The 56,760-nt window shown below is 68.6% G+C and carries 52 protein-coding genes and 4 pseudogenes (2 of these 56 only partly in view); 31 read left to right on the top strand and 25 right to left on the bottom strand.

Going from position 1 to position 56,760, the window contains the following annotated elements; genetic code table 11:
* Nucleotides 1–253, bottom strand: the 5' portion of a protein-coding gene (locus ACWCP8_RS06440) for a VOC family protein (protein ID WP_352268581.1). It extends 119 nt beyond the left edge of the window; the window shows 253 of its 372 coding nt (coding positions 1–253); the start codon lies at nt 251–253; its stop codon lies off the left edge, out of view.
* A 36-nt stretch (nt 254–289) separates the two neighbouring features.
* Nucleotides 290–1,876, bottom strand: a complete 1,587-nt coding sequence (locus ACWCP8_RS06435) for an ABC transporter substrate-binding protein (protein WP_352268580.1) — start codon at nt 1,874–1,876, stop codon at nt 290–292.
* A 1,201-nt stretch (nt 1,877–3,077) separates the two neighbouring features.
* Here ACWCP8_RS06435 and ACWCP8_RS06430 point away from each other — a divergent pair.
* Both ACWCP8_RS06430 and ACWCP8_RS06425 read left to right on the top strand, forming a co-directional pair.
* Complete coding sequence (locus ACWCP8_RS06430; RefSeq protein WP_451114528.1) at nt 3,078–3,377, top strand: hypothetical protein; 300 nt, start codon at nt 3,078–3,080, stop codon at nt 3,375–3,377.
* Between the two features lie 495 nt (nt 3,378–3,872).
* Nucleotides 3,873–4,352: pseudogene (locus ACWCP8_RS06425) on the top strand (TerD family protein); the annotation flags it as partial.
* A 224-nt stretch (nt 4,353–4,576) separates the two neighbouring features.
* Here ACWCP8_RS06425 and ACWCP8_RS06420 read toward each other — a convergent pair.
* On the bottom strand, nt 4,577–5,560 hold the full coding sequence (locus ACWCP8_RS06420; protein ID WP_451114526.1) for a S41 family peptidase: 984 nt from the start codon (nt 5,558–5,560) through the stop codon (nt 4,577–4,579).
* Between the two features lie 443 nt (nt 5,561–6,003).
* On the bottom strand, nt 6,004–7,470 hold the full coding sequence (locus ACWCP8_RS06415) for an FG-GAP-like repeat-containing protein (protein ID WP_451114524.1): 1,467 nt from the start codon (nt 7,468–7,470) through the stop codon (nt 6,004–6,006).
* 325 nt (nt 7,471–7,795) lie between these two features.
* Between ACWCP8_RS06415 and ACWCP8_RS06410 the strand changes: the two genes are divergently transcribed.
* Nucleotides 7,796–8,155 carry a hypothetical protein gene (locus ACWCP8_RS06410; RefSeq protein WP_352268575.1) on the top strand — a complete coding sequence of 120 codons (360 nt, stop codon included), beginning with the start codon at nt 7,796–7,798 and terminating at the stop codon, nt 8,153–8,155.
* Here the strand turns inward: ACWCP8_RS06410 and ACWCP8_RS06405 are convergent.
* Entirely contained in the window at nt 8,139–8,285 is a 147-nt protein-coding gene (locus ACWCP8_RS06405) for a hypothetical protein (RefSeq protein ID WP_352268574.1), read from the bottom strand. The two genes, ACWCP8_RS06410 and ACWCP8_RS06405, sit on opposite strands and share 17 nt — an antisense overlap.
* 251 nt (nt 8,286–8,536) lie before the next feature.
* Here ACWCP8_RS06405 and ACWCP8_RS06400 point away from each other — a divergent pair, with 251 nt between their 5' ends.
* A complete protein-coding gene (locus ACWCP8_RS06400; protein WP_352268573.1) occupies nt 8,537–8,977 on the top strand; it encodes a hypothetical protein in 441 nt (146 codons plus the stop codon).
* 393 nt (nt 8,978–9,370) lie between these two features.
* Complete coding sequence (locus tag ACWCP8_RS06395; protein ID WP_356006751.1) at nt 9,371–10,873, top strand: esterase; 1,503 nt, start codon at nt 9,371–9,373, stop codon at nt 10,871–10,873.
* 144 nt (nt 10,874–11,017) lie between these two features.
* Here ACWCP8_RS06395 and ACWCP8_RS06390 read toward each other — a convergent pair whose 3' ends face one another.
* From ACWCP8_RS06390 to ACWCP8_RS06375, 4 genes are all read right to left on the bottom strand, one after another.
* Complete coding sequence (locus ACWCP8_RS06390) at nt 11,018–11,644, bottom strand: DUF4328 domain-containing protein (protein WP_451114521.1); 627 nt, start codon at nt 11,642–11,644, stop codon at nt 11,018–11,020.
* 212 nt (nt 11,645–11,856) lie between these two features.
* Complete coding sequence (locus ACWCP8_RS06385) at nt 11,857–12,273, bottom strand: hypothetical protein (protein WP_356006749.1); 417 nt, start codon at nt 12,271–12,273, stop codon at nt 11,857–11,859.
* 452 nt (nt 12,274–12,725) lie between these two features.
* Nucleotides 12,726–13,556, bottom strand: a complete 831-nt coding sequence (gene nadE, locus ACWCP8_RS06380) for an ammonia-dependent NAD(+) synthetase (protein WP_451114519.1) — start codon at nt 13,554–13,556, stop codon at nt 12,726–12,728.
* 238 nt (nt 13,557–13,794) lie between these two features.
* Nucleotides 13,795–14,574 (bottom strand): SDR family NAD(P)-dependent oxidoreductase, encoded by a 780-nt coding sequence (locus ACWCP8_RS06375; protein WP_352268566.1) that lies wholly within the window; start codon nt 14,572–14,574, stop codon nt 13,795–13,797.
* Between the two features lie 377 nt (nt 14,575–14,951).
* On the opposite strand from ACWCP8_RS06375, the gene ACWCP8_RS06370 reads away from it, so the two are divergent.
* Together ACWCP8_RS06370 and ACWCP8_RS06365 are read left to right on the top strand one after the other, a co-directional pair.
* Entirely contained in the window at nt 14,952–15,938 is a 987-nt protein-coding gene (locus ACWCP8_RS06370; RefSeq protein WP_355996391.1) for a class I SAM-dependent methyltransferase, read from the top strand.
* Nucleotides 15,939–15,989: 51 nt separating this feature from the next.
* Nucleotides 15,990–16,278, top strand: a pseudogene (locus ACWCP8_RS06365) (DUF6191 domain-containing protein); the annotation flags it as partial.
* Here ACWCP8_RS06365 and ACWCP8_RS06360 read toward each other — a convergent pair.
* A complete protein-coding gene (locus ACWCP8_RS06360; protein ID WP_352268689.1) occupies nt 16,275–16,712 on the bottom strand; it encodes an Lrp/AsnC family transcriptional regulator in 438 nt (145 codons plus the stop codon). The pseudogene ACWCP8_RS06365 and the gene ACWCP8_RS06360 overlap by 4 nt on opposite strands.
* Before the next feature lie 85 nt (nt 16,713–16,797).
* Here ACWCP8_RS06360 and ACWCP8_RS06355 point away from each other — a divergent pair, with 85 nt between their 5' ends.
* From ACWCP8_RS06355 to ACWCP8_RS06345, 3 genes are all read left to right on the top strand, one after another.
* Entirely contained in the window at nt 16,798–17,706 is a 909-nt protein-coding gene (locus ACWCP8_RS06355) for an SMP-30/gluconolactonase/LRE family protein (protein WP_451114516.1), read from the top strand.
* Between the two features lie 377 nt (nt 17,707–18,083).
* The gene (locus ACWCP8_RS06350) at nt 18,084–19,178 is read left to right on the top strand and encodes a hypothetical protein (RefSeq protein ID WP_451114514.1); all 1,095 of its coding nucleotides are present in this window, start codon (nt 18,084–18,086) and stop codon (nt 19,176–19,178) included.
* Nucleotides 19,179–19,559: 381 nt separating this feature from the next.
* Nucleotides 19,560–19,877: an antibiotic biosynthesis monooxygenase family protein gene (locus ACWCP8_RS06345; RefSeq protein WP_352268560.1), complete on the top strand. Its 318-nt coding sequence runs from the start codon at nt 19,560–19,562 to the stop codon at nt 19,875–19,877.
* Between the two features lie 155 nt (nt 19,878–20,032).
* Here ACWCP8_RS06345 and ACWCP8_RS06340 read toward each other — a convergent pair whose 3' ends face one another.
* Nucleotides 20,033–20,704 (bottom strand): alpha/beta fold hydrolase, encoded by a 672-nt coding sequence (locus ACWCP8_RS06340; protein ID WP_451114512.1) that lies wholly within the window; start codon nt 20,702–20,704, stop codon nt 20,033–20,035.
* Between the two features lie 2 nt (nt 20,705–20,706).
* The gene (locus tag ACWCP8_RS06335; RefSeq protein ID WP_451114510.1) at nt 20,707–21,507 is read right to left on the bottom strand and encodes a DinB family protein; all 801 of its coding nucleotides are present in this window, start codon (nt 21,505–21,507) and stop codon (nt 20,707–20,709) included.
* A 70-nt stretch (nt 21,508–21,577) separates the two neighbouring features.
* Here ACWCP8_RS06335 and ACWCP8_RS06330 point away from each other — a divergent pair, with 70 nt between their 5' ends.
* A complete protein-coding gene (locus ACWCP8_RS06330) occupies nt 21,578–22,540 on the top strand; it encodes a helix-turn-helix transcriptional regulator (RefSeq protein ID WP_352268556.1) in 963 nt (320 codons plus the stop codon).
* A gap of 122 nt (nt 22,541–22,662) precedes the next feature.
* Here ACWCP8_RS06330 and ACWCP8_RS06325 read toward each other — a convergent pair whose 3' ends face one another.
* Nucleotides 22,663–23,757: a magnesium and cobalt transport protein CorA gene (locus ACWCP8_RS06325; RefSeq protein ID WP_352268554.1), complete on the bottom strand. Its 1,095-nt coding sequence runs from the start codon at nt 23,755–23,757 to the stop codon at nt 22,663–22,665.
* A gap of 594 nt (nt 23,758–24,351) precedes the next feature.
* On the opposite strand from ACWCP8_RS06325, the gene ACWCP8_RS06320 reads away from it, so the two are divergent.
* The 3 genes from ACWCP8_RS06320 to ACWCP8_RS06310 all read left to right on the top strand — a co-directional run bounded on the left by ACWCP8_RS06320 (nt 24,352) and on the right by ACWCP8_RS06310 (nt 27,142).
* Nucleotides 24,352–24,768 carry an SAV_915 family protein gene (locus ACWCP8_RS06320; protein WP_451114507.1) on the top strand — a complete coding sequence of 139 codons (417 nt, stop codon included), beginning with the start codon at nt 24,352–24,354 and terminating at the stop codon, nt 24,766–24,768.
* Between the two features lie 11 nt (nt 24,769–24,779).
* Nucleotides 24,780–26,177: a diaminopimelate decarboxylase gene (gene lysA / locus ACWCP8_RS06315; RefSeq protein ID WP_352272728.1), complete on the top strand. Its 1,398-nt coding sequence runs from the start codon at nt 24,780–24,782 to the stop codon at nt 26,175–26,177.
* Nucleotides 26,178–26,701: 524 nt separating this feature from the next.
* The gene (locus tag ACWCP8_RS06310) at nt 26,702–27,142 is read left to right on the top strand and encodes a lamin tail domain-containing protein (protein WP_451114505.1); all 441 of its coding nucleotides are present in this window, start codon (nt 26,702–26,704) and stop codon (nt 27,140–27,142) included.
* A gap of 210 nt (nt 27,143–27,352) precedes the next feature.
* Here the strand turns inward: ACWCP8_RS06310 and ACWCP8_RS06305 are convergent, their stop codons facing one another.
* The gene (locus ACWCP8_RS06305; protein ID WP_352268245.1) at nt 27,353–27,526 is read right to left on the bottom strand and encodes a hypothetical protein; all 174 of its coding nucleotides are present in this window, start codon (nt 27,524–27,526) and stop codon (nt 27,353–27,355) included.
* 729 nt (nt 27,527–28,255) lie between these two features.
* Between ACWCP8_RS06305 and ACWCP8_RS06300 the strand changes: the two genes are divergently transcribed.
* Nucleotides 28,256–29,314 carry a phosphotransferase gene (locus ACWCP8_RS06300; RefSeq protein ID WP_451114502.1) on the top strand — a complete coding sequence of 353 codons (1,059 nt, stop codon included), beginning with the start codon at nt 28,256–28,258 and terminating at the stop codon, nt 29,312–29,314.
* Nucleotides 29,315–29,469: 155 nt separating this feature from the next.
* Here ACWCP8_RS06300 and cpt read toward each other — a convergent pair whose 3' ends face one another.
* Both cpt and ACWCP8_RS06290 read right to left on the bottom strand, forming a co-directional pair.
* Nucleotides 29,470–29,991 carry a chloramphenicol phosphotransferase CPT gene (gene cpt / locus ACWCP8_RS06295; RefSeq protein ID WP_451114896.1) on the bottom strand — a complete coding sequence of 174 codons (522 nt, stop codon included), beginning with the start codon at nt 29,989–29,991 and terminating at the stop codon, nt 29,470–29,472.
* 90 nt (nt 29,992–30,081) lie between these two features.
* Nucleotides 30,082–30,624, bottom strand: a complete 543-nt coding sequence (locus ACWCP8_RS06290) for an FABP family protein (RefSeq protein WP_451114500.1) — start codon at nt 30,622–30,624, stop codon at nt 30,082–30,084.
* A gap of 302 nt (nt 30,625–30,926) precedes the next feature.
* Here ACWCP8_RS06290 and ACWCP8_RS06285 point away from each other — a divergent pair, with 302 nt between their 5' ends.
* Both ACWCP8_RS06285 and ACWCP8_RS06280 read left to right on the top strand, forming a co-directional pair.
* Nucleotides 30,927–32,456, top strand: coding sequence for a right-handed parallel beta-helix repeat-containing protein (locus ACWCP8_RS06285; protein ID WP_451114498.1), 1,530 nt, complete (start codon nt 30,927–30,929; stop codon nt 32,454–32,456).
* Nucleotides 32,457–32,577: 121 nt separating this feature from the next.
* Nucleotides 32,578–32,799 carry a hypothetical protein gene (locus ACWCP8_RS06280; protein WP_451114496.1) on the top strand — a complete coding sequence of 74 codons (222 nt, stop codon included), beginning with the start codon at nt 32,578–32,580 and terminating at the stop codon, nt 32,797–32,799.
* 146 nt (nt 32,800–32,945) lie between these two features.
* Here the strand turns inward: ACWCP8_RS06280 and ACWCP8_RS06275 are convergent, their stop codons facing one another.
* On the bottom strand, nt 32,946–33,215 hold the full coding sequence (locus ACWCP8_RS06275; RefSeq protein ID WP_352268250.1) for an MDR/zinc-dependent alcohol dehydrogenase-like family protein: 270 nt from the start codon (nt 33,213–33,215) through the stop codon (nt 32,946–32,948).
* Nucleotides 33,216–33,561: 346 nt separating this feature from the next.
* Here ACWCP8_RS06275 and ACWCP8_RS06270 point away from each other — a divergent pair, with 346 nt between their 5' ends.
* Together ACWCP8_RS06270 and ACWCP8_RS06265 are read left to right on the top strand one after the other, a co-directional pair.
* A complete protein-coding gene (locus ACWCP8_RS06270) occupies nt 33,562–35,385 on the top strand; it encodes a sulfatase (protein WP_451114494.1) in 1,824 nt (607 codons plus the stop codon).
* Between the two features lie 112 nt (nt 35,386–35,497).
* Nucleotides 35,498–37,294 (top strand): ArnT family glycosyltransferase, encoded by a 1,797-nt coding sequence (locus ACWCP8_RS06265; RefSeq protein ID WP_451114492.1) that lies wholly within the window; start codon nt 35,498–35,500, stop codon nt 37,292–37,294.
* Here the strand turns inward: ACWCP8_RS06265 and ACWCP8_RS06260 are convergent.
* Entirely contained in the window at nt 37,239–37,997 is a 759-nt protein-coding gene (locus ACWCP8_RS06260; RefSeq protein WP_451114490.1) for a CDP-alcohol phosphatidyltransferase family protein, read from the bottom strand. The two genes, ACWCP8_RS06265 and ACWCP8_RS06260, sit on opposite strands and share 56 nt — an antisense overlap.
* 113 nt (nt 37,998–38,110) lie before the next feature.
* On the opposite strand from ACWCP8_RS06260, the gene ACWCP8_RS06255 reads away from it, so the two are divergent.
* From ACWCP8_RS06255 to ACWCP8_RS06235, 5 genes and pseudogenes are all read left to right on the top strand, one after another.
* A complete protein-coding gene (locus ACWCP8_RS06255) occupies nt 38,111–39,112 on the top strand; it encodes a zinc-dependent alcohol dehydrogenase (protein ID WP_451114488.1) in 1,002 nt (333 codons plus the stop codon).
* Between the two features lie 111 nt (nt 39,113–39,223).
* On the top strand, nt 39,224–39,622 hold the full coding sequence (locus tag ACWCP8_RS06250; RefSeq protein WP_355996441.1) for a 6-pyruvoyl trahydropterin synthase family protein: 399 nt from the start codon (nt 39,224–39,226) through the stop codon (nt 39,620–39,622).
* Nucleotides 39,595–40,752 carry a glycosyltransferase family 4 protein gene (locus ACWCP8_RS06245; protein ID WP_451114486.1) on the top strand — a complete coding sequence of 386 codons (1,158 nt, stop codon included), beginning with the start codon at nt 39,595–39,597 and terminating at the stop codon, nt 40,750–40,752. Before ACWCP8_RS06250 ends, ACWCP8_RS06245 begins: the two co-directional genes overlap by 28 nt.
* Nucleotides 40,734–41,717 (top strand): SAM-dependent methyltransferase, encoded by a 984-nt coding sequence (locus ACWCP8_RS06240; protein ID WP_451114894.1) that lies wholly within the window; start codon nt 40,734–40,736, stop codon nt 41,715–41,717. The genes ACWCP8_RS06245 and ACWCP8_RS06240 overlap by 19 nt, the downstream gene beginning before the upstream one ends.
* A 29-nt stretch (nt 41,718–41,746) precedes the next feature.
* Nucleotides 41,747–42,661 (top strand): annotated as a pseudogene (locus ACWCP8_RS06235) (lysylphosphatidylglycerol synthase transmembrane domain-containing protein); the annotation flags it as partial.
* On the opposite strand, the gene ACWCP8_RS06230 reads toward ACWCP8_RS06235, so the two are convergent.
* Together ACWCP8_RS06230 and ACWCP8_RS06225 are read right to left on the bottom strand one after the other, a co-directional pair.
* Nucleotides 42,593–43,498, bottom strand: coding sequence for a RibD family protein (locus ACWCP8_RS06230; RefSeq protein ID WP_352268262.1), 906 nt, complete (start codon nt 43,496–43,498; stop codon nt 42,593–42,595). The pseudogene ACWCP8_RS06235 and the gene ACWCP8_RS06230 sit on opposite strands and share 69 nt — an antisense overlap.
* Nucleotides 43,495–44,325: a creatininase family protein gene (locus ACWCP8_RS06225; RefSeq protein ID WP_352268263.1), complete on the bottom strand. Its 831-nt coding sequence runs from the start codon at nt 44,323–44,325 to the stop codon at nt 43,495–43,497. Before ACWCP8_RS06225 ends, ACWCP8_RS06230 begins: the two co-directional genes overlap by 4 nt.
* A 214-nt stretch (nt 44,326–44,539) precedes the next feature.
* Here ACWCP8_RS06225 and ribA point away from each other — a divergent pair, with 214 nt between their 5' ends.
* The 6 genes from ribA to ACWCP8_RS06195 all read left to right on the top strand — a co-directional run bounded on the left by ribA (nt 44,540) and on the right by ACWCP8_RS06195 (nt 51,499).
* Entirely contained in the window at nt 44,540–45,196 is a 657-nt protein-coding gene (ribA, locus tag ACWCP8_RS06220) for a GTP cyclohydrolase II (protein ID WP_352268264.1), read from the top strand.
* Nucleotides 45,197–45,678: 482 nt separating this feature from the next.
* Nucleotides 45,679–46,167 (top strand): hypothetical protein, encoded by a 489-nt coding sequence (locus tag ACWCP8_RS06215; protein ID WP_352268265.1) that lies wholly within the window; start codon nt 45,679–45,681, stop codon nt 46,165–46,167.
* 149 nt (nt 46,168–46,316) lie between these two features.
* Nucleotides 46,317–46,772 carry an alpha/beta hydrolase fold domain-containing protein gene (locus ACWCP8_RS06210; protein WP_451114483.1) on the top strand — a complete coding sequence of 152 codons (456 nt, stop codon included), beginning with the start codon at nt 46,317–46,319 and terminating at the stop codon, nt 46,770–46,772.
* Between the two features lie 900 nt (nt 46,773–47,672).
* Nucleotides 47,673–47,903 carry an RICIN domain-containing protein gene (locus ACWCP8_RS06205; protein ID WP_352268267.1) on the top strand — a complete coding sequence of 77 codons (231 nt, stop codon included), beginning with the start codon at nt 47,673–47,675 and terminating at the stop codon, nt 47,901–47,903.
* Between the two features lie 111 nt (nt 47,904–48,014).
* A complete protein-coding gene (locus ACWCP8_RS06200; protein WP_451114892.1) occupies nt 48,015–50,174 on the top strand; it encodes an RICIN domain-containing protein in 2,160 nt (719 codons plus the stop codon).
* A gap of 20 nt (nt 50,175–50,194) precedes the next feature.
* Entirely contained in the window at nt 50,195–51,499 is a 1,305-nt protein-coding gene (locus ACWCP8_RS06195; RefSeq protein WP_451114481.1) for a ThuA domain-containing protein, read from the top strand.
* Nucleotides 51,500–51,965: 466 nt separating this feature from the next.
* Here ACWCP8_RS06195 and ACWCP8_RS06190 read toward each other — a convergent pair.
* Nucleotides 51,966–52,586, bottom strand: a pseudogene (locus ACWCP8_RS06190) (SDR family NAD(P)-dependent oxidoreductase); the annotation flags it as partial.
* Nucleotides 52,587–52,695: 109 nt separating this feature from the next.
* Nucleotides 52,696–53,661 carry a pirin family protein gene (locus tag ACWCP8_RS06185; protein WP_352268269.1) on the bottom strand — a complete coding sequence of 322 codons (966 nt, stop codon included), beginning with the start codon at nt 53,659–53,661 and terminating at the stop codon, nt 52,696–52,698.
* Nucleotides 53,662–53,827: 166 nt separating this feature from the next.
* Between ACWCP8_RS06185 and ACWCP8_RS06180 the strand changes: the two genes are divergently transcribed.
* Nucleotides 53,828–54,193: a tetratricopeptide repeat protein gene (locus tag ACWCP8_RS06180; protein ID WP_352268270.1), complete on the top strand. Its 366-nt coding sequence runs from the start codon at nt 53,828–53,830 to the stop codon at nt 54,191–54,193.
* A gap of 156 nt (nt 54,194–54,349) precedes the next feature.
* Here ACWCP8_RS06180 and ACWCP8_RS06175 read toward each other — a convergent pair whose 3' ends face one another.
* The 3 genes from ACWCP8_RS06175 to ACWCP8_RS06165 all read right to left on the bottom strand — a co-directional run.
* On the bottom strand, nt 54,350–55,075 hold the full coding sequence (locus tag ACWCP8_RS06175) for a TetR/AcrR family transcriptional regulator (protein WP_352268272.1): 726 nt from the start codon (nt 55,073–55,075) through the stop codon (nt 54,350–54,352).
* 33 nt (nt 55,076–55,108) lie between these two features.
* Nucleotides 55,109–56,005 (bottom strand): SDR family oxidoreductase, encoded by an 897-nt coding sequence (locus ACWCP8_RS06170; protein ID WP_451114478.1) that lies wholly within the window; start codon nt 56,003–56,005, stop codon nt 55,109–55,111.
* A 73-nt stretch (nt 56,006–56,078) separates the two neighbouring features.
* A protein-coding gene (locus tag ACWCP8_RS06165) for an SDR family oxidoreductase (protein WP_352268275.1) crosses the window boundary here: on the bottom strand, nt 56,079–56,760 show its 3' portion. Its footprint extends 68 nt past the window's final position; 682 of the gene's 750 nt are visible here — the last part of the coding sequence; its start codon lies off the right edge, out of view; it ends in the stop codon at nt 56,079–56,081.

The raw sequence follows: 56,760 nt of genomic DNA, 5'->3' as shown, positions 1-56,760 counted from the left end.
CGAGGATGCGCTCGATCTCGGCCTCCCGGTCCTCCGCGGCGGACGTCAGATCGAGATGCAGACGGTTCTTGACGACCTTACGGTCCGTCACGGGCATGAAGCAGATGCCCACCGGTGCGGTCTCGTCCGGCCCGATCACGACCTCCCGCTCCCGCTCGGACAGGATCCGCCAACCCAGCACCTCAGCCCAGAACCGGGCCAGAGCGGGCAGGTCGTGGGCGTCGATGACGATGTGATGCAGCGAGACAGGCATGTCGGCCAGTGTGCCCGGCGATTGCCCGGGCAGACCCTAGTACTTGCTGATCTCCCAGAACCGGAAGACGGTCGAGGCGTCCAGGGTCCACTCGAGGCCGGAGATGTTGTCGTGCGCCACCGCGTACTGCTTGCCCTGCCACAGCGGCAGGATCGGCAGGTCCTGCGCCACGTCGTCCTGGAGCTCGCCGAAGTCCTTCTCGGTGGAGCCCCGTTCGGCCTGGGCGGCGGTGTCGGGGATGATCCGGCGAGTGATGTCGTCGTTCACGTAGCTGTTCTGCAGGACGTTGTCCTTGCCGAAGAACGGCTGGGTGAAGTTGTCCGGGTCGGGGTAGTCCGGGACCCAGCCCTTCACGTAGACGCCGAGCTCGCCGGCCGCGATCCGCTTCTCGTACTGGTCGAAGGGCAGGGACTTGACCTCCGCGTCGAACAGTCCGCTCGCGTTGAGCTGCTTGGCGATCGCCCGGAACGCGTCGTCGGTGGCGGGGCCGTAGCGGCTCGGTGTGGACCACAGCGTGAGCTTCACCTTGTCGGTGATGTCTGCGGTACGCAGTGCCTCTTCGGCCTTGGCCGGCTGCGGGCTGCCGCCGTACATGTCGAAGTACGCGGTGTTGTGGGCCGTGATGCCGGCGGGGACGATCGAGTACAGCGGGGTGGCCGTGGAGTGGTAGACCTCGCTGACGAGAGCGTCACGATTCACCAGGTACGCGATGGCCTTGCGTACGGGGAGCTGTCCGACCACCGGATCCTTCATGTTGAAGACCAGGTGCTGCACCTCGGCGCTGGTGCCTTCGACGACGTCGATGCCCTTGTCGGCCGCGGCGGCGGATTCCTCCAGTCGGGAGATGTCCCGCGCGGTCAGACCACGGTAGGCGACATCGATGTCCCCCTTCTCCAGCGCGGACGCCAGCTTCTTCTGGTCGCCCCGGAAGAAGTCGAGGGTGACGCCCGAGTTCTTCACCCGTGCGGTGCCCTGGTAGCCGGAGTTCACCGTGAAGACGGCCTTCGACTTGTCGAGGGACTTCAGCTTGTAGGGCCCCGACCCGACGGCCTTGCCGTCCTTGCGCAGGCTGTTCGCCGGGTACTCGCTGTGGTCCACGATGGAGCCGGCGCCCGAGGCGATCTTGCTGGGGAAGGTGGCGTCAGGAACCTTGAGCTGGAAGACGACCGTTCGCGCGTCCGGAGTGGTGATCTTCGCGATCGTGGAGAGCAGCGGCGCGGGGCCGGCGGGGTCGTCGATCCTGATCGCCCGCTCGAAGGAGTACTTGACGTCCTCGGAGGTGAGGCTGTGGCCGTTGCTGAAGGTCAGACCGCCACGGAGCGTACACCGGTAGGTCCTGTTGCCGTCCTCGAACGAGCAGGACTTCGCCGCTTCCGGCCGGGGGGTCGAGCTCCCTCGGGGAAAGCTGAGCAGGGACTGGAAGACATTGTTGAACAGCAGCCAGGACCCAGGGTCGTAGCCCGAGGCCGGATCCGCGGCCAGGACGTCGTCCGACATGCCCACCACGATCGACTTGCCGGACTCGGCTGCGCCTCCTTCGGTCTGAAGGCTGCAGCTGCTCAGCAGGGCCGCCGCGAGACCGGCCCCGACGGGAGCGCTTGTCCACCGCTTGCGTATGTTCACAGAACTGCCTCGTGTTTTCTGTCGGCCGCGCGGGGTGTCCCACACGGCCGGGATTGATCAGGAACCATCGGTTGCGGACCTGGTGGGTCCGTTCGGGGATGGCGCAGCCGCTGCCCCACCGCCTGAGCCAGGTCCGGATGGACCGGGAGCTGTAGCCTTTGCCGCCCAAGACACGGTCAGGCCGGACCCGTGGTTGTCCGGGCCGGTCCGGGGCATCCGAATCTCCTCCATCACAGCGGTGCACCGGGGCGGTCGTTGCTGTTCCCAGCCTCCGTCCGCGGTCCCCATCCGGAAGCGGGGAGGCTCCGCGCATCCGGACCGGGGAAGCGAGCGCTTTCACCCTGATCATAATGGCGGGCGGCAGCCCCTCTTTGCGCCCCCAGCAGTTGGTGGTGTACGAAGGGGGTTTTTGTCCACGCGCTCCGTCAGTGTCGTGACCACCGGTAGCGATCGCCGGAACGCTCCGAGAACGCGATGCGTCCGGGAGGTTGCAGGGCGTGGTGTGGGGCGACCGCACTTCGATCCAAAATCGCTGATATCGCCACATTTCAAAAGCAGGTGGGGTCTCCTGGTGGGATGATGGCTGCGTTTCTCCGACTGGGGCACCCACGCGCCTACTGAAGTCGAAAGTCAACCTGTACGCGGCGATCCGCAGTGACCACCGTGCCGGTCTGTCCCTGCACGCTCTGGAGCGCACGTACGGGATGACATGACGGACCGTCCGCAGCGCCCTCGACCCGAACGCATGGACGCCGGCTGCGCAACCTGGCCTCCGATCACTGGGCAGGACACCGGAGGATCCGTATGTTGGCGCCATGGCGGATGAGGAAGAGCCGAGACTCTTTGTGAACCGCCGGGGCGAGACGTCGACCCGGCTCCCGCGGGACGCGAGTCCTACCGGGACCACTGCACGTGCTTCGACCAAGCCAAGCCGCACCCGCGGGCCCGCGTCGGCTTCCGTACCGAACGCCAAGGCACCTCGGCCCCGGGGCGGCTGCACCTGCCGGAGCTGATCGATGAGGCCGCGGACGACGAGCATGAGGAGTTCCGGCCGCCGGTAGACGTCAGTCCTCAGGAACGGCGGGAGGTGATCACACTTCCGCCGAGCGCTAAGGGCACCGGCGCCTGCCGGGGACAGCGGTGCCTCGCACAGATCTGACACAGTTCACCGTTCGCGTACTCGTGAGCAGGAGGAGGCACCATGGAATGGATCGTTGGATCCGGGATGATCCTGGGCGTTCTGGCGATCGCCCTGGGGACTGCGTCGATACGCACGGGGTGGACGTTGCCGTGGGCGCGCCGCCGCGTCACCCGACCGCGGATCTACGGACTTGGGGCACTGCTGGTGGGCACGAACTGCGTGGTGCAGGGCCTGTTCTACTTCCGAATAGCACCGAGCCCGCCCTGGGAGATCCGCTTCTTCAGCACGACCGCGCTGACGCTCTGCGGACTGATCCTCATGGGAGTGGGGCAGATGCTGCCGTTTCGCCGTAGAAGCTGACCGATCGACGGCCACCTGCTGTGGATGGCGATCGCGGACCGCCCACCCAAGCCCGTGCAGGCCGCCCGACTGACCGGCCGGCATGTCGGCCCGGTACTTCATCCTGCCTGCGATGTGGGACGTAGCGGCTGAGCTCGCCCACCTCCACCTGATCGCCGAGGGGTGGGCCCGCCCGGACCTCTCCTGGTCAGGACAACCAGGACTCGCTCTGCTCGAGGATCGGGAGCAACGGACGGGCGCCGCGATCGACGCGGCCGCCGACGATCCGGCACCACGACCTTGCGGGTCCTGCACACCTGGGTCAACCACGTCACGACCTGACTAGCCGCCGACCCTTCAATGACGCGCCCTGGCCGCGCCGCCGGCCGCCCTGCGTGCGAGCGCATCGCCCTGGCCGGCCGCCTGGTCGTGGCCCCGTGCGCGAGCGGAGAACAGGACGGGCGGCTCTTCGGCGAGGCGCCCAAATCGGCTGCGGGGGTGCGGGGGTGCGGGCAGTTCAAGAGCGATCGGGAACGCGAAATGCGAGCCACATCGGTCCTGCTGTCCGTGATGGCTCAGGTGCCGGAGTTCGGCCGCCGTCTCACTGCCGCGTTCGGAGCGTCAACCGGGCGTATGGAGACGTTCACGGAGGTCTCACTGCCGCACGGTGACTCCCCCAGACGCCCGGACGGTGTTATCCGCGTCGAGCGAGCCGGCAAGCTGTGGACTGCGCTGGTCGAGACGAAGACGAACGGCAACTCGCTCAAGCCGGATCAGGTACAGGCATACATGGATATCGCCGCCCGGCGTGGCTACGAGACCGTGATTACCTTGTCCAACGACGTCGCTCTGGAGGGTAGCCCGCTGGTCGACATCAAGGTCGACGGTCGGCGCAAGCACAAAGTCGCCCTCTGGCACCTGTCCTGGGCCGAAGTGGCACATCAGGCACAGATGCTGATCCGCTTTCCATGCCGCCCTGCCGCTGATCGCGCTTGGAGAAGAACTCCGCCATGTCGCGTGCGACGCTGATCTCGGACTCCTCGACTCGGCGTCACGCTGCCGCAAGAAGGCTCGGGGCTCGTTCGGGGCTTCGTCCCACCACTACTGACCAGGCGGCGCAAGCCCACTCACCGGGTAGGCGGCGTTCCAGGTCCACATTGCTTCTCCCGAGATCCAGCAGTGCGGTCAGCGCATCGGTGTGAAGCGATGTTGGAAGGGGCTCACTGACGGCAGTCCGGATGGCTGCTGAGCCATCGGGTGGCAGCTATCAGGACCTGGTCGCCGTGGGAGGAGAGGTTTCGCGCGTCGTCGTGGATTTCTCGGTCGGGGGCTATGGGGCCGTTGTAGACACGTCCGGTGCGGTCGGCTTCCCTGGCCTGGGTCAGGAAGATCGCCGCGCCGTCGGAGAGGCGGTGATACGCGTTGGCGGTGGGAGCGCCTGAGGTGGGTTCGCCGAAGCTGCGCGTGTCGGGGCGTCCCCGGAATGCGATCGTCACGGCCTCGGCTGCGCTTCTGGTTGTGCGGCCGGTCAGTACGGCAACGGGCGGCATCGGGCGGGACAGGGGCTGTGCGGGGCCCCAGTCGTCCAGGTACTGGCGTGGAGTTCCGTTCTTGACCGTCCAGACGGTCTTCTTTCCGTCTGCTTCGACGAACGCGCCGGTGTTGCCGTCTCCGAGGATGGGCCCCACCGCGGCGAGCGGGCCCCACATGGTTCCGCCCCAGTTGCTGCGCAGGTCGATGACCCAGCCGCAGGCGCCCTGCCCGTCGTTCTTGCTGACAACAGCGCGCGCCTGCCGGACGTAGTTATCGGCGGCCTCGTCGTTCGGGACCGGCGGAAGGGCAAGGTAGCCGACGTCATCGGTCAGCATCCTCCCTTCGGGAGGCACGACGTCTTCCGCCGACGCGCTCAACGTCTCTCTGGTTTGGTCCGGGTCCATGAACTGGCTGTGCTGATCCTCCAAGTCGCGCAACGCCTGCCTGACCGCCCCGTACGTTTCCGCCGGTGTCTGCGCCGTCCCGGCCTGGTCGAACGCCCCCCGCCGTACTGCGGCCCAGTCCACCTCCGCTGACAGCAGAGAGTTCCTCTCCATGATGTCCAACGCCTTGGTGAGATACTTCCGGGCCTTGGGCGACATCGCCTCTCCCGGGGAGGACGCTTCGGCGGTGCATCCGGTGGTCACCACCAGCGCGGCCGACACCGCCATGAGACGACACCACACCATCGTCTGCTTCCTCGTGGCCCGCATCGGCGATGCTCTCCCTATCTGTTGCTGTGGAGCTCGCGCGGTAACACTAATGCGTACGGCTCCGTATCACCGGGTTGCAGAAGCCGACTGCGAGCTGGGCGTATGTGTCACCACACCGCAGATGCGCCGGCGCCAGGAGAGCCCGACGTCCGGCGGGCAGCTTGCCCCGGCGGGTGCGTATTTGTCATCGACGGGAGGTCAACTCCCTTGAGTGCAGCCATGGGCCACAGAGGGACACGTCGATGGCACGCGGGTAGAGCGGCGTTGCTCTTGGTGGACAACCTGTCCACCAAGAGCTTCATTACGTCTCCAGCCACGGCCGACGCTGCACGTTCGGTCCGGGTTCGAGACGGTCACTCATCAGATCGTTGAGCCTGGGGGATCTTCCGTTCAGATGCTCATCAGATGTTCGGCCCGTTGTCGTTCGAGAGGTCCATGCCGAAGCGGGCGCCGGGCACCGGGGCGCCCAGGTCGACCGGGTTGAAGACGAACGCTCCTGTGGCGGTCAGGCCCGAGGAGGCGCCGCGCAGGGACCAGACCGCGCCGCCGTCCGCGACCGTGCCGAGGTCCTCGCCGGGGGCGCCGGCCGCGAGGTCCGCCTTCCCGTTGCCGTTGATGTCCAGCAGCCGGACCGCGCCGCCGAAGTGGTCGCCGGTCTCCGCGACGCCGGGGACGCCCGACGTGTTCTGGTGGAACGCCTGCGCGCCGGTGCCGCCCAGGCCGCCCGAGCCGCCCTTCAGCAGCACCACCGATCCTGCGGCCCTGGTCGTGCCGATGGCCTCGAAGGGAACGCCCACGGCGAGGTCGGCGTAACCGTCGCCGTTGACGTCGCCGGCGCTAAGTCGGGCGCCGAACTGGTCGCCCTTCTCACTGACTCCGGGCACGCCCGTGGTGTTCTGCGTGATGGTCTTCGTCCGGGTGGTGCTCGGGCCGGACGCCGAGCCGTAGTAGATCTTGACGCTGCCGGCGTCGTAGGGGAGATCCTCCGTGATGCCGTTCGGGATCACCCTGGTGGCGAGGTCGGCCTTGCCGTCCTTGTCGAAATCGCCGACCGCGGTGGCGGCGGCGGAGGGCAGCGGGGTGGAGTTCGCCGACAGGCCGTGCGCGGTGCCGAGCCACAGCTTGCCGCCTTCGGCGTGCTCCTCGTAAGCGTAGAAGGTGCACAGGTCGTCGATGCCATCGCCGTTGAAGTCGCCCGCCGCGGTGCTGATGATCGAATTGTCCGTGCTGAACATGGTCACCTGCTGCTCGCGGGCGGGCGCCCCGGCGCGGCTGAACGGCCCGTACATCACGCTGCGCAGGTCGTAGTCGTCGCTGTGCGACATCATCAGGTCCGTCTTGCCATCGCCGTCGAAGTCGCCGGCGCTGAGGTTCGCGCCGACGGTGGCGTCGGCGGGCGCCGGGATACGCACCGCACCCTGGCCCGTGACGCCGCCACTGCGGCCCCAGAGGACGATGACGGAGCCGGAGTTGTTCGTGGCCGCGAGCGCCTCGTTGGTCACCAGGGCGAGGTCGGTGAGGCCGTCACCGTCGAGGTCGCGGGCGAACATCCGGTAGCCGAAGCCGTGATCGTCACCAGAAGTGCCGGGCACGCCCGGGGTGTCCTGAGTGATGACTGTGGTGTGCGCCGTGCCGAGTCCCTGCGCGGAGCCGTAACTGATGGCGATGTAGCCCGCCCAGGAGTGGCCGTTGATGGTGGCGGCGGGGGCGGAGACCGCCAGGTCCTGGTAGCCGTCGCCGTTGAAGTCCTCGCGTGCGGTGGCAGCGGCCGGGCCCGCCGTGGTACCCGCGGGCGCCGCGCCGGCCGTACCACCCGAAAGCGCCGTGGCCGCGCAGACGGCGGCTGAGACCAAGGTGCGAATACCCACAATTCCTCCATGAATCGCGTACGGAGAGCCAAGGGGGGCGCGATGCGTGAGGGCTCGACTGTGAGACACACGTGGCGCGTGGATGGTTGCCCGGTGAATAGGAAGTGAATGCGGCTGACGGGGCGGGGGCGAGGCTGAGCGATGCTTCCGCGGGTCGCAGCCGGTCGCTGTGCCCCCTGCTCAGACCTCCGAAGCCCCCCGACGAAACCTGAGGCCAACAGCCCGAACCGCGGCTGCGGACGCCTGCGCCGGCGCCGTCACCGATGCCCTGACCAATCCGGACCCCTCGCACGGCTTCACCCGCCATATCGAAGCCGTCTGTGCCATGCAGGCATCCGGCCGAGGATTCGCCGACGTCCTGACCATGACCTTCCCCGCCGCCAGAGCCCTCGAAGCCCGTCGCACCGAGGCGTGGAACGGGTTCCTCGAACTCATCGCCCGCGCCGAGAACACCGATCACCTGCGGGGCGACTTCACCTCAGAGGGCCTCGTCATCATTCTCACTGCCGACGTCGGTGTCATTGCCGCCACGGGGGACGCCGCCCCGGACGCCTGGCGCCGCCCGGTCGGCCAGATGCTCCGGGCGTACGCCACCCAGGGCACCCACGTCCCGCCGCCGCGAGGCAGGCAGGAATCTCCCTGCTTCAGACGGGAGGGCACTCCAATCGTCACGAATTCTCGGTGAAGCGGACCGACCAGGCGTAGCCACTCAAGCTGTCGTAGGGAACCCGCCGGACTTCCATGACCTGGCAACCGTCATGGGCATACTTGCGGGCGAACCGGTCGAGGCGCTGCGCGTCGGTGAGATCCTCCATGGACAGCGGTGCTCCGACGACGAGGTCTTCGTGAAGAACGGGGTCGGTCGCGGCATCGTCCGAGCAGGCCGAGCAAAGATGCGTTTTAGGTAGGGGCATACCACCAGTGTCCTCCAACCTGGATGCCCCGACGTACACAGCACGAACGGCCACGCCACAAGGCGCCCGGGTTCACCGGGCGAGGCGGCTTGTCAGTGGCTGTTGCTAGGTTCCGCTGCACTGTCGGAAGTGGATGCAGAGGCGGGGCTGTCGTGGGTGCGTCGGGGTGGGAGTACTACGTTCCTTATCAGGAGGATCTCGGAGCGGCGTTGGATGCCCTGAGACAGGAAGTCTTCGAGGCACAGGACTACTACTGGGATCCCTGGAACGAAGACGACGCTGCCGAGGCCAGGGCCCGACCGTCGACGATTCACCAGCTGTGGGAAGACGAGCAGGTTCAGGAAGAGGGGACGCACTCGATCCTGGACATGGAAAGGATCTTGCGACCGGGTGAGGATCCTGACTATGGCACCGTGCAGCCCGTTCAGCCCGTCGAGGCCTACCGGACGGCCGGGACCGACCGCCTCACGCGGGCGCACGTGCAGGCCATAGAACCGCTTGCAGATCGACGTTGGTTCGGCAGATGCGCGGTCCTGCACGACGCCCATGGCAGGCCGGAGGAAATCTACTTCTGGGGCTTCTCCGGCGACTGAAAGGGACTTGCGAGCCGGCGCTCGAGAAACCACCTCACTCGACGGCCCACCCGCTGAGGTGCCCTTTCGCCTCCGTGACGAACTGGGACCGCCCTGCATCGGACGACCATCCGACGCGGCGTACAACCCTGGATGAACCTCGGATGTCTTCCAGGTGAGTGCAATACGGGCATTGCCCTTACCGCACTACCCCACGGGGAGGCCGCACATGATCCCACGCCGTTCTGCGACGGGCGCGGCGGCGTTGCCCGGCACTCCCGGGCACCTGCACCGGTCTGTGCTTCGGCGTCTCGCTGGGGAACCGGCCATGCACCTCCGCCGACCACGCCCACGCACAATCCACCGCGGCTGAGCAGGACGCCGTAGGCAACCCAGGAGACCAAGGAGGTTCTTGTGCGTCACATCAAAAGCGCAGCCCTTGCGGCCGCGGCACTCCTCACCCTCGGTGGCGGCGCCGTGTTCGCGGCCCCCGCCGCAGCGGCCGCAGTGCCCTTTCCGTCCATCGGCTGGCAGCAGCGCAATTGCGACTACGACGGCAACGGTTTCGACGACGTGCTGATCGGCGCCCCGGGCGCCACGGTGAGCGGCGCCACGGGCGCCGGTTACGTCACCGTGCAGTACAGCTCGTCGAGCGGTCTCAGCACCACCAAGAAGAGCGTCCTTCACCAGAACACCTCGGGCGTCCCGGGCGGTGCCGAGGCCGGCGACGGCTTCGGGAAGGCCGTGGCCTCCGGCGACCTGGACAACGACGGCTACGACGACGCGATCGTCGGTATCCCCGGCGAGGACCTGGCCGGGCTGTCCGACGCGGGCGGCGCCATCGTCTTCTGGGGCTCGCCGACCGGGCTGCACGGGGCCGACAGCACCTGGCTGGAGAACCCCGACCAGCTGCGGGCCGGCGCGAACTTCGGGCGGGCGATCGAAGCGGCCCGGTACTTCGCCCCGGACCCGGCGGACCCGAACGCCCATCCGCGCGACTCGATCGCCATATTGGAGGACGACGCGCTGCTGTTCTTCACCGCCCCGCCAGGCGCGACGGCGCAGCAGCTGAAGGTGTCGGACCGCAGCATGCGGGCGCGGGACTTCGCACCGCTGGACACCGACTTCGAGTTCCGCAACCTCAGCCACGGCAACTACAACGAGGACCCCTGGGCCGACCTGGCGATCTCCGGGGTCACCAAAGGTGACCAGCCGGGCATCGGCTCGGTGCAGGTGCTGCACGGCGCGCCGGACATCGCCGACCTCGGTGACGGCGGCACGTTCGGGGGCGGGCCGGCCATCGTCTCCGGCGACTGGGACGGCACCGGCCAGGACGACCTCATCATCGGCGACACGGGCGTGGGCTCGCCGCTGGGCGGCGGCATCTCCGTCTATCTGGGTAGGGGCGACCTGTCCGGCCTCGAACCGGAGGAGGTGCAGACGTGGACCCAGGACTCTCCCGGCGTTCCCGGCGTCGCTGAGGCGGGCGACCAGTGGGGCGCCGAGCTGTCGGCCGGCGACACCGACGGCGACGGCCACCCGGACCTCGCGATCGGCGCTCCCGGCGAGGACATCGGCACCGCGGCCAACGCGGGCGCGGTGTGGGTGATGCGCGGCGCGCCGTTCGGCCTCACCGACGTCGGTGTGAAGAGCTTCGACCAGAACCACCCCGACATCCCCGGCGGGGCGGAGGCCTCGGACGCCTGGGGCGGCCAGGTGCGGCTGGTCGACGCCAATAAGGACGGCCTCTTCGGCCTGCTGGCGGCGGCACCGGGCGAGAACACCAACGACGGCTTCGTATGGGTCATTCCTGCGTCGTCGTCGGGGCTGGTCGCCAAAGGCACGTGGACCTACGACGGGGCACGCCTTGGGGCGCCGGTGGCCAATGCACAATTCGGGGCGGCGATCGACGAGTAGCGGAAGCGTCGAGGAGGGCTGGGAATTCACCGGAATCAGTGGAACTCACCGGTCCCGTACAACCCTGGGGTCAGGTCACAAACGTGGCCTCCGGTCGCCGAACGTGGCGTTGTGTCCGTGACGAATCGGGCACAACGCCAGGACTCAACCGTGGAGACGCGCCCTCTGCATCGCGGCAAGCCGCCGCACCACACCGATACACAGCACTCCTGCGACGATATACAGCGCGGCCCCGGCCATCTCTGTTGGCAGTGGGCCCCGGGAGGGGGAGGGGTAGGCGAGAAGTTGCGCCGCCACGAAGAGCAGCCACCACGACGTCAGCAGCACATCGGTGCGCCGCGGCCGGTCGGGCGGAGAGCTGGCGGCCCAGATGTCATTGATGATCCGCTTGGGCAGGAAGAAGCAGGCGACCGGCACCAGCCACCCGCCTGTGGTCCAGCCCCGTTTCATCCGGTGTCCGCGGGGCGCCAGCGCCTCGGCGTTCACCCGCATCTGCCACAGCCAGCGCAGGAAGACGAATCCGGTGACCAGGAAGGCGAGCAGCCTCATGCCGGTGAGGTTGCCGACCCATATCTCCCTCTGGAAGGCGGCATACGAGCCGTCAGCCGCGCGATAAAGTCGCAGTTGAGCGATGAGCAATGCGGCATTCACCAGTACGCAGACCCCGAGCGCGGCCATGACCACGGTCGTCATCGCCCTCGGTACGAAGAGCGGCTCGCGCTCGGTCGATGGCACGGGCGGGGATATGGCGATGGCGTCGTCGTGACTCACAGGGACGCAACCTAATGCCGCGCTCGGCATCCGGTCCAGCTTGGACGCCCCCCTGGTCACAGGCCTGGCGCTTCCCTCCAGACGGGTGTCGGAGTGACCGGCGGACGGGCGGCACTGTCCCGGCTGCCGCGTCGAACTCGCCCGCCGGTCCAAGTCCTGCATCGCCGGGATGATGCGCCGCTACCGGGTGAGCCGCAGTTGGTTCCTGCGGATCAGTGGGTTTCCCCGTATGCGGCCGCCATGAGGGCTCGCAGGAGGAGCCGGAACTCGGTGTCGTCGACAGCGTGGATGACGCGCTGCAGTTGGATGGGGGCGCGCCCTACGAGGGACGCGGCGAACTCCAGCACGGCCACTTCGCTGCTCGATGCCTTGCGTGCCGGGGATCTGTCGGCGAGCAGGAGCAGTCCCACAGCGTTCCAGTCGATGGAAGGGTGCGGTCCGGCATGTTCGAGGAGCGGTTGGCCGGCCGCGTCCGCGAGTTCCTGGTCCTCGAAGAAACGCCGGAGCCAGTAGCCGTCGTGATGGGCACCGAGGAGGCGTGTCGCCGCCCTCATCTGTTCGCTGCTCACGCCCTGCAGCAGATCGTCGGCGAGCTCCTTGCCCGTGATGCCGCGGGTGGCCATGAGCATAGGCCGTCTCCGTTCCCTCGGTGGTCGGGGCCGGGTCGGCCCTGCTCCACTGTGCCTGGCCGGGTCCTCCCGCCCCGCCGTACACGCCGAACGATCGCCCGTGGCGTGCTTTTCCCCTGCACACATTGCTGTTCAGGACCCGGGCCGATGCGTTGGCGTCCGGATATCAGCACGCTCTTTCGAACGGTGTGCAGGCTGATGGGGTCAGCGCCGCAGAAACGTGCGAAGCGTTCCATCGGAGCCGACAACCGCAGTTCCCGAAGCGCGGCCTCCGCCTCCTGCTCGTTGAACAGCGCGCCGCCATGGGGGTCCAGCCGGGCAAGCTTGCCGGGAGCATGTCGGTCGAAAGGTCCCAGCGCCCGCACCAACGCTCCGCCGGGCTCGACAGAGAAAGATCTTTTGTCGGACAAGCCCCAATCAGGGGCGTTTTGCCCATGTTGCCTTCGCGGCTGTTAGGGGGCGACGGGCAGCTGGCGCTTGTGGTCGGTGAGCCGGTAGCGACGGACGATCGTTTCGAAGGCCCGCTCGTCCACCGGCTTGCCCTCCAAGAAGTCGTCGATGTCGTCGTAGGTGACCCCCAGCGCGTCCTCGTCGGCCTTGCCCGGGTCGAGGGTTTCCAGGTCGGCCGTCGGGGTCTTCCACACCAGCTCGGCGGGCGCGCCCAGCGCGTCCGCGACGGCGCGCACCCGGCGCTTGGTCAGGCCCGTCAACGGGACCAGGTCAGCGGCGCCGTCGCCGAACTTGGTGAAGAAGCCGGAGACCGCCTCGGCAGCGTGGTCGGTGCCGACGACCAGGCCGTCGTGCGCACCGGCCACCGCGTACTGGGCGATCATGCGCTGCCGGGCCTTGATGTTCCCGTGGACGAAGTCCTGGTGGTGGGCGTCGCGGTAGCTCACACCGGCGGCCAGCGAGGCCTCGAGCGCGGCGTCACTCGCGGGCTTGATGTCCACGGTCAGCACGTGGTCGGCCAGGATGAAGGAGAGCGCGAGCTGGGCGTCGTGCTCGTCGGCCTGGACCCCGTAGGGAAGCCGCATCGCGTAGAACCGCGCCTCGTGCCCGGCGGCCCGGGCCCGCTCGACGGCGAGCTGGCACAGCCGACCGGTGGTGGTGGAGTCGACGCCGCCGCTGATGCCGAGCACGAGGGAGCGCAGACCGGTGGAGGTCAGTCGCTCGGCGAGGAAGGCCACCCGGCGTTCGATCTCCTGCTCGGCCTCGAAAGTCTCGGCGACCTGGAGTCCCCGGGCGATCCCCTGCTGCAGGGCGATGGACGCCGGCTCGCTCACGTCTGCTCCTTGTTCCGGTTCACGGTGCGCTGTCGCGCCCACTTTACCGAGTAGGGCTTTGTTACGTGTCGGGGCCGGTTCGAGAGGTTCGCCGGGGAGGTGTTCGTGCCACGGGCGCGTGCGGATCAGCAGGTGAGGGTCGGTTGCATCTGCGGGATCTGCTGCTCGACGGGCGGCGGAAACGCGTACGACGACGAGATCGAGACGGCCACCGCGTACGTGCGGGACCTGGCGGGGCTCAGTGGACGGAGAACCCGCCGTCGACGAAGATGGCCTGCCCGGTGACGTAGCCGGAGGCGCGGCCGGCCAGGAACACCGCCGCTCCGGCGAAGTCCTCGGCCAGGCCGTTGCGCCCGACCATCGTGCGCGCGGCCAGCGCCGCCACCTTCTCCGGGTCGGACGACAACCGCGCATTGAGCGGGGTCATGACGAAGCCGGGCACCAGCGTGTTGCAGGTGACGCCGTGTGGCGACCACGCCTCGGCCTGGGAGCGGGCCAGCGACTCCAGCGCCCCCTTGGAGACCCCATAGGCACCGCTCTGGACGAACGCCCGGTGCGCCTGCTGGGAGGTGATGTGGATGATCCGCCCGAACCCCCGCTCCGCCATGCCGGGCCCGAACCGCCGGCCCAGCAAATAAGGCGCCTCCAGGTTCACTGCCATAGTGGCGTCCCACACCTCCTCACTCAGCTCGCCCATGGGCGGCCGCAGGTTGCTCCCGGCGCTGTTGACGAGAATGTCGGGCTCGCCGAACACCTCGGCTGCCTGCTCCGCTGCCGCGCGCACCCCGTCGCGGGTGCTCAGGTCGGCCCTCACCCAGGCCGCCCGGCAGCCGTCCGCCGCCAGCTCGTCGACCGTTGCGGCCAGTTCGGACTCCTTGCGCGCCACGATCACCACGCTCGCCCCCGCTCGCGCGAGAGCCCCGGCGATGGCTCGACCGATGCCGGAGCTGCCGCCCGTCACCACGGCGACCCGACCGTCCAGCGAGAACAGCTCGGAGAGATAGCTTTGCGAGATCATGCCCGCACCCTAAGGGCTGTCCCGTACTCCCTGGCGGGCGCACGACGACAGCGCCGCCCAGGACCTGGGCGTGCACCGGGGCCCGCCCCTGGTCGTGGTGGGCGAACTGGGACACGACAGGTAGTGCCTGGTCAGGAGCGGTGGGCTGCTTTTGCACGGCCTGCCGTGGTGAGCGAGTACGCCCTTCGCCACGCGGTCACTCGAAGCCGAGATCATCCGCGCTCGGATCCAGAAAAGGAACGTCGGCCCAACACTGTTCATCCGGAGTGTGGCGGCCGGGAAAATCCTCGAATCCATCTCCGGTTTTCGCGGACAGATCTCCGGCGTACGAAGTTAATATCGCGACCCGCCCATCCGACTGAAACCGCGAGGCACCCGTGGCGCCCCTCAGCAAGCTCTACCTCCAGCTCGACGACGTCGAACTTCCGGACGAGATCCCTTACTCCCAGGTGAGCGCATGGGAATTGCGCTTTCTCTACCTGTTGGGACGTCATCGGCTGACTGGAGAGGGCAAGGTGATCGAGCTCGGGTCGGGCGGCGGCGGATCGACGTATGCGTTCGCACTCGGTCTGAAGGAGAACCCGGACTTCGACAAGAGCACCAACAAGCTGCACGCGTACGACTTCTTCCGGGTCGGGAAGGGCACCTTCGCCTCCGAGAAATTCTTCTCGGCCGGGGTGGCGCCCGAGGACACCAACTCCTTCCTCGACGACTTCAAGGACAAGCTGAAGCCATTCATCGACTTCATCGAGCTGCACCCCGGCGACATCTGGCAGACCTCCGACCCCGAGGACCACAGCCCCATCGAGTTCCTGCACGTCGACATCGCCAAGACGGCGCGGGTCTTCCGCTGTGTGGCCGAGCGCTTCCTGCCCCGCCTGGAGCCAGGCTCCGTGCTGCTGCACCAGGACTTCGCCAGCCCCCGGCTGCCGTGGCTCCACTACAGCACCGGTCTGCTGCTGCCGTACATCGAGATCGCCGGGCCGCCCATCCGCTCCACCCTCGCCTTCGAGGTGGTCAAGCCGATCCCGCAGGACGTGCTGCGGGCCATAGCCGAGGACGCCTTCGACATCGACGAGAAGCTGAAGCTGATGTCGGATGTCCAAGACGTCGTCGACCGGGACTACACCGACGGGATCCCGTTCAAGGCCGTGATCGAACTCGCCAAGGCCTATGTCGCCCACTACGAGGGTGACCACCGCCGCGCCTGGAAGATAGCCAAGCCGCTGACCTCGAACGAGTACCTGAGCCGGACCCGCAAGGACCACTTTGCCCAGCTGGAGAAGGCGCTCAACGAGGCCAAGCCCAAAGGTGGATCCTCCCGTCTTGCCAGGCTGATGAAGAAGGTGACGCGCAAGGCTTAGCCGCCGGGTGGTGCCGGGGGCGCCGAAGCGCCCCCAGAGTGGTCCCGCCGGCTTCGCGCCGGGCGGGCCGGCGTTCTTCCGTGGCTGAACGGGGCACGTCGGAGCCAGATATCGGCAACCGGGTTCGGGCAGCTGCACGCGAGTCTTTCGCCGGTGAAGCAGAACGAACTGAAGGAGCGGCAGTCGGCACTCCTGATGCGGGATGACGAGAAGGACGGGGCACCGCCGAACCGGAAAGCCCTTGGACCTGGCAAGAGGGACCACAACCGTCCGGATGCCGCGGGCGACTCCGTACAGGCACTCCGACCAGCACAACGGAGAAGCGCTGCTCGGGTACTAACCGGCGTCCAACGGCCGTTCGAAGAAGGTCTCCAGAACCACCGTTGCCTGCGTCCCGCTGACCCCCTCGATCGCGTACAGGCGGCGCAGTACGTCCTGGAGCCGCTCGGTGGTCGCGGTGCGCACCTTCACCAGCACGGCCGCGCTGCCTGCGATGACGTGCGCCTCCTGGATCTCCGGCACTGCGGCGAACTCCTCGGCCCGGTCGCCCATCCACGCCGTCGAGTCGACCAGCACGAAGGCGAGGACTTCGCGATCGAGTGCCGCGGGGTCGACGTCGATCGTCGTGGCCCGGATGACCCCCTGTTCCCGCAGCTTGCGCACGCGCTCGTGCGCGGCTCCCGCCGACAGGCCGACCGCCCTCCCCAGTGCGGCATACGACTGGGTGGCGTCCTGCTGGAGCAGCGCAATCAGCTGACGGTCGATGCCATCCAGTGGTTTCATACGAATACCATACTTGGTTCGGTCATCTGCATGTTACGTTGAATCAGATTCTGGTCAATCCTGCTGGAAGGACGCCATGCCCGCCGACGGCCTGTACGAGATCCTGGACGATCGCTTCCGTACCGAACGCTGTGCGCACGGCGACAGCAGGCTGGAGGTCCTGCACGACGGCTGCCGCTGGGCCGAGGGTCCGCTTTACCTCCCCGCCTGGCGCCAGCTGATCTGGAGCGACATCCCGAACGACCGCATCCTGCGCTGGGACGAGGCCACCGGCACGGTCGGCGTCTTCCGCACCCCGGCCGGCCACAGCAACGGCAACACCCTCGACCGGCAGGGCCGCCTGGTCACCTGCGAGCAGGGCAACCGCCGCGTCACCCGCACCGAGCCCGACGGGACCGTGACCGTGCTCGCCGACCGGTACGCCGGCAAGCGGCTCAACAGCCCGAACGACTCCGTCGTACGCTCCGACGGCACGATCTGGTTCTCCGACCCGGACTTCGGCATCACCAGCGACTACGAGGGCCATCGCGCCGAGTCCGAGATCGGCGCGTGCAACGTGTACCGGATCGACCCCGCGACGGGGGACGTGCACCTCGCTGCCGACGGGTTCGCGGGACCCAACGGCGTCATCCTGTCCCCCGACGAGCAGCGACTGTACGTATCCGACTCGCGGACCGCCCGGATCCACATGTTCGACATCCGCGAGGACGGCACGCTCTCCGACGGGAAGGTCTTCGCCGAGGGCCGGGGCAACGTCCGCTTCGACAACATCCGCTTCGACGACGAGGGCCGCCTATGGGCCGCCGCCCTGGACGACAGCGTCCACTGCTACCACCCCGACGGCACCCTCATCGGCCGGCTGCGCGTGCCCGAGCCCGTCTCCAACATCGCCTTCGGCGGCCCGAAGAACAACCGCCTGTTCATCACGGCCACCACCTCCCTGTACTCGCTGGTGATGTCGGTGACCGGAGCGCCGCGCCTCTAGGCCGTTGCGCTGTCCATACGTCCCGCGGTCGAACCCGGGTGGTCTGCCGCTCTGTTGACCACACCGCTTGCGCTTGGTCCTGCGCTACGCCTGTCCGAGGTCAGCGACGGCTGGGGGCGGTACAAGGCCATCAGCCGTCCCGACGCAGCGACGAGGAGAGGGTTGTGGGGCGTCGCGCCACACAACACATCACGCCGCTCCCCAAGCCCGCCGCAGTCAAGGAACTATGAACGTTCCGGCTGCGCCGGCGGGGTTCCAAAGGCTGTTCATGCAGGGGGCTGGGGTTCGTGAGGGTGCGGCTGAGCCGTGTGATGATGCACGGACAACGACCGGCCCTGGGGAGGGACCGGACGCGCGGGAAGGGACGGGAGCACATCGTGGGCAAGGGCGGGGCGTCCATACCGGACGAGGAGTGGGAGCGCTTCCTGCGGGAGGCGGAGGCCGGGACCCAGGGCGCACCCGAGGAGCCGTCGGCGCGGGCCCGGATGGTGACGCGTCGGCTGCAGGAGGAGACCGGCCGACCGGAGGGATGGCGGACTCACCAACTGGCCCCGCGGCGCCGGGGCAAGGGCTGGTATGCGGTCGGTCTGCTGGTTACGGTCGGCTTGCTGATCGTGGCACTGGATCCGGGGCGGGTGGCTGAATGGTTCGGAGGCGGAGGCCGCGAGAGTGCGCCGCTCGCCGCGGAGTCCGAACGTCCGGATCAGCCGCCGGCGACGCAGGCTGCAATCCGACTGCCCACACTGGAGCAGCCGTTCAGGGGGTCGCCCGCGGTGCGGTGGGGCGACGGGACGTCAGGCATCCGCCTCCCTGCGGCACGGGCGACCGGCTGGATGAACAAGAAGCAGGTCGCGCAGGCGCTCGGCCGGACCCGGGACTTCCTTGCCGCGTCCAGTCTGGATCGTGGTGTGCTGCGCGGGGAGCGGCCGACGAAGGCGATCGCCCTGATCAACCCGCATCAGCAGGATGTCCAGGACTACCTGGCGACCGCGTTCAGCGCGCCCAGTCGGGAGAACGATCCTCTGCTGCTGTTCAGCCGTCTCGCGACAACGAAGGTGCGGCTTGTCGGCAATGTGGTCAAGACACGAGGACGGATCACCTACCGGGAAGGCAAGCGCGGTGCGGTCGAGGTGACCACCGATGTCACGTACGTCTACCCGGTCGTACGCGCTGCAGCGGGGAGCGACGAAGTCGCGCGCACCCTCGTGCGCCGCGAGGTCGTGATGAGCTGGGACAACCCGGCGAAGGTGGTCATCGAGCCGGGGACATTTTCCCTCGTCTCCTACAAGGTGGACACCACCAACGGCGGCTGCGACAGCTTCACCGGCTACCTCACCCCCGAGTTCAGCGCCGAGCGCGCGGCCAAGGACTCGGGAGACGGCCCCGAGGTCGACCCGTACGACCGGAGCACGTCGGTGGACGCGCTCATGCAGGAGGCCGGCGACAAGTGCAGGACCGCCACACGGTCGTGAGCGGCACTGGCTTATGCGTCCAAGAGGATCTCAGGACGGCGCGCTCGGACGAATCCCTCCGGAAGCCGACGTGGCACCCACTGCGCAGACATGCAGGGCCTGGGAGCAGACCGGGTGCGCGTACTCGGGTGGGCTCCTCACACGCTCCCCCGCTCACCCGTCATGCCCACTGACCACGCCCGCGTCGTGGGGGATGGCCGGGGCGGTCGTCGCCGTCCGACGGTTCCGCTGGGAGCCGCGGCCGGAGTGAGAGTCCGCCGGCCGACAAGGTCGGGGGCTGCCCTCCTCCCCGCCGCCGGAACCGGGGTGGCACGAGGTCAACACCTGACCACTCCGACCGACGTTCTTCGACACAGACCGGGCATGGGGCAGGATGTAGTCATGAGCGTCGTCAAGATCAACGTACTCACTGTCCCCGCCGAACAGCGCGAGACCCTGGAGAAGCGCTTTGCCTCCCGCGCCCACGCGGTCGAGAACTCGGACGGCTTCGAATGGTTCGAACTCCTCCGCCCTGTTGAAGGCACCGACGACTACCTGGTGTACACGCGGTGGCGCGACGAAGAGTCCTTCAAGGCGTGGGTGGAGGGCCCGATGAAGGAGGCGCATCAGGGGGGTGGCGATCGACCGAAGCCTGCCGCGAGTGGGTCGACGCTGTGGTCCTTCGACGTCGTGCAGCAGGCCGCGCCAGAAGGTAACTAGCTGCAAGCAGAATCGTAGGCCAGGGTGGCGCCTCGATCATCTGGGGCGAGCAGTGAGCGCAGGCCCGGATGATGCGGTGCCGCAGACCCACGCCTGCGGCGTGGAACGACGCCGCACCCGCTCCTGAGCTTGTGCACCTGAACAGAGCTCCCGACTCAGGACACCAGGAGCCGGGCGAGTTCGGTCGGCTTGCTGACCATCGGCCAGTGCCCTGAGTCGATGTCGACGAAGTCAAGGTGCTTGGCCTTGGCGAGCTCGGGTACGTCACCGGCGCCGATCCACTCCTGAGCCTCGGCGGGGGTGAATTCGGGGCACACGAGTACGACCGGGACGTCGAACCGTCGCTCGTCCACCAGACGCACCAGACCCTTGGTCACCGCTGCGGGGACGGGAACCGCAGCAGACGCGATGCTGCGCCTGGCCTCCTCATCGAGATCAGCAGAGTCCGGCCCCTCGAATGGGCCCCAGCCGGGGAAGGGCGTGACACCGTCCTTCGGCTCGAAGAAGTCGGCGTAGGGTTCCCCGTCGGCGACCGGGAAGCCGCCGATGAGGACGACTTTGGCCACCTTCTCCGGTCGCGCGTCTGCGGCCAGCCAAGCCAGGGTGCAGGCAGCGGAATGCCCCACCACCATGGGCTTCTCGGATGCTGCGTCCACGGCAGCGAGCACTGCCGTCACCTGGTCGTCGAGCGTGGCTGATGCAGATCCGTCACCCTGACCGGGGAGGGTGAGCGGCACGGGGCGGTGACCGAGTGCCTCGAGCGTGGGCACGACATCGTCCCATGCGGATCCGTCGAGCCACAGGCCGGCGATGAGCAGGATGTCCACGATCAGTTCTCCTTCTCCAGTGAGGTCAGATCACGTTCGGCATAAAGCCGGTGTTCCCATTCTTCGTTGAGGACGATGCTGAGACATTCCTTGAAGGGGAAGTTCTCCATCCGGGGCCAGCCGGGCCCGGTGCGAGTCACCGCAGAGGCGAGTTGCTCGTCGGTGAGTGACTCCATGACGTGGCGGACCATCGCCTGGCGTTCGCATCGGACCGTGAGCACCTCGTCGAGCGAAGGTCGTGCCTCGCGGTCCCACGGGATACCGTCCCACCCTGGCGCCTCGTCCCACGGGAGGTCCAACTGGTGCCACGGCGACGGGTTGCCGAGAATCATCCGGCCCACCCAGGCGGCGCCGGCGAAGTTGAGGTGCCGCAGGGTCTGGATGAAGGACCACTCGTCGTCGATGCTGCGGTGGAGCGCCGCTTCGGGGAATGTCCTCGCACGCGTGACGGTGCCCTCCCAGAGCCGCTCCAGGATTGCCCACGCCTCACGGAACCCGTCGGTGTCGTCGGGGCGCATCCTCGCCCGCTCGGGCATGCGACGGTTCAGTTCGGCGTCGACGAGCGGTGCGATGTCGACGCCGTTCACGATGACGTTCTTCAGCTCGCCGCGGATCTCGACATCGATCAACTCGACGCCGCGCATGCGGCTCTCATTGAACAGGGCACCGCGGACCTGCACCCCGGTGAAGTCAACTGCGTGCATGCGGGCCTCATTTAGGGACACCTGGGTGAAGGTGGCGCCCTGGAGGCTCACGCGCTCGAAGCGTGCTCCGGTGAGGTCCTGCCGGCGGAACTCGGTCATGAACATCACCCTAGGACCAATTCCGGACGATCTACTTCCTGCTTTTCTCGTGACCATCTAATCTGCTCGTGTGCCGTCCGATTCCAGCCCCACCGCACGAGCTCTGCGCGCCATGGAGATCCTCCAGAACCGCCCCGGCGTGACGGCCGACGAACTCGCTGCGTCCTTGGGAGTCACGGAGCGGGCCGCGCGTCGGTACGTCGGCATCCTCCGAGAGGCGGGTGTCCCCGTGGAGTCGACCCGGGGTCGCCATGGCGGGTACCGGCTCGGGCGCGGGACGAGGCTGCCTCCGGTCGTCTTCACGGAGCACGAGGCACTTGGCCTGGTCATGGCGGTGCTCGACGGCCAGCCGGCAGCCGCCGATGTCGACGACCTCGTCGGTTCTGCCCTGGGCAAGGTCATCCGGGCGCTGCCCGAGAGCGTCGGCCGACATGCAGCGGCGCTGCGAGAGCACGCGTCAGCTGCGCCCGACCGGTACTCGGCCCGTCCGGATCCCCCCACCACCAGCGCACTCGTCGCTGCCATCGCGGCCCGACGTCGCGTCCTGGTCACGTATCGGAGCGAGTCCGGCAACGAGTGGGAGGCCGAGGTGGATCCCTGGGCGGTCGTCGTCCGCTACGGGCGCTGGTACCTCCTGTGTCACTCCCATCGCGCTGACGCGATCCGCACCTACCGGGTCGACCGGGTCCGAGCGGTCCAGCAGACCGCCCACGGGTTCGATCCGCCCGACGGCCTCGACCCGGTGGCAGCGGTGGAAGAGAACCTGGGCGCCGGGTGGGAGTTCCCCACCCACGTCGTGTTCGACGCTCCACTGGCTGAGGTGGCGCCTTGGATCCGGCCTCCCATGGGACGGCTTGAACCATCGGGAGACGGGTGCGTGCTCGTCGGCAGCACGAGCAATCCGGCGATGTACGCGCAGGAGTGGTTGGCGAGCGTGCCGTTCGCCTTCCGCGTCCGTGGCGGGCAAGAGCTCCGCGCCGCGGTCGCGACACTCGCGGCACGTTTCGCTGCCGCCCTGGCGGACCGACCCTGACAGCAATATCCAAGGACGTGGTCGACGCGTTGCACAGCGAAGGAAACGTGACGGTGCAAGTGGCGCCGGTTCTCACGAACGGCTGCGCCCGGGACTCCGGCCAAGTGATGCCCGAAGTACGGTCACAGCCAGCCGTTGTGCTTGAAGCCCCGGTGGATGACGAGGCAAGCGGTCGCGATGACGGCGAGAGCGAACAGGTAGCCGAAACGCCAGTGCAGTTCGGGCATGTGGTCGAAGTTCATGCCGTAGACACCGCACACCATCGTCGGCACGGCGATGATCGCGGCCCAGGCAGTGATCTTCCGCATGTCCTCGTTCTGGCCGACGGTGACCTGGGCGAGGTGGGCCTGGAGGATGGAGTCGAGCAGCGAGTCGAAGTCGGTGATCCGGTCGATGACGCGGGCCAGGTGGTCGGCGACGTCACGGAAGTAGGCCTGTATCTCACGGTCGACGGAGCGCATCGACTGAGTCGCCAGCACCTGGAGGGGGCGGCCGAGCGGGACCACAGCCCGCTTGAGTTCGAGAAGCTCGCGCTTGAGCTGGTAGATGCGCCCGGCGTCGGCGCTCGGGGAGCTCTGCGGTGAGAAGACGTCCGTCTCGACCTGGTCGATGTCGTCCTGGACGGCATCGGTGACGGTCAGATAGTCGTCGACGACGTGGTCGGCGATGGCGTGGAGCACAACGGCCGGCCCCTTGGCCAATTGCCGCGGGTCCGCTTCGAGGCCTTCGCGCAGGGCGCCCAGGGAGCCATGGCGTCCGTGCCGTACGGTCACCACGAAGTCGGGTCCGGCGAAGACCATGATCTCGCCGGTGTCCACCACCTCGCTGGTGGCGGTCAGTTCCTCGTGCTCGATGTAGGCGACCGACTTGAAGACGGCGAACAGGACGTCGCCGTACTGCTGGACCTTGGGCCGCTGGTGGGCGTGGACGGCGTCCTCGACGGCGAGCGGGTGCAGACCGAACAGTGCGGCAACCCGCACGAACTCCGCCTCGGTGGGCTCGTGCAGGCCGAGCCATACGAAGCCGTCGCCGCGTTTGCGTACGCGGGCGACGGATTCCTCGACGCTGGGGGCGGCCTCCTGGCGGACGCCGTCGCGGTAGATGACGCAGTTGACCACGGTGGAGCCCAGCGGCGAACGGGCCGGGTGGCTGAGGTCCACAGGCCGCCCCCGCCGCGCCAGACGGGCGACTTTGCGCAGACTGCCGACCATCGACATGAAGTACTCCTTCGCCAGGTGCGGGCCAGTGTGCCAGGAGAAGGTAAAGGGGACGTCATAGCCTGCGGCGGCCTGCTCGTGCACACCAAGCCGAACGAAGCCGCCTCGTGTCGCACGGACGGGGGTCAGCTGAGGCCGAATATGAGGGGACGGTGGTCCAGTCGGTGGGCAACGTGCCCGGCATCGGCGCGATCGCGTCCTCGTCGCTGCTGTGCCCGAGGTACTGGCTCCCCGGAACGGCGTCGGGCACGGTGTCAGGCCGCATCACCCTCGGTGATGGGTCGACGACGCCGTGCGCTCAGTCGCTCAGCCCGTCGGGCCTGACATCCGGATCCGCGCACGGCGCGCCCTCGCGCTTGGTCTCTGTGCCTCCCGTCCTGCGAACGAAGCCGCCCCTGTGGGTTCTGCCCGAAGGTCCTGACGCCATGCCGGCCAGGATCGCCGTGCCCGTCAGCGTCGCGTTACGGGGTGGGGGCTCGGCGTCAAGTATCCGTCAGCGTGGGGGCTCATCTCCGGTGGGCGGGCATAGCTTCGGTGGAGCGCCCGGCCGGTCCGACCGGGCGGCGCCAGTCGCCTTCTGCGAGGAGCAGCACCATGTCTCCACTCGAGTTTCCCGAGGACCCCGAGCCTTCTGAACGGTTCCCGGCCGGACTCCTCTACGTCCCTGTCCGGTCGGGGCCCTCTGGATGTACGACCCGGTTCTTCCGCACCCCCCTGGGCGGCCGCACGGCCGTCGGATTCACCTCGGCGGCGAAACTCACCGCCACCCTGGGCACGGACCAGACCTGCATCAGGCTCTCCGAACCCGCACTGCGCGCCCTCGCAGCCCCCCTGGGCGTCACCGCCCTCACCGTCGACCCGCAGTTCTCCGCCCCCGCGACAACCCCTTCGGTCCCCAGGCACATCGAACGCGCGAGCTCTTCGCGTGCATGGCATCCCCAGCACGTCGGCGCCCTGCGAGTGACTGGCGCCGCTGCTGTCGTCGCCTGTCTGAACCTGCTGATCGGCTGAGGAGGCGCCACATGTCAGTTACCGTTCCGTCGTCCCTTGCGTCCACGCTTCCGGCGTCGCCTCCGGCCTCCCTGCCCCCGGACCCCCGGGCCCTGTCCCGAATCGGCAACGCCGACGGCCTGTCCGTCTGGCCCCGCTCCGCCCGCCCCGAGGCCGACGGGGACGTCTCCGTCGGCGGGGTCTCCCTCGCCGAGGCGGCCGACCGCTTCGGCACCCCCGTCTACGTACTGGACGAACAGGAGGTCCGCGAGCGCTGCCGTACGTACCGCACGGCGTTCCCCGAAGCCGACATCGTCTACGCCGCCAAGGCGTTCCTGTGCCGTGCGCTCGCGCACTGGGTGCAAGAAGAGGGCCTGGGCCTGGACGTCTGCTCGGCAGGGGAGCTTGCGCTCGCCGTCACCACCGGCTTCCCGCCCGAGAGCATCGTGATGCACGGCAACGCCAAGAGCCCCGAGGACCTGCGCACCGCCATTCGGCTCGGTGTCGGACGCATCGTCGTGGACAGCCCCTCGGAGATCGCCCGCCTCGCCGCGATCACCCCCGCCGACACCCCCCAGAAAGTCATGGTGCGGGTGGTCCCCGGCATCGCCGCCGGCGGACACGCCAAGATCCGCACCGGCACCGACGACCAGAAGTTCGGCCTGTCGATCACGGACGGATCCGCGCAGCACGCGGTCACCCGGATACTCGACCAGCGGCACCTGGAACTCGTCGGCCTGCACTGCCACATCGGCTCGCAGATCGCCGCGGTCAAGCCGTACGTCGTCGCTGTACGGCGCATGGTCGGCCTGATGGCCCGGATCAGGGACCAGCACGGCATCGCCCTCCCCCAGCTGAACATCGGCGGCGGCCACGCCATCGCCTACCGGCCCGGTGAGGAGAGCATGAACGTGGCCGTGCTGGCCGGGCGGGTCCGAGCCGAGCTGGAGGACGGTTGCGCCCGCGCCGGGCTCCCGGTGCCCCGGCTCACCCTGGAGCCCGGCCGCGCGGTCGTCGGGCCGGCCGGAGTCGTCGTTTACCACGTGCTCGCCGTCAAGCGAACCGGCGAGCACACGTTCGTCGCCGTCGACGGCGGTATGAGCGACAACCCCCGACCCGCGCTCTACGGCGTGCAGTACGCGCCCCGCCTCATCGGCCGCCCCTCGTCGGCGCCGCCCCGCCTCGTCACCGTCGTCGGCCGGCACTGCGAAGCCGGCGACGTCCTCGCCGACGACGTAGCGCTCCCGGGCGACATACGTCCCGGCGACCTCCTCGCCGTTCCCGCGGCCGGGGCCTACCACCTCTCCATGGCCTCCGGTTACAACATGATCGGCCGACCTCCCGTCGTCGCCGTGTCCGACGGCACCGCACGCGTACTCGTACGCCGCGAATCACTGGACGACATGAGCCGCAGAGACATCGGCCTGTAACACCGGCCCCCACTCCCGGCGTCCGCCGAAACCCCCTCTCGGCGGACGCCGCTCGGCGAGCGCGAGGTACTCCTCCCGGGCTCGCGCAGACGTGTGATCACCACGCCGATGTCCAAACTGTGAAGGATTGTGCCTGTTACCCGATTTGTGCGACCGGTGGTGGGGCGCGGGGTGGTGTGCCGTGGTGTGCGGAGGAGTCGGAAAGGGCTTGTTGCCGCGGGTGAGCGGGGTGGTTGCCGTGCCCAGCGAATGTCAGGGCCACGCCCATGCGGGGTCCGTGACCGTTACAGCCGTTGGTTACGGAAATATCCGCATTTTGTAACGCAGGCTGACGCTGCCGACGACAGGCGGGCGGGTGGTTCAAAGTGTGGGTCCTCGGCTTGTCGAGCCGGGACCCGCACCGCGCAGCATGGCTCTGACCTGGGCCTGGACGCCTCTACTTGGGGGGACATCTCGTGTCTGCTTCTCGTACTGTCCGTCGTCTCGTCGCTACTGCTCTGGCGGCCGGTTCCCTTGTCGCTGTCGTGGCGATGCCGGCATCCGCCGACGACGGCCACAACCGTGGCCGCCACCACCAGTCGTACAAGCGTGTGGTGCTCGGCAGCATCCAGTACAACAGCCCGGGCCGTGACGACTACTCCAACCGCTCGCTGAACGGGGAGTGGGTCGAGGTCACCAACACCGGTTACCGACCGGTGAATCTGAACGGGTGGACACTCTCGGACCGGGACGGCAACCGTTACCGCTTCGACTACCTCCGCCTGGCCGGCCGGTCCACCGTCCGCGTCCACACCGGACGCGGCCACGACACCCGCACCAACGTCTACCAGGACCGCCGCACCGACTACATCTGGAGCAACTACTCCGACACGGCCACCCTGCGCGACGACTGGGGCCGGACCGTCGACACCAAGTCCTGGGGCCGTGACCGCGACCACCACAACGACTGGGGACACCGCCACTGACCGCGGACCCCTCTCGGAACCGCTGCGTGCCGCCACCCCCCGCCCCCGGAGTGGCGGCACGCAGCTCACGCATTCACCGGCGTCCCCCAGGGCGGGATGGGCAGGGGCCTGTCGACGGGCCGCCCCAAGAGCCAGGACGGCACAACCTGACGAGCAGCCGCCGTCGCACCTTGGTTCGGTGCGACGGCGGCTGCATGGGCAGGGCCGTTACTACAGCTCCCGCTCGATCTGGTTCTCGCTGATCTTCTCTTCGCGCATGGTCATCTCGTTCTGGACGGCATAACGAGTCTGTGCACCGCTGCCCTCGGCCTGCCGGATCTCGCCCCGCTGGATCTCGTCCTGATGGTCCCGGTACTCCACGTGCTGTCCCTTGCGGTAAGGCATGGGGAATCTCCAAGTCTCGTGTAGGTCGGCGAGGGGATCGGTCCCCAGCTCGTTCAGCGGGGGACGCCCCTCCTGGCGCCCGCGACTATCACTGGGCGCACTGACAGCCCACCCCCAACTCCGCCCGCCAGCAACCACAACGGGCCGAATGGAGGATCCCCCTGCCCTCCCGACCCACACCCGCGCTCATGGTGATCAGCCCGTCGAAGACAACGGTCGAGGCCCGCTGTCACAGGGCAGCCGGGACCAGCAGCACCGGGCCGGTCTCAACGTCCGTACACCGGTCTCCAGGGACATGACGTCGGCGCTGACGGCCCCGACGACCTCGTCGAAGATCGCAGCCCGGCCGGTCGGGGCATGCGGGCCGAAAGCCATGTGGGCGGGCAGCCGTCACTCCAACGGCCCACACCTGCCCGGCCTGGTGGCGGCACCTGGCCATGCGTAGCGACCGGGCATTTGTGGGCACGAGCCGGACGCAGCTGTCCAACGCGTGAGTCCAAGGAGCCGAGCGCGAGAGCCGGCGCGTAATCGGAAGGGAGAGCAGTCGGGTCGACAGTGCCGAAGCCGGTCGGTTCTACGGATGCGGCCTGCTCAACCGCGACGCCCTGCTGCCCAGCCGCGAGTCACGTCCGTGACACTCGGGGGCTACCTGAGCGTATGTCCAGGCGCTAGATCTTGGACTTGAATATGGTCGTACCCTGTGCGGCAGAACGCCCTACGCTGACCATCATGTCTACCCAGGTGCCGATCAGCGACGAGCTGCGCTCCGTAGTGGGCTCCCCCACGCACGCCACACTGCTGGACAGTAGTCCGCGCTCCCGGGTGTGGCGGGTCGAGTTGCGCGGTGGTAGCCGGGTGATCGTCAAACAGATCGCCGACGGAGGGGGCACCGGGCCCGACGCGGATGCGCGCTATGCGCGGGAGGCCGCCGCGCTGCGGCTCGCCGCTCGGGCCACCCGACCGACCGTCGCGCCGGCGCTGCTCGGAACGGACCCGGCGTCCCGAGTGATGGTCCTGGAGCACCTGGACAATCTCGGAGCGGCTGACGACTGGATGCCCGGCTACGCCGAGGCCCTCGCCCGGCTGCACTCACTCACCGGGCCGGCTGACACAGGCACGCTCCCCGCTTGGTCCGGACCGACGGCCGCCGACGCCGAGTCCTTCATCGCCCTCGCCGAGGTGCTTGGCGTCCCCGTCCCATCGGCGGTGCCGAACGAACTCGCTGCCCTGATCGACCGGCTGGACCCCACGCCTCATCATGCGCTCCTCCACGGAGACCCTTGCCCCGGCAACGATCTGCGCACCGCCACCGGCGTCCGTTTCGTCGACTTCGAACAGGCGTCGCTGGGCAACGGCCTGGTCGAACTCGCCTACTTCCGCATCGGTTTCCCGACCTGCTGGTGCGCCATGTCGGTCACCGGCACGCCGCTGGCGGAAGTCGAGGACATCTACCGTGCCACCTGGCGGAGCCTCACCGGCACGGATGTCCCCGGGGACCTCGCCGACGCCTGCGCCGGCTGGCTGATCCGAGGCGACGCGCTCGTCGAACGCGCCCACCGCGAGTCGGTCGACCACCTCGCACGGGTACCGGCAGAGGACTTCGAGTGGGGCTACGTTTCCGCTCGGGAGCGCCTCGTCCACCGGCTTGGCGCAGTCGCCGACCAGACCCGCGACCACGACGATCTGCACGCACTCGGTCATCTCAGCGCGGCCATGGCCGTACGCCTGCTGGAACGCTGGCCCACCTTGCGCCCGCTGCCCGCGCAGGACACGCGCTCCTGGCACTGACAGTCCTGCGCGGTCGAGGACCACGTCGACGAAGAGTTCGGGGACCGGAGTGTGCGGATCACCGGGGTGGCATCCGCTGGGACGGACGCTCCCTCACCGCAGCTGGCTGACCGTCCCGGCACCGCGGTCAGGGCAGCAGGCACCCGGGCTGTCGATCACTTGACCTGGGTGACGACGGTACGCGCACACTCCATCGACTCGGTATGCGTCGTATCCACCTCCAAGTCGTAGAGCACGCCCCGGTGGACCGCATCCGCCTGTGACACCGCCATCCCGGCAACCCGGTCACCACGCACGACCTCGCGACCCGCGGCAATCGTGGCATCGCACCTGACGCCTACCCACAGCACCTGCAGTCCGCCGAGAGCCTGCTGCCACCGCTGCTGGGACGCCGCTCCGCCGAGGAAGACCTCATCAACGATGATCCGTGCACCCGCGCGGGCCATCGTGGCAAGCCCCTCGATCCACGCCGTTTCCAACGTCCGGAACTCAGGACCGACCATCACCTCACCGTCCGGAGCGAACACGATGCCCGCATCCGACGTCCGCACGGACGCGGGCATCGCCTCGATCAGTGTGTCGACCCCGAAGGACAGCCAAGGATCCGGCAGCAACGCCTGCAGACACCGGGCGATCCCAGACTTCCCGGAACTGGAGCCACCGTTGAGAACGATCATCTGTGTCATCACCGCGCCACAGTAGAGGCACCTCAGCGAGGACCGAAACGGGTTTCTACGGCCGCAGCTCCACCCCGTGCACGTGACGGCCTACTTACCGCGTCGCAGCCGTGCCGAGAGATGGTGCTGCAACGGCTGACCGACTGCCGCGAGGTCGTGGACGAACGTGAGCGTGGCATCGTCGGCGAGGGCATAACGGCGGCGGGTGGCAGCGACCTCCTTGGCGGTGGGGGTGAGGGCCACCTCGTGGGTGGAGAGGTCGACCGTGTTGTCGGTCGCACGGCCGACCGCGATCTCCGCGATGCCGGTGGGCTGGGTGATCAGTGCCTCCACGCGGCCATCGGGCTGGAGCCGCCACCAGCCGCTCTCCCGGGCCGCCGGACGCAGCGGTGCGTCGTCGGCGTCGAGCAGCCAGGCCCGGGCCTCATAGCGAAGAAAAGGGCGGCCGTCGTGGCTGAAGGTGACCTCCTGCGCGTACTCGAAGTCCCCGGCAAGCGTCGGGTACCCGCCGCGTCCGCGGCCGCGCCAGGTGCCCAGGAAGCCGATCACGGGCGACAACAGTGCGTGCGGAGCGGGCTCCTCGTCCGGTCGGTGGCCATCAGGGTACGGGGGCTCCGCTGCGGGGTCGAACACGGTGTGCGCTCCTGGGGTCGGGGCCGGTGCCGGGTGGAAGCCTAGAGCGTCAATCCCCTCGGCGCCGGGCAGAGAAGCCCCGCGACGCGTGGCGAACGATGTTTCTCGGCGGGGGCGCCCCCGTGCTGTCATGTGACCTGACGTCGTCGGAGCTGCCGTGCAGCTGCGCCTCGGGGCGCGGATGAGGCGAGAGGACGCACCGGGACGGTGCAGCAGCCGGTGCGGACGATCCAGCCAGAGATCCAAGTACCGGCTACGTGCGTCCATGGCCCGGATGTCGGCCGCCTGGCTAGTTTCCGGCCATGTCGATCTCCCTGATACGCAGCAAGGCAGCCGTGACCGCGCTCGCGGCCGCCGTGAGCGTGACCGGTCTGCTGCCGGCGGCCGCTTCCGCACACGAAGGACCCGGCAGAACGACCAACACCACGTACTACGTGGACTGTCTACGCGGCAGTGACCAGGCATCGGGCACGAACAGCGGCACGGCGTGGCGGACCCTCACCAAGGCCTCGCGCGCGTACGAGCCGGGCGACCGGCTGCTGCTGCGGCGTGGCCGCACCTGCACCGGGGCGCTCGCCCCGACCGGTTCCGGAACGGCCGCCGAGCCGATCTCCATCGACGCGTACGGAGAGGGGGCGAAGCCGCACATCGAGGGCGAGGGCGCCAGGGCCGCCGTGTACCTGCTCAACGTCGAGGGCTGGGAGCTGCGCAACCTCGACATCTCCAACACCGGTACGCACACCACGACAGACCGCCGCGCAGGACTGCTCGTACGGCTCACCGACCACGGCGTGGGCAGCCACTACGTCGTCGACGGGGTGGACGTGCACGATGTCAACGGCGCCGACTTCAAGGACCCCGACCCCAGCGGCGGCATCCTCTTCTCCGTCACCGGCTCGGCCGTCCCGACCCGTTTCGACGGCGTACGGATCGAGGACTCGACCGTCCGCCGCACCGACCGCACGGGCATCGGCACCAGCTCCAGCTGGGGCCGCAGGGCTGAGCACCCAAACGGCCCCGGCGCCAGTTGGGAGGCGATCACCGGCCTGCGGATCCAGCGCAACAAGGTGTACGACGTGGGCGGCGACGGCATCGTCGTACAGACCGCGAAGGGCGCACTGGTCGAGCACAACTACGTGAACGGCTTCAACATGCGCTCGGCCGGCTACAACGCCGGTATCTGGGCCTGGAATTCGGACGAAGTCCTCTACCAGTACAACGAGGTGACCGGCGGCCACGGCACCCTCGACTCAATGGCGTACGACATCGACGGCGGCAACAACCGCAACGTCTACCAGTACAACTACAGCCACGACAACGAGGGCGGCTTCCTGCTGATCTGCAACGGCGCGGGTATGACCACCGATGGCAACCGGGTCCGCCACAACATCAGCATCAACGATCGCAACACGATGTCCCCGTACGGCGTGATCTCGGTCGTCTGCGCCGCCACCACCGACACCCGGATCTACGGCAACACCATCGTCACCGACGAGGCGAACACGGCCCTCGTCTCCGACAACGGCCCGACCGGGGTCACCTTCCGCAACAACATCTTCGTCGGGGCGTCCGACGGTTCCCCGATCAACGACACCCGGAGCGTCTACGAGAACAACCTCTACTGGCGCACGGCCCAGCCCCGCGACACCTCTGCCCTCACCGCCGACCCGCTCTTCGCCTCGGCCTCCCCGGCCGCCCCGCGCGACGTCCGCCTGCGCGCGGGCTCCCTGGCACTCGGCACGGGAATCCCGGTCGCCGACGGAATCACCCGCGACTACTTCGGCAACCGGATCCCGACCCCGCCGAACCTGGGCGCGGACCAGGACCGTTAGCCCCTGGCTCGCACCCGCATCACCCCTGGCACCCGGCCGTCGGTGCCTGCTGATCGGGGAGCTCGACCAGCTTCCCGAGAAGGAGCGCAAGGCGTCCCGCCAGGCGCAGCGCGAATACCTCGTGCTCTGGACCCACGTACTCGCGGGCGTCAGGCCCGGACTCGACACGTCCGAAGCGAAGATCGTCATCATTGCGGTGCTGACCATGATCGACAACGCCGCCCGTGCCTCCCCGGCGTCGCAGCGCGGTGCGGTGGCCGGTCTGATCACGGGAGCTGCCACCGCCGTACGTCGAGGGCGACGCCCACCACCCCTGAAGTCCCGCTTCATGACTGATCGCTGATCCAGCGTTGGGCCCTTGCCCGGAACGACCGTGAAGGCCGTCCCGGGCAAGGGCGTTTTCGTAGGGTCGACTGCGCCCCGCCCCGGAACGGTCTGACCCGGCGGGCGGCCGTCGCCTCGGCCGTGGGCGTGCATCTGGATCACCGGTCAGGGGGTGTCGCCACGCCAGTCCCACTTCAAAGGTTCGACCAGCCTGGGCTTGTACTCGGACCGCCCGCCAGGACCGTATGCGCCGATCTCCGTGATCAGCCTCGCGCCTTCGCGCAGCGCTGCATCGGTCCACCCGGTGACGTCCACGAGCAGGCCGTCGAGGGGGCCGCCGACCAGCTCCCGGTACTCGTGGCCCGCTTTCGGTCCGGGGTCGGGGTCGTCGTGGTCGGCGCCGTAGACGCGACGCTGTCGCATGAGCTCGTCCATGCGAACAGCATTCCATCGAGCACTGACACCGGCTCGGCCGCACAGCGGCTTCGTGGTTCACGACAGCGTCCGGGCGTGCTCGACCGATCTTGCCGGGAATCTGCGGACACACACGATGCGGCGTCCGCGTGAGGACGTGGCGAGCACAGCGGCCAGGCTCCTTCTCGCCCAAGGGTAGGAACAGACCGGACACCCCCGGACCAACTACGCGTTGAGCTTTATCACGCAACCGCAGTGCTTGCTTGAACTGGAACCGCCTCCGAGCCGTACATGATGCATGGCGGTACCCGGCCCCCCAACCTGGTCTGCCGTGCCACCACTTGGCTTCGCACGGAAGGATCTTCGGGTGTCGCACCCTGACCGCGCTCCAGTCCCGCCCCATACGGACAGCGCACGCACGGAGGAGGACCCGGCATGGGACGGTTCCCCGGAGCACGTCCCAGGCTGTGACGCCGCGGGACCGGACGGCGACGCGGGTGACGACCCCGGCGAGGCCGTCGCCCGCGGCCGGCGGGAAAGGCACCCGGCCGCGGTGCGGAGCGTGGCGTGGGTGACCACCGCCCTGGCCACCGCGCTCGTGCTCTTCGCTCTCCTCCTGCCGAACCAGGTCAGCCGGCTCACGCCCGGCGCATTCGCCCGCATTCCGGTGGAGGGGATCCTCGGCGTCGCCATACTGCTCGTCCTGCCGCCAAAGGCGAGGCGGGTGGCGACGGTGCTCGCCGGGGTGGGCCTCGGCCTGCTGACCATCCTGAAGTTCCTCGACATGGGTTTCTACGCGAGTCTCGACCGGCCGTTCGATCCGGTACTCGACTGGATCCTGCTCGACGACGCAGAAGCTTTCCTCAGGGACTCGGTCGGCCGGGCCGACGCGATCGGTGCTCTGATCGGGATCGCGGCCCTCGCTCTCGCCCTGCTCGCCTTCATGACGCTGGCTGTGGTCCGGCTGAGCCGCCTCTTGGTCAGGCACAGCGCCGTGGCGACCCGTACCACCTTGGTGCTCGGGACCGCCTGGATCACGTTCACGGCCCTCGGCACGCAGATCGCCGGTGTGCCGGTCGCTTCCAGGAACACGGCCACCCTCGTCGAGGACCGTGCCGACTCGGTGCGTACCGGCCTCAAGGATGAGCGGGAGTTCCGAAAGGAGTCTGCCGTCGATGCCTTCGGCGACACCCCCGCCGACCAGCTGCTGACCGGGCTGCGCGGCAAGGATGTCATCTTCACCTTCATCGAAAGCTACGGCCGCTCCGCAGTCGAGGACCCGGCGATGGCGTCGCAGGTCGACGCTGTGCTCGCGGACGGGACCAGTCGGCTGAACGCGGCCGGGTTCTCCTCGCGAAGCGGCTGGCTCACGTCCCCCACGACGGGCGCCGGTAGCTGGCTGGCCCACACCACCTTCATGTCGGGCCTGTGGATCGACAATCAGCAGCGCTATCGCAGCGTCACCTCGAGCAACCGCCTGACCCTCACCGGCGCCTTCCGGCGCGCCGACGCCTGGCGGACGGTCGGCATCATGCCGGGCGTCACCCGGGCCTGGCCGGAGGGGAAGTTCTTCGGCCTCGACCACATCCACGACTCCCGGCAGCTCGGCTACGAGGGCCCGAAGTTCAGTTGGACGCCCGTACCCGACCAGTACAGTCTGTCCGCCTTCGAACGCCTGGAGCACGGTAAGTCGGGGCGTGACCCATTGATGGCAGAGATCATTCTCGCCTCCAGTCACAATCCCTGGGCGCCCATACCCAGGATGATCGGCTGGGACGAGGTCGGTGACGGCTCGGCGTACAACGCCATGAAGAAGGCCGGCAAGGACCCCAAGGAAGTGTGGCGGGACCCCGCCCAGGTGCGAACCGAGTACCGGCGTGCCATTGAGTACTCGTTGCACAGCCTCATCTCCTACGTGGAGAAGTACGGCGACGACAACACCGTGGTCGTCTTCCTCGGCGACCATCAGCCGGTGACGACCGTCACCGATGGCGAGTTCGGCCGGGATGTACCGGTCGCGATCGTCGCCCGCGATCCGGCCGTGATGGACCATATTTCCGGCTGGGGCTGGCAGGACGGCCTGAAGCCCGGCCCGTCCGCTCCGGTCTGGAGAATGGACACCTTCCGCGACCGCTTCCTGACCGCCTTCGGCCCGCAGCCGGGCCCCGATTCGTCCCCGCCGACCCGGTGACCAGAGGCGTCAGCAGTTGACCAAGTGGAGCCATGGTGTCGCGTCGGCTCGCCACAGCACAGTCGACGTCACGCCGGATGCGCGACAGAAGGAACGGAAGGTTCGCGCACTGATGCGGCAGACCGCTCGAGCAGGCGAAGGGCTACGGGGACACCGGCGGTGGCTGTTCGCACTCGTCGTGGTCGTGCTCCTCGCCGAGATGGCGGTCGCGATGGTCACGACGGCCGTGAACCAGACGCCGACGATCGACGAGCCCGTGTACGTGGGCACGGCGGAGATCTACCTGCAGCAGCGCAGCCTGCGGTACAACCCCGAGCATCCGCCGTTGGGCAAGCTGCTCATCGCGTCAGGGACGGTATTCGCCGACGCGCACCTCGACCGTGCCTTCGTCGGCGATCAGACGGAGCTCGGACGGCACCTCCTGTACGAATCGGGCAATGATCCGTGGCGTCTGATGCTGTTGGCGCGGTTGCCGATGATCCTGCTGACGCTACTGTTCGGGCTGGTTGTCCTCGCGTTCGCCCGTGACCTCGCCGGCCCCGTGGGCGGGTTGGTGGCGCTCGGTCTGTACGCGTTCTCGCCCGACATCATCGCGCACGGGTCGCTGGCCACACTTGACGTGCCGATGGCCGGCTTCCTGCTGACGTCGGTCTGGTTGCTGTGGCGGGCGCGGCGGCGGCCTCGCCTCTGCCTCCCGCTCGCCGGAGGGGCGCTCGGCGCGGCCGTGGCGACGAAGATGAGCGCGTTGCCCGCGATTCCGGTGCTGTTGCTCCTGGCCGTCCTGTCGGTCCGGTACGCCTGCCGGACGCACAACCCCGGCCCCCGTGAGAGGAGGTGGCTTCTCGTGCTCGGGGTGGGGGCCGCATTGGTCGTGGCGCTGGTCGCGATCGCCGTGGTGTGGACCACCTACCTCGCTGTCGACCCACAGTTGCGATGGGCCAGGCCCGAGAACCTGCCGGTCACCCACGGGCTGCGCGCACGTGTCGTCGACTGGCTCCCGTTCCCGGAGCCTTACCGGGACGGTGTGCGCATCCAGTTCGGCTTCGAGAACATGACGTGGAGCGGCTTCCTGTTCGGCCGCCACTACCACGGTTCGCTGTGGTACTACCTGCCCACCGCGCTGCTGATAAAGACGCCGCTGGGCATGCTCGCGCTGTGGTCGACCGGTGCCGTCGCCACCGTGAGGACGCCCCGGCTGCGGCCTGCGGCACCCTACGTACTGGTTCCCACGGTGGTGCTGCTGGCAGCGGCCCTGACCGGGTCCCGTGATCTCGGCGTCCGGTACGCCCTCTTCATGCCGATGTTCCTGGCAGTCGCCGCGGCCGGCGTGACCGCCTGCCGACGGCGGTCGGCGCACATCGCGACCGCTGCGCTGATTTTGTTCGTCGCGGTGAGCTCGCTGCGGACGTACCCGTACTACCTGCCGTACTCCAACGAGGCGTTCGGCGGCCCGGCCAGGACTCACCTGCGTCTGCACGACTCGAACGTCGATTGGGGTCAGGACCTGGGCCGGTTGGCTGCCCGTCTGCGGCAGCGGTACCCGGACGAGAAGATCTGGCTCGTCTACAAAGGCAGCGGCGTGCCCTCCTTCTACGGCATCGACGCGTCCGACCCGCGCAAGGTCCCCCCGGGCGAGGTTCACGGGCTCCTCGTCGTGTCGGACTCCTCGATCGCCAAGGCCGATCGCCGTCTGGCGACGCTGATCAACACCAGCATGCGCATCGACGAGGTGGGACACTCGATCACGATCTACCGCCGGGCAGCGCGCGAGCGCGGGGCACTCGAGGCGAAGTGGCCCCAGCGCGAAAAGGTCCCGCACAACCGTTCCACGACGTCACCGGACAAGGGAGCGATCAGGCGTTTTCGAACATCTTGTCCCGGACCCCCCTCGTGTTTTCATGAGACCTGATGCACCACAGCCACCCGATGTCACGCGCGAAGGACCAGACGAGCAGTGCCAGCGCCACGAGGACTGCCGCATACGCGGGCAAGCGCGGGATGACCCCGGCGCCGACGGCGAGAAGGATGATTCCCTGCAGGGCGGCCACCGTCTTACGGGCCACGCTCGGACGCAGCGGTCCCGACAGCCACGGCAGGACCCGGGCCGCCACGACGAATACGTAGCGCATGGCGCCGATCGACAGCACCCATGTGCCCAGCGACATGGCGACGTAGACGCTGAGCATCAGAATGAGGAAGGCGTCGACTTCCATGTCGAAGCGTGCCCCCAGGGAGGACGCCGTCCCGGTGCGCCGGGCGACGTGGCCGTCGACTGCATCGAGGATCAGCGCCACCGTGGTGAGGGCGACCAGGACGCCGACCGGCGGTCGGCTCACGAAGGAGTCTGCGACCAGCGCGGTCACGCCCCCGACGAGCGTCGTACGGGCCAGGGTGACGCCGTTGGCGGGACCGAAGGGCCTGTTGCCCGCCTGATGCAGTGCACGTGTGAGGATGGCCCAGACGGCGGCCGTGAAGACCAGGCCTGTCAGCCATCCCGCGGTTCCCAGTCCGGTCGTCATGCCGAGAAGAACCAGCAGGAGTGTCTGTCCGGCTGCCCCCGACGCCGCCTCCGGGCGCCGCAGACGAGTTCTGTATGTGCTACTCCGGGTCACCGCGCGCCGTCCTCCTGCCGTGTGACACATTCGCCGAGAGCCGCGTACGTTTACGTGGTCTCACGATCATCAGAACGTAAACCATCACCCGAGCGTTCAGCAGGAGGTCACCGATGGAGCGCACCGCACGCGCCTTCTGGCTCCGCTCCCCCGGCCATGGCGAGATACGGGATGTTCCGCTGCCGGAGCCGGCCGTCGACGACGTGGTGGTGCGCACGCTGTTCTCCGGTGTGAGCCGTGGCACCGAGAGCCTCGTCTTTCGCGGCGGCGTACCGGAGAGTCAGCACATCGTGATGCGGGCGCCGTTCCAGGACGGCGATTTCCCCGGTCCGGTCAAGTACGGATATCTCAACGTCGGCCTTGTCGAGGAAGGGCCGGGGCACCTCGTGGGCCGTACGGTCTTCTGCCTCTACCCGCACCAGAGCCGGTACGTCGTCCCTGCGAGTGCTGTGACCCCGGTGCCCGACACCGTCCCCGCCGAGCGGGCCGTGCTGGCCGGAACGGTGGAGACGGCGGTGAACGCCTTGTGGGACGCCGCACCGCTGATCGGCGACCGGATCGCCGTCGTGGGAGCCGGCATGATCGGCTGCTCCGTCGCCGCTCTTCTCGCCCGGTACCCCGCCGTCCGCGTCCAGCTGGTCGATTCCGATCCCACCCGCGCCGCCGTTGCCCGGGCGCTGGGCGTCGACTTCGCGCTCCCCGAAGATGCCCTGGGCGACTGCGACCTCGTCGTCCACGCCAGCGCCACCGAAGGTGGGCTCACCCGCTCGCTGGAGCTCCTCGCCCCGGAGGGCACGGTCCTGGAGCTGAGCTGGTACGGCGACCGGCGAGTCAGCCTGTCGCTCGGGGAGGCCTTCCACTCCGGTCGTCTGGTCCTGCGCGGCAGCCAAGTGGGGACCGTGTCTGCGGCCCGGAGCTCCCGCCGTACCTTCGCCGATCGGCTTGCGCTCTCGCTCGACCTGCTCGCCGACCCCGCCTTCGACGCACTGATCACCGGCGAATGCGCCTTCGAGGAGCTGCCGTCGGTACTGGCCAGGATCGGCACGGGTGACCTTCCCGGGTTGTGCCACCGCGTGCTGTACGACGCGACTCCGGTGCCTCCGGCCGAGCGTTGAACGAAACTCGCCATTGAACCTGGCGGGCCGTGAACGCTCAGCATGTTCCAGCCGTACTGAACGACAAGGGCCGCGAGCGGCCACATGGGTAGGACCAGGAGGTCACAGCCGTTGTTCAGTGTCACCGTCCGCGAGCACTTCATGATCGCCCACAGCTTCCGCGGCAAGGTGTTCGGTCCCGCGCAGCGTCTGCACGGAGCGACGTACGTGGTGGACGCCTCCTTTCGCCGTCCCGAGCTGGACGCCGACAACATCGTCGTCGACATCGGGCTGGCCACCACTGAACTCAAACGCGTGGTGGGCGAGTTCAACTACCGCAACCTCGATGACGAATCCGAGTTCGCGGACATCAACACCTCGACGGAATTCCTGGCCAAGGTCATCGCCGACCGCCTGGCCGACCAGGTGCGCGCCGGAGCGCTGGGCGAGGGCGCACATGGCCTGACCGGCATCACGGTGACCCTGCAGGAATCACACATTGCATGGGCGAGCTACGAGCGGCTCCTGTGAACCCCGCGGCCACCACCACAATGACCGGGCGCTCGGTCATTGTGGTGATGCCCGGTGGCGTCGACGATCCGTCTGCGCCGAGTGGGGGCAACACCTACGACCGCAGAGTGTGCCGGGACCTGCCCCGGATCGGCTGGCAGGTCCACGAGTACGCCGTCGCGGGCACCTGGCCACAGCCCCGAGCTTTCGCGCGTGCGGAACTGACCCGGATACTCGGGGAGTCCGCGGACGGCGCCGTCGTCCTCCTCGACGGACTCGTTGCCTGCGCCGTCCCCGAGATCATCATTCCGGAAGCCGCACGGCTGCGCCTGGTGGTGCTCGTCCACCTGCCGCTGGGCGACGAGACAGGCCTCGCCCCCGGCGTGGCGGCAGCCCTGAACGCTGGAGAGCGCAGGACGCTGCAGGCCGCGGCGGCCGTCGTGGCAACCAGTGACTGGGCGGCCGTCCGGCTCGTGACCCACCACGGACTCGACCCCGGCCGGGTCCACGTCGCCGCCCCCGGAGCCGACACGGAACCCTTGGCGACCGGCACCACCACCGGTACCGACCGCGCACCGAGCCTGCTGTGCGTGGCCTCTGTGACTCCGCGCAAAGGGCAGCTCCAGCTGGTGGAGTCCCTCGCGGCCGTCGCAGATCTTCCGTGGAACTGCGTCTGCGTCGGCGGACTGGGCCAGGATCCCGGCTACGTCACCCGGATCCGGGAACTGATCGGGCGGTACAGCCTCGGCGACCGGGTACACCTTGTCGGCCCACGGACAGGCGCCGAGTTGAACGCGAGCTACGCCGCCGCCGACCTGCTGGTGCTCGCCTCGCACGGCGAGACGTACGGCATGGTGGCGACGGAGGCTCTTGCCCGCGGCGTCCCTGTACTGGCGACGGCGGTCGGTGGACTCCCTGAAGCGGTCGGACACGCACCCGACGGGGGCGTGCCGGGCTTGCTGGTACCACCGCAGGACCCGGCAGCATTCGCCTCGGCGTTGCGCCTCTGGCTCGGTGAGCCGGTCGAACGCCGACGTTCGATGGAGGCCGCCATGGCTCGGCGCACTGCGCTGGCCGGCTGGGACACGACCTCGCGCAGTCTGGCCGCGGTGCTGGAACAACTCCGCCAGGAATCTCGGGAGGCCGCGTGAGCGGGACCGGTGCAACTCGCTATGCCCCGGAGTGGCTGGCGCTGCGGGAGGGTGCCGATGCGGCCGCCCGCGGATCCGGACTCGTCGGCCCGCTGCAGCGGCACCTGGAGGCCGCGGCCAGTCGGCCCGGTGGTGCAGAACCGGCGTCCGGGCGCTCGACGTTGGTGATCCGCGATCTCGGGTGCGGCACCGGTTCCATGGGGCGCTGGCTCGCTCCCCGGCTCAACGGGCCCCAGCACTGGATTTTGCACGACCATGACCCGGATCTGCTCGACCTGGCCGCTGCTCGGACGCCTCGTACGGCCGCCGACGGCAGTCCCGTCACCGTCACAACAGAACGCGGCGATGTCGCGCGACTGACCGCGAACGTCCTCTCAGGCACCTCCCTGGTGACGGCTTCCGCTCTGCTGGACCTGCTCACCTGCGAAGAGCTGAACGGGCTGGCAGCGGCCTGCGCCGGGGCCGGTTGCCCGGCACTGCTGGCGCTCTCCGTGGTGGGCAGGGTCGACCTCACCCCGGCAGACCCGCTGGACGCCGAGATCGCGCACGCGTTCAACGCCCACCAGCGCCGCGTGGACCAGGGCCGCCGGCTCCTCGGGCCCGACGCCGTCGCGGCAGCCTCCGAGGCCTTTGCCTGCCATGGCCTGACCGTACGAGAGCACGCGAGCCCGTGGCGGCTCGGTTCTGCTCCTCGTTCTCTGCCCTACGACGGGACGCACCGGACGCAAGGGGTCGATCCGTGCGGATCAGGAATTCGGGACCCGGACACCGGCGAGTCCACGCTGTTGACGGAGTGGCTACGGGGCTGGGTCGGCGCCGCTCGTGACCAGCGACCGGACCTCGCGCAGCGTGCCGATGCGTATCTGCAGCGCCGGCTGGCGGAGTGCTGGGCAGGTGAATTGCAGGTGGTGGTGCATCACAAGGATGTGCTGGCCCTGCCCGGGCCGACGGGTGGGTCCTCGTGACGCCGCGGGTCGTGCGGGCGCGTCTCGGCATGCTCGTCGGGACGGCCATCGTCGCGGGGCTGCTGTGGTGGCAGGGCACCGACGTCATCGTGGAGGGCGTGCGCGGGATCGACGGCCCCACCCTCCTGGCCGCTCTGGGGCTCGGCATGCTCACCACCGTGTGCAGTGCGTGGCGTTGGTGCCTGGTGGCGAAGGGGCTGAGGGTACGGCTGCCGCTGGGCCGGGCCGTCGCCGACTACTACCGTGCTCTGTTTCTGAACGCGGCGCTGCCCGGTGGTGTCCTCGGCGACGTACACCGTGGTGTGCGGCACGGGCAGAGTGCAGGTGACGTCGGCCGGGGGGTCCGCACCGTCGTCCTCGAACGCGTTGCGGGCCAAGTGGTCCTCGCCGCAGTCGGCGTGACACTCCTGCTCACGCGGCCCTCCCTGGCACTGGACAGGATCGGCCACCTCGCCGACCGGACCGCCACTGCGCCGGGCGCCCTGTCCGCTCTCCTCGTGATGTCCGGTCTGTTGATCGTGGGTGCTGTGCGGCTCCGCGGGAAGCAGTACACATCTCGCCGGCACCGCGCGGTCAGGGCCGCGCTGGCCGAAGCGCGCCTCGGACTGCTTGCCCGGGGAAGCTGGCCGGGGGTGTTGATCTCGTCCCTTGCGGTGCTGGCAGGGCATCTCGGCATGTTCCTTCTCGCCGCCCGAACCGCAGGATCGACGGCGCCGGCGACCGAACTGGTGCCGCTGATGGTGCTGGCGCTTCTCGCCATGGCACTGCCGCTGAACGTCGGGGGCTGGGGGCCGAGGGAAGGGGTCACCGCATGGGCCTTCGGAGCTGCGGGCCTGAGTGCCGCGCAGGGACTGACCGTCGCCGTGATGTACGGACTACTCACCTTCGTCGCGAGCCTGCCCGGTATCGGCGTGCTCGTCACCCACTGGTTCACCGGGATGCGTCGTCCGCAGATCGAGCTCGAAGAGAGTGTCCTCGCCGAGAGCGGCACGCCGGGTCGGCGGACGAAGTGCATCGCGCATCAGATCCGGGCCTGGGAAGCCGAGCCCAGGGACGCCGTCGCCGAGCAGGACCGGTGCCACTGTGAGGTAGAGGCGGTGCAGCGCCCGCGCGTGGAGGAAACGCGACACGGTGATTCCGCCGCCCTCGACAAGCACGCGGCCCAGCCCACGTCGCGCGAGTTCCCGCAACAGGCGCCGAGGGGCGAACGCAGCGGTGTCGGGCAGGGGCAGTATGTCGATGCCGTCCATGGCCGGAACGGTCTGACCCCGCTCCTTGTCTGCGCCCACCACCCACAGGGTGGGTGCTGCCCCGTCACTGAACACTCGGTGGTGGAGCGGTACCCGGCGGTGCGGATCGAGGACAACACGAACCGGGTTGGTACCCGCGCAGGTTCGGACCGTCAGCTGGGGATCGTCCGCAACGGCGGTGCCGGCACCGATGACCACCGCGTCGGAGAGGGCACGCAGGTGGTGCAGATGGTCGCGGTCCTCCGCGCCCGTGACGTAGTCGGCGTCGCCGGTACGGCTCGCGATGAATCCGTCCAGACTCTGTCCCAGCTGTGCGAAGGCGAAGCGCGGACCGCCCAGACAGAGCGGCAGATAGCGGTCGGCGAGGACATCCGCCTCGGGCGAGGCGCACCCCCACCGGCGCCGGCCGTCAGTTCCCAGGATCAGTCCGGCGGCCTCGGCATCCGCCTCGGACCGGATGCCGCGCAACCGCTCCCAGGCTTCCGACGCATCAAGCATGCCGTCGCGTGGTTCTGCGGCGTCACCGGTCATCGCGTTCCCCGCCGAGCGATGGCCGACGGCCGGCTGTCCGCGGCGCCGGACGGCCGGGACCCGGGCTCCGCCGGAACCAGGAGCTCATCCGGTGCCAGAAGCGAGAGGTATTCAGCGAAGGAATCGGCGAGACCGGTCAACAACTGCTTGCCCTTTTCGGCAGATGCCAAGGAAGGACGGCCGATGACGCCGGATTCCGTATAGGCCCGCATACCGAGCGTGAGCAGATGCTTCCGGTCGTCGACGAGGAAGTCGGAGGCCTCATGACCGGGGCGGATCATTCCTGGATCCGCATGCAGCAGGATGGACGTTTCCAATTCTCCCGCATGCATGTCGCTGTACGAAGACGTATGCAGACCCGCCCTGTCCCGCGCCTTGTCCCAGTCGGCCGATCCGGGGAATAGCGCCATGCGGGTCCCGGTCCCCGCCGACTCCTGAACTACGTTACGCAGTGCATAATTTCCACCGTGTCCGTTGATCAGAACCAGGTTATTGATACCGGATCGACGGAGCGATTCAGCAATGTCCCGGACAACGGCACACAAGGTGGTCGCAGAAATGCTGACCGTTCCCGGCCAAGCGGCGTGCTCGTGCGAACAGGAGATCGTCACCGGAGGCAGACGGTGCACCGCATGGGTGGCGGCGATCTCCCGGGCGATGGCGCAGGCTATGAGCGTATCGGTCATCAGGGGCAGGTACGGTCCATGTTGCTCGAAGCTGCCGATGGGAAGAACTGCGACACCGGCCCGACCGGCCCCCGCATCCACCGTCGTCGTGTCCAGTGACAACAGATCGGATACCGGTGTGCGCCCTTGCCGTTCACTCATGTTTCCCGACCCATTCCTTTTTCGTGCCACGGGACCTGCCCATCGGCCGGCCCGAATAAGGCAGCACACGGAGGGCAGTTCCGTACGCCTCCACGAGAGCAGGCTACGCAAAGTCGATGCATTCATCAGTCGAACACGATGAGCAGGAAGACAAGTTGTCTTCCTGTCGTCGACTTCCGGCCCACCCGCCAAGGCTACCCGATATGATCGGGCCATGATAGAGAGCGATGGCGCACACCGCGACAGCGCGCGTTCAACGGGCGCTGAACGAGCGACAACTGTCCAGCTGTCAACCGAGCACGGCGTTTTCCGTGCTGTCGGCTACTTGGACCACAATCGCAGGGATGAACAAATAGCGCTGGTATACGGCGACATCGAGGGAGACGATGCGCTCACCCGGGTACATTCGGAGTGTCTGACCGGAGATACCTTTGGATCCAACCATTGCGAGTGTGGGGACCAACTGTCCGCGGCACTACGCGCCATCGTGGGCGAAGGACGCGGCGTACTCATCTACCTGCGGGGTCACGAAGGCCGGGGAATCGGCCTGTTGGCCAAGCTGCGGGCGATGCAGCTCCAGGCGGAGGGACTTGACACGGTCGAGGCGAATATCGCGCTCGGGCTCCCGGTCGACGCCCGCGACTACCAGGTGGCGGCGGAGATTCTGCACGACCTCGGTGTCCGATCCGTGCGACTGCTGTCGAACAACCCACGCAAGCGCGAGGCGCTGCTGCAGCACGGCATCAAGGTTACCGAACAGGTTCCGCTGCTGACACAACCTCGTGAGGAGAACCTCGTCTACCTGCGGACCAAGCGAGAACGCCTTGGCCACCACCTGCCGCATCTGGAGGGCGGGGTCGACCAGACCTGACGCGTGGGCGAAGTCCGGTGCGCGGCGCAGCCCGCACGGGGGCGTCCGGCAACCTCCGGGGTCGCCGGCAGGTTGTGGTGGCCCTTCGCGTCAAGAAATCGCCCTCCTTCGTCAGGGCGACCGCCCTACGAACCAGGCGCACCCGTCCCCCTCTGCGGATGCAGCCGAGGGGGGCAGCACGGGCACGCGATACCGACTCGCGGCAGGCGCACCACCGCAGTACAGGTGGTCGAGAGCCGGTTCGCTGCCGACGCTTGCCCTCACCGATCCGCCCGGTCCCGATGCCGGGGCTCCGGTGGCGGAGTGAGCCGTCCGGTGTATTTACTGAGACGGTGCGGAGCCGGCAGCTCACGAGGCAGTTCAGCAGAGCCGGAAGTGACATCCATCCGTACCGGGAGCTGGGCGCACATGGCGATGGCCGACATCTGCCATCAATGGTGCGCTCCCCGCGCTGCTGGACTCCGTGAAGGGATGAGCGGCCCATGACAGCAATCAGCGGTCCCGCCCGGCACCTGCGTGGTCTCCTGGCCGGGGCCGCCGCGGGCGCTGCCGGGACCACGGTCCTGGACGCGGTCGGGTACCTGGACATGGTGGTCCGCGGCCGAGGAGCGAGTACGACACCCGAGGTCACCGTGGAACGGCTGTCGGAGACCCTGCACGTTCCGATCCCGGGCGACGAGAACGCACGGGAGAACCGCGTCAAAGGTCTGGGCCCCTTGACCGGTACAGCAGCGGGTGTGGGGATGGGTGCCCTGCTCGGCCTCGCTCTCTCCTGCGGCTGGCGGCCGGGCAACGCGGTCCTGGCCGCCACGGCGACCACGGGGGCGCTGATCGGGACCAACGGCCCGATGACCGTCCTGCGCGTGACCGACCCGCGCACGTGGTCACGCTCCGACTGGGTCGCCGACATCGTTCCGCACGTGGCCTACGCGCTGGTCACCGTCGCCGTCGTCAAGGGGCTGGAACGGTAGTCGCCGGGGCCGGACAGATCCAGTCCGAGTACGTGCCCTGCGGCAAGCCGCCGGCGAAGCTGGAAAAGATCGACCAGGACTTCCTCGACACGCTCGCGGCAGCCGGCGGCACCCCGCTGTAAGAGCAGTCGTACAAGGACGCCCGGGAAGTGCTGAACAAGCCTCGCTTCAAGCAGCAGGTCATGCTCTACCCCGTCACCGACGCCGACTTCGACACCGCCTCCTACAACCGCTTCGCCGAAAACTGCTGGCTCACGCGGCCGGCCATGAAGTGGTTCTGGGACGCCTATGCGCCCCGCGTGGCCGACCGCAGCAATCCGCTGGCCTCCCCGCTGCACGCCACCGTCGACCAGCTGCGCGGCCGGCCGCCCGCCCTGATGATCATCGACTCCGATGTTCTGCTGGATGCGGCCAACGCGTATGCCACCCAGCTCCGCGCGGCCGGCGTCCCGGTCACCTCGTCCCACCACAGCGGCGTCACCCACGACTTCATGATGCTCAACGCACTCGCCGACACCCAGGCCGCCAAGCAAGCCGTCGCCCGGACGACCGCGACTCTGCGCGAAGCGCTGTACGCGCCGGCCGACCCCGGCCCCGGCAAGTAACCGGCCCCGCCCCCTGTTTCGGGCCCGCCGCGCCCCGCGGCGGGCCCGTCCGCGCCCTGCCGCCCCGGCCGCTATGCCGGTGCTGCGCAGTTCCTGGGCTCATACATGCTGGGGCGGCAGGGCGATGACCACGGAGTGCGAGGCGGGAAGACGGGGAGCAGGGCCGTCGCGATCTCGTACACCATGCAAAAACTATGGACTTCTGCATGAATCGCTACGGAGAATGACTTTCCCCTGGATTTCCATGAATATGGGTGCAGGCCACCCGTAAGTGCTCACCCGGTGGTCGAACTGCCGGGCACGGCGCCGACGACCAGTCGCAGCCGCGACAATCCATGGGCGAACCTGCCGACATGGACGCACGCCAGGTGCGGCCCTTGGGACTGGGGCGGGCCGGATGGGGCGTCAGCTGCGCGGTGGGGCGCGCAGGGTGGCGAAGAGTTGGAGTCAGTGCATGAGCTTGTGGGTGAACGCGACCAGGGTCGGGCAGACGGCTTTGGCCTGAAAGTGTCCGGACGGAAGGTGCACACGGGGTCCTGCCGGCCGAGGCGCGGGCGGCCTTCCCTCCAGGAGTCACGCGGGCCCGCGGTGGCCAGGTCGGCGCTCCCACCGCGAACGCGAGTGCCGTCGGCACCACACACGTCCGTCGACGATACGAGGGCGCCGCCATCCCCATGCGTTCAACTCCTTGCACATGTAGGGCAATTACGGGGTCTCTTCGCTTCACATCTTGACGTGCCTGGTTCAGACCTTTAGGTTCACCGATCACCACCGTTCCATGAATGCACTCGACGTTCACATGTCTGGACGGGTCACGCACCTTCCGTCCCGATGCCTGCACCTGCGCGCCACGCTCCCACCCCCCACCGTCGGCCACGCACGAAAGGCTGTGCCCCCTCGATGGCCAGACATCCCCCTCTGCCCTCCACGACGCTGCGCGGCACCCTCTCAGCGGTACTCGCCCTCTCGGCCGGTCCCCTCAGAGTGTCGCCCGCCGCGGCCGCCACCGGCACGATCACCCGACTCCCGGGCAAACGTCTCGACGTCACCGGCAATTCGACCGCCGCCGGAGCCAAGGTCCAGTTGTGGGCCTGCGGCGTCGCCGACAGCTGCTCCGGAGTCACCGGCTGACGGACACGTCCGCCTCTCCCACCCCCGACCCCCACCCCCACAGGAGATCCCACCGTGCCCGGATCCAAGAGAGAAACCGGCCGTCGCCGGATACCGAAGCTGCTCATCGCGATCGCCCTCGTCGCCACGGCCGGAACCGGTATCGCGGCCGCCTCGCAGGACACGGCGACCGCGCAGACCGCCGCACTGCCGACCAGTTGGGCCACCGTGGTCAACGTGGGCAGCGGCAAATGCGTCGACGCACGCGCCGCGGGAACGGCGAACGGCACCGTCGTCCAGCAGTACGCCTGCAACGGCAGCCAGGCCCAGCAATGGCAGTTCGCGGTCACTTCCGGCGGATACGCACAGGTCGGCAATCGCACCGACGCCACCAAGGTCTGGGACGTCACCGGCGTCTCGACGGCGGACAGCGCGCTGGTGCAGCTGTGGACGTACGGCGGCGGAAACAACCAGCAGTGGCAAGCCGTGGCGGAGTCCAGCGGCGCGTACCACTTCGTGAACCGCAACAGCGGCAAGTGCCTCGACGTGCCGAGCGCCTCGACCGCGGACAGTGTGCAGCTCCAGCAGTACGCCTGCAACGGCAGCGCGGCCCAGTCCTTCCACGTCAACCCCGCGGACCCCCAACAGCCCCCCGGGACACCGGACCTCGGCCCGAATGTCACCGTTTTCGACCCGTCCACACCCGCTGCCACCATCCAGAGCAGCCTGAACGCGGCCTTCGCCCAGCAGGAGACCAACCAGTTCGGCACCGCCCGCAAGGCCTTCCTCTTCAAGCCGGGCACCTACGACGCCGATGCCAATGTCGGCTTCTACACCCAGGTCGCGGGGCTCGGCCTCTCCCCCGACGACGTCACCATCCGTGGTGCGGTACACGCCGAGGCGGACTGGTTCCAGGGCAACGCCACCCAGAACTTCTGGCGGTCGGCGGAGAACCTGTCCGTGACCCCGACCTCCGGCACGGACCGTTGGGCGGTGTCGCAAGCCGCCCCGTACCGCCGGATGCATCTGCGCGGCAACCTCCGGCTGGACGACGGCGGTTGGTCCAGCGGCGGCTACATGGCCGACACGAAGATCGACGGTCAGGTCAACTCGGGTTCGCAGCAGCAGTGGCTGTCGCGCAACACGGAGTGGTCGAGCTGGACCGGCTCCAACTGGAACATGGTCTACGTCGGCGCCAAGAACGCTCCCGCGAACAGCTTCCCGAGCCCGCCGTACACCACGGTCGACCAAACCCCCGTGTCGCGTGAGAAGCCCTTCCTGTACGTCGACCCGACGGGCGTCTACAAGGTGTTCGTGCCCGGGGTACGCACCAACTCGTCCGGCACCTCGTGGAGTTCGGGCGCGCCCACGGGCACGTCCCTGCCCCTCTCCGACTTCTTCATCGTCAAGCCGGGCGCGACGGCCGCACAGATGAACGACGCGCTCGCCCAGGGGAAGAACCTGCTGGTGACGCCGGGTGTCTACCACCTCGACCAGACGCTCAAGGTGACCAGGGCCGGCACCGTGGTCCTGGGCCTCGGCCTGGCCACGCTCATTCCCGACAACGGGATCACCGCCATGACGGTCGCCGACGTGAACGGTGTCCAGCTGGCCGGGTTGCTGATCGACGCCGGCACCACGAACTCGTCCCAGCTCCTGGAGATGGGGCCGAGCGGCTCGTCGGCCGACCACAGCGCCGACCCCAGTTCCCTGCACGATGTGTTCTTCCGCATCGGCGGCGCGGGCGTCGGCAAGGCCACCACCAGCCTGACCATCAACAGCAACGGTGTCATCGGCGACCACCTGTGGCTGTGGCGCGCCGACCATGGCAACGGCGTGGGCTGGACCAGCAACACCGGCGCCACGGGGCTCGTCGTCAACGGCAACGACGTGACGATGTACGGCTTGTTCGTCGAGCACTACCAGAAGCACCAGACCATCTGGAACGGCAACGGCGGCCGCACGTACTTCTACCAGAACGAGATGCCGTACGACCCGCCCAACCAGGCTTCCTGGATGAACGGTTCGACGCAGGGCTACGCGGCCTACAAGGTCGCGGACTCCGTAACGAGTCATCAGGTGTACGGATTCGGCAGCTACTGCTACTTCAACGTCAATCCGAGTGTCACCGCCGAGCACGCCATCGAGGCGCCCAACAACGCGAATGTGCGTTTCAAGGACATGGTGACGGTCTCGCTGGGCGGCACCGGGACGATCCGGCACGTCGTCAACGACCGGGGTGGCCCGTCCAACTCCACCACCAACGTCGCCAACCTCGTCAGCTACCCCTGATGCTCAAGGAAGGATCGTCGATGGACATCAGCACGGACATCAGCAGATCCGGTCCGGCGCGCGCGACTCTGTGGGTCCTCGTCCTGCTGGCGACACTGCTCGGCCTGGCGGCACCGCCCGACGCCCGGGCGAGCACGGCGGCAACGCCGTTCAAGGTGCTCGCCCTCTACAACGGCACCTGGGACGCCGCGCACATCAGCTTCGTCCACGAGGCCAACGACTGGTTCCCCGAGCAGGCCACGCAGAACGGCTTCACCTACACGGCCAGCAACAACTGGGACCTGCTCAGCAACGGTGGTGTGAACGCCTATCAAGTCGTCCTGTTCCTCGACGACTTACCGCAGACTGCCGCCCAGCGGTCCGGCTTCGAGCAGTACATGCGCGGTGGCGGCGCCTGGATGGGCTTCCACGTCTCCGCCTTCACGACGGACGCACAGTCCTGGCCCTGGTACCACAACCAGTTCCTCGGCAGCGGCACCTTCAGGTCCAATACCTGGGGTCCGACCACAGCCGTCCTGAAGGTCGAGGACCGCACTCACCCGTCCACCAAGAGCCTGCCCGCGACCTTCACCTCGTCGGTCAGCGAGTGGTACAGCTGGTCCAACGACCTGCGGCAGAATCCGGATATCAAGATCCTCGCCTCGGTGGACCCGAGCAGCTTGCCGTTGGGAACGGACCCGAACCAGACCTGGTACAGCGGCTATTACCCGATCCTGTGGACCAACTCGAAGTACAGGATGCTGTACGCGAACTTCGGTCACAACGCGATGGACTACGCATCCAACACCGCGCTGTCGTCGACGTTCGCCAGTGAGACACAGAACCGGTTCCTGCTCGACGGGCTGAAGTGGCTGGGCGGGGCCGGAGACACCGTGCCACCGGCGGACCAGATCTCCGAGACCGCCTGGTACTCGCTGACGAGCGCCTCCAACGGCACGTGTGTGGATGCCCGTTCCGCCGCCACGGCGAACGGGACCGCGATCCAGCAGTACTCCTGCAACGGGACCCTGGCACAGCAGTTCCAGTTCCGCTCGACGGACAGCGGATACACACGGATCACCATCCGCGGGAACCCGCAACAGGTCATCGATGTGACCGACCGCTCGACCGCCGCCAACGCGCCACTCCAGCTGTGGAGTTACGCGGGCGGGCAGAACCAGCAGTGGCGGCCCGTGAAGGAGAGCGTCGGGCGATACCACTTCACCGCCCGCCACAGCGGCCAGTGCCTTAGTTCCGCGAGCTCCTCGACGAACGGTGTCCAGCTCACCCAGCGACCCTGCGACGGCTCCTCCGCACAGAGCTTCACGCTCACAGCACAGCCCTGACCGCTCCTACCTGCCGGTGCCCCTTGCCACTGATCCGCGGCGAGGGGCACCGGGCCGCTCTCACGACCGCACTCGCGCAGGGTCGGCCGGCATCCTCCGGGGCGGCCCGCGGGTCGCGGACTTAGCCGATGGTGCCGCCGGCGGCGCGGGCGTCGGCTATCGCGCCCTTGACCCGTGCGACGGCAGAGCACATGGTGGAGGCTGCCGTTGATCGAGGCGATCCACACCAGCGCGAAAACTGCGGCGAACTCGCCCGGCCCGCGCCAGCTCAGGTACCCGGCGAAGTGGTGTGCGGCCTGGGCGACCAGCACGACCACGACCAGGTCGTGGAACAGTTCGAGCGGGCCGACCACCCGCTTGCGCGGCTGCTCGCCATGGGCACGTGGGGGCTGCCACAGTTGGCTGCGCAGCCGGTCCCACGGTTCGTGTCGCGAGGTCCCGCCCGCAACCCGGAACGCCAGCGGACGAGACTCTCGGACACGGCCCACAGCCGGGCCGCGTTCTCCCGATCCAAGGCGTACGGCGCGACGCCGGAGACGGCACCGGCTCGTTCGGTGACCGTCTCGGCCTGCGCACAATCCTCGAAATGGCGGCCGGTGACGCCCTCCACCGTCGGCGAGGCGGCCAACAGCACCGAGGTCGCGGCGCCCTGCTCCACAGTCTTCTGCGGTGGCAGTGCGAGTTCGCCCGAGGCGATGAAGTCGGCCACCTGCTGCAGGTCCATGTGCCGGGCCAGGCTCGTCTCGCCGATGTTGCCCGGCATCAGAGCGTTGGCGGTGATGCCGTCGTCGGCCCATCGCTCGGCCGCACCGACGGCGAACAGGGCGTTGGCGGTCTTCGACTGCCCGTAGGAGGTCCATGGGTCGTAGGGGCGGAAGCGGTGGTCCAGGTCGTCGAAGACGACCGGTGAGAAGAGGTGACCGATGGAACTCACCGAGACGATCCGCGCGCCGTCCGCGGCCGCGAGTGCCGGGTGGAGGCCGACGGCGAGAGCGATGTGGCCCAGGTGGTTGACGGCGAACTGCATTTCCCGGCCGTCAGGCGTGCGGGTGAGTTCCGGCGGGGCCATCACTCCGGCGTTGTTTACCCAAGGAGCCAGCCCACGCCCCGGGCATAGCTGCGTCCCCTCACCGAACCGGCGAAGGGACGCAGGGAGGGCGCACGGAGGCGACTCGTAACAGGCACATCACCCCAGGTCAGCGCACCCGTCCTCGCGGCTTCAGCGCCACCGGCGGCAGTTCGGGGGCGGCCAGCCGGCCGCCGTCGTAGCCCTTCACCTCTCCGAAGCGGGACCCTTCCATCCAGCCCCTCCGGGCCTCTTCGATCTCCTCGTGAGAACGGCCGATGAAGTTCCACCACATGACGATCTCTTCCTCGAACGGCTCACCGCCCAGAAGCATGAGGCCGGCGTCGGAGGCGGCACGGAGGGGGAGTTCGGTGCGGCCGCAGCCGAGGTAGAGCATCGATCCGGGCTGCAGCGGCACACCGTCGACCTCCGCCTCGCCGGACATCGACAGCACTGCGTACTCGAAGTCGGGGTCGAGCGGCAGTCGCGCCTCGGCACCGTCCGTCAGAGCGATGTCTGCGCCGACGATCGGGGTATAAGCCGTGCCCGGTGACGTGGCACCGTCGAGTTCGCCGAGGATCACCGTGGCGGTGAGGCCGGGGGCGGTGACGGTGGGCAGGTCGGTGTGGTGCTGGAAGTGCGGCTCGACCTGCCGGTGCGCGTCGGGCAGAGCCACCCAGAGCTGGGCGCCGTGCAGAAAACGGGCGTGCGGCTTCGGGCTCTCCTCGGAGTGGCTGATCGCCCGGCCGGAGGTCATCAGCCCCAGTTCGCGCGGGCGGACCGTCTGCAGACTGCCCAGGCTGTCGCGGTGCAGCACCTCGCCCTCATGGAGCCAGCTCACCGTCTGCAGACCCATGTGGGGGTGCGGCGGGACCTGCATCCCGGGCTCGTCGGCGATGTCGTCGGGGCCGTAATGGTCCACGAAGGCCCAGGCGCCGACCATGCGCCGGCCGAGATTGGGCAGCAGCCGGCGGACCTCGGTGGACTCGCCGAGCTGGACGTGGCGCGGGGCGAGAAGTTCACGTACCGGCTCGGCGACGACGAAACCCCGCCCTCCACAGACGGAGAGTGCGGCCTGGCGATCGAGATTGCTCATGGCGCTCAACCTATTCCCGTGCGGGCATGGGTGGTCGATACCCACGCCGAGATTTTAGTGGAATGTTCAACCATTATGCTGTGTTGTCAACGGTGAACGAACGGCTGGGCGGACGACCGGACGCCCGACCGGCAGGATCCGGGAAGGCCGCAACCGAGGAGGACAAGTGAACGACAGCTACTTCGAGTTCGGTACCGCAGCTGACCGCTGGGACCGCGCCCGGATGTTTTTCGAGGCCAAGGAGTATCTCACCGCGGCCCGGATCCTGGGTGGGCTGGTCGAGGAAGCGCCGGAGCAGGTCGCCCCGCGACTGCTGCTGGCCCGTGCCTACTACCACTCGGCCCGGCTCGGCAAGGCCGAGACGGAACTGCGGGCCGTGCTGGAGCGCGACCCCGTGGAGCACTACGCGCGGCTGATGCTCGGTCGCACGCTGGAGCGGCAGGGGCGGCAGGCCGAGGCGACGCCGCATCTGCGGATGGCTGCGGCGATGTCCGGGGACTTCGGGGACGACGCGGGCGCCTCGGACCTCTGAGGCGGAGCGCCTTCGGGCGGGCTGCGGCCGTGTTGAAGAACGAGTCGACCGGTCGCAGTCCCGAGGCCCGGCGCCCCCGGCCGGTTTCCGGCCATCGGCATCGGAGCCTCAGGGATCGATGCCCCGGTAAGTGGCGCCTCAGCCGGAGCGATCGGTTTACGCGTCGTCCGCGGCCCGGCTTCCCGCAGCGTTCGATACGCGGTCCAGCCATTCGGTCATCAGGGCCGATTCGGCCTTGCTGAGTCCGGCGCGAGGAGAGTCGTGCAACAGGGCCCTCAGCCGGTTGGCGGCGGAGGGGATCTGCGCCTCACCCGCGGCCTCCGACTTGCCTCCGCTCGCTTCGGGTACGAACACGGCCGCGTGCACCGCATCGCGTACTCGTACCGACATGCCGTTGTCGGTGAACGTCGCCGGGCGGGCGACCAGCATCAGCGCGACGCCGACATTGGCAGACATGATCATCTGAGCGGCCGGCTCGGGCGCGATCCGCAGCTTTCCCTGTGCCGCGGCCCGTTCCAGGTCCCTGGTGAGGATCCGATGCGATTCGAGCGCGGCGGCCGGCGGGGTGCGCATGGCGGGGGAATTCATCAACCGGTACAGGTTCGGATTGCGCAGGGCGAACTCGACATGGCTGTCCCAGCCGTCGCGCAGGTCCTGGACGGGGTCCGCGGTGTCGCCGCGCTCCCGCTTCGTCGCCAGGTACGCATCGAAGCCGTGATCGACGACGGCCGAGAGCAGTCCTTCCTTGTCGCCGAAGTACCGGTAGAGGGCCGGGGCCCCCACCTGCGCGGCCTCGCACACGGCCCGGGTGGAGACGCCCCCGTCCGGCGACTTCGCGACCAGGTCGGCCGCCACTTCCAGGATGCGTGCTCGAGTGCTCATCGAACGGACGCTATCAAGGGGAGCGTGCGGGGGTCAGCGCGCTGCATGGGGAGCCAACAGGTCGTCGAGGCCGATGCGGGTGAGGAACTGGGAGCGTATGTGGTCGGCGACGGCGCTGACCGTTTCGCTGCCGTCGTCGACGGGGTCGATATGGACCCTGAAGGGGCGCTTGCCATGCTCCGTCCCGACCACCCGGACGATGGCGTCGGCGACCTGGGAGACGTCGGCGTCGGCGGGGGCGAGGGCGGCCAGGCGTTGGGAGACCTGGTCCATCATCCCCGCGTAGCGCTCTTCGTACGCCGGGACGACGGTCAGGTCGGCGGAGTGGCCGCCGGTGACGAAGTGGTTGGTGCCGGAGGTGAAGGAGCCGGGCACGACGATGGTGGTCTCGATGTTGAAGCGGGCGAGCTCGGCGGCGTACGAGACGGCGAGCGCGTCCATGGCGGACTTGGCCGCGAAGTACGGGGCGAGATAGGGCGGGGTGCCGCCCCTGGTGGACGTGGAACCCACCCATACGACCAGCCCGTGTTCCTGGGCGCGCAGGTGCGGGAGGGCCGCCCGGTTGACGCGTTGGGTGCCGAGCACATTTGTGTCGTAGACCGCCGCGAGCTCCTCGGGCGTGAACGCCTCGGTGGGGCCGGTGACCATGTGTCCGGCGTTGTGGATGATCACGTCCAGCTGACCGGCGTCGGCGAGGACGGTGGCCACGGCGGCGTCCACCGACTCCTGGGACAGCACGTCGAGTTCGACGGTGCGCAGGTCCACCTGGTGTTCGGCGGCGTACGCCGCCGCCTCGGCCACACGTGCGGCGTTGCGTGTCCGGGTGTTGCGTATGGCCGCGTAGACGGTGTGGCCCTCGCGGGCCAGGGCGCGGGCGGCCAGGGCGCCGAAGCCGGATCCCGCGCCGGTGATGACGATGGTCTTGCTCATGACTCAGTCCTCGGTCTTTCGGTCGGGGTAGGAGAGGAAGAAGAGCGGCGGTCTGCGGCCGCAGCGGGCGCGGTCAGACGATGCCGCCGTTGGCACGCACGACCTGGCCGTTGACCCAGCGGGCGGGACCGGCGAGGAAGGCGACGACCTCCGCGATGTCCTGCGGAGTCCCGAGACGCTCCAGCGGCGCCTGGCCGGCAAGCTTGTCGATGGTCGCCTCGTCCTTGCCGTCCAGGAAGAGAGCGGTGGCGGTCGGCCCGGGGGCCACGGCGTTGACCGTGATGTCCCTGCCGCGCAGTTCGCGGGCCAGGATCAGGGTCATGGCCTCGACCGCGCCTTTGGTGGCGGCGTAGGCGGTGTAGCCGGGGAGGGCCAGCGACAGCACGGAGCTGGAGAAGTTGATGATCGCTCCGCCGCCGCGCAGGCGACGGGCCGCCTGCTGGTCGACGACGAAGGTGCCACGGATGTTGGTCCGGTGCATCCGGTCCAGGGCGTCCAGATCCATGTCGACGAGTGGTGCGAGCGTCATGACGCCCGCGGCGTGGACGACGACGTCGACTCCCCCGAAGGCCGCCTCCGCCGCATCGAAGAGCGCTGCTACCGCGGCCTCGTCGGCGACGTCCGCACGGTGGGCGATTGCCTCGCCACCCGCGGCAGCAATCGCCGCGACGGCGGCCTCGGCCTCGGTCCGGTTGCCCGCGTAGTTGATGACGACGGCGAATCCGTCGGCAGCCAGGCGCTCGGCGCTCTCCCGG

This window comes from Streptomyces sp. NPDC002206 (assembly GCF_053593595.1).
Note: the sequence above shows the minus strand (reverse complement) of the source record. Positions and strands in the feature narration are given on the sequence as shown.

Excerpts from the sequence above, each read along its gene's own strand:
- ACWCP8_RS06430 (WP_451114528.1), top strand. The coding sequence starts at position 3,078 with ATGGAATGGATCGTTGGATCCGGGATGATCCTGGGCGTTCTGGCGATC.
- ACWCP8_RS06420 (WP_451114526.1), bottom strand. The coding sequence starts at position 5,560 with ATGGCGGTGTCGGCCGCGCTGGTGGTGACCACCGGATGCACCGCCGAA.
- ACWCP8_RS06410 (WP_352268575.1), top strand. The coding sequence starts at position 7,796 with ATGCAGGCATCCGGCCGAGGATTCGCCGACGTCCTGACCATGACCTTC.
- ACWCP8_RS06405 (WP_352268574.1), bottom strand. The coding sequence starts at position 8,285 with ATGGAGGATCTCACCGACGCGCAGCGCCTCGACCGGTTCGCCCGCAAG.
- ACWCP8_RS06385 (WP_356006749.1), bottom strand. The coding sequence starts at position 12,273 with ATGCTCATGGCCACCCGCGGCATCACGGGCAAGGAGCTCGCCGACGAT.
- ACWCP8_RS06375 (WP_352268566.1), bottom strand. The coding sequence starts at position 14,574 with ATGATCTCGCAAAGCTATCTCTCCGAGCTGTTCTCGCTGGACGGTCGG.
- ACWCP8_RS06355 (WP_451114516.1), top strand. The coding sequence starts at position 16,798 with ATGCCCGCCGACGGCCTGTACGAGATCCTGGACGATCGCTTCCGTACC.
- ACWCP8_RS06345 (WP_352268560.1), top strand. The coding sequence starts at position 19,560 with ATGAGCGTCGTCAAGATCAACGTACTCACTGTCCCCGCCGAACAGCGC.
- ACWCP8_RS06335 (WP_451114510.1), bottom strand. The coding sequence starts at position 21,507 with ATGACCGAGTTCCGCCGGCAGGACCTCACCGGAGCACGCTTCGAGCGC.
- ACWCP8_RS06325 (WP_352268554.1), bottom strand. The coding sequence starts at position 23,757 with ATGTCGATGGTCGGCAGTCTGCGCAAAGTCGCCCGTCTGGCGCGGCGG.
- ACWCP8_RS06320 (WP_451114507.1), top strand. The coding sequence starts at position 24,352 with ATGTCTCCACTCGAGTTTCCCGAGGACCCCGAGCCTTCTGAACGGTTC.
- lysA (WP_352272728.1), top strand. The coding sequence starts at position 24,780 with ATGTCAGTTACCGTTCCGTCGTCCCTTGCGTCCACGCTTCCGGCGTCG.
- ACWCP8_RS06305 (WP_352268245.1), bottom strand. The coding sequence starts at position 27,526 with ATGCCTTACCGCAAGGGACAGCACGTGGAGTACCGGGACCATCAGGAC.
- ACWCP8_RS06300 (WP_451114502.1), top strand. The coding sequence starts at position 28,256 with ATGTCTACCCAGGTGCCGATCAGCGACGAGCTGCGCTCCGTAGTGGGC.
- cpt (WP_451114896.1), bottom strand. The coding sequence starts at position 29,991 with ATGATCGTTCTCAACGGTGGCTCCAGTTCCGGGAAGTCTGGGATCGCC.
- ACWCP8_RS06285 (WP_451114498.1), top strand. The coding sequence starts at position 30,927 with ATGTCGATCTCCCTGATACGCAGCAAGGCAGCCGTGACCGCGCTCGCG.
- ACWCP8_RS06275 (WP_352268250.1), bottom strand. The coding sequence starts at position 33,215 with ATGGACGAGCTCATGCGACAGCGTCGCGTCTACGGCGCCGACCACGAC.
- ACWCP8_RS06265 (WP_451114492.1), top strand. The coding sequence starts at position 35,498 with ATGCGGCAGACCGCTCGAGCAGGCGAAGGGCTACGGGGACACCGGCGG.
- ACWCP8_RS06255 (WP_451114488.1), top strand. The coding sequence starts at position 38,111 with ATGGAGCGCACCGCACGCGCCTTCTGGCTCCGCTCCCCCGGCCATGGC.
- ACWCP8_RS06245 (WP_451114486.1), top strand. The coding sequence starts at position 39,595 with ATGGGCGAGCTACGAGCGGCTCCTGTGAACCCCGCGGCCACCACCACA.
- ACWCP8_RS06230 (WP_352268262.1), bottom strand. The coding sequence starts at position 43,498 with ATGACCGGTGACGCCGCAGAACCACGCGACGGCATGCTTGATGCGTCG.
- ACWCP8_RS06225 (WP_352268263.1), bottom strand. The coding sequence starts at position 44,325 with ATGAGTGAACGGCAAGGGCGCACACCGGTATCCGATCTGTTGTCACTG.
- ribA (WP_352268264.1), top strand. The coding sequence starts at position 44,540 with ATGATAGAGAGCGATGGCGCACACCGCGACAGCGCGCGTTCAACGGGC.
- ACWCP8_RS06215 (WP_352268265.1), top strand. The coding sequence starts at position 45,679 with ATGACAGCAATCAGCGGTCCCGCCCGGCACCTGCGTGGTCTCCTGGCC.
- ACWCP8_RS06205 (WP_352268267.1), top strand. The coding sequence starts at position 47,673 with ATGGCCAGACATCCCCCTCTGCCCTCCACGACGCTGCGCGGCACCCTC.
- ACWCP8_RS06195 (WP_451114481.1), top strand. The coding sequence starts at position 50,195 with ATGGACATCAGCACGGACATCAGCAGATCCGGTCCGGCGCGCGCGACT.
- ACWCP8_RS06185 (WP_352268269.1), bottom strand. The coding sequence starts at position 53,661 with ATGAGCAATCTCGATCGCCAGGCCGCACTCTCCGTCTGTGGAGGGCGG.
- ACWCP8_RS06175 (WP_352268272.1), bottom strand. The coding sequence starts at position 55,075 with ATGAGCACTCGAGCACGCATCCTGGAAGTGGCGGCCGACCTGGTCGCG.
- ACWCP8_RS06170 (WP_451114478.1), bottom strand. The coding sequence starts at position 56,005 with ATGAGCAAGACCATCGTCATCACCGGCGCGGGATCCGGCTTCGGCGCC.